Genomic DNA, 56,689 nt, shown 5'->3' on the forward strand with positions numbered 1-56,689 from the left:
GGAGGGGATGACCGCCGCCCGGGAGCGCGACTTCGTCCGGATGAAGGCCCGCATCGAATCGGAGCGCCTGCCCCGCGGCATCACCCCGGAACGGCATCTCAAGCTGGGCCGCGGCGCCATGACCGATGTCGAGTGGGTGGTCCAGAAGCTCCAGATCGCCCACGCCGGAGAGAACCCGGACCTGCGCCGGATCTCGACCCTGCCGGCGCTCGAGGCGATCGCCGCGGCCGGGCTGCTGAGCTCCCGGGATGCCGAGATCCTCGCCGAGGCCTGGCTGCTCGCCTGGCGTCTGCGCCGAGCCCTGTTCCTGTGGAAGGGACGCGAACCCGACGCGCTGCCCTCGGACCGCGTGGACCGTCGCGCCCTCGCACTGCTGGTCGAGGGCCCGGACGGCAGTGCGAACTCCCTCGAGGAGCGCTACCTGCGCATCACGCGGCAGGCACGCGCGATCGTCGAGCGCGAGATCTTCGGCGCCTCGACCCCGCACCTGCCGGGGGAGCGGCTCGGATGACCCCGCTCGCCGGTGAGAGGGGAGCCACCCCGCGTCCCGCCGCGGCCGGGCGGGACCGGGTGCGTAGGCTGGGGGCACCATGACCTCACCGAAGCTCAGCCACGACACGCCCCGCGGACGCATGTACTCGATCGAGCCGGGCGGTAAGCCCGTCTATCCCTCGATCACGAACGTGGCCGGGATGCGCGCCAAGGACCACCTGCAGGGCTGGTATGCGACGATGGCGTCCAAACGGGCGCTCGAGATGTTTGACTACCTGCAGCGCAACCCGGAGCGGGCGAGCGAGGAGATCCGGCGCGTCACCTCCGCGAAATGGGGGACCCAGAAGAAGATCGCCGCCGCCGCCGAGGACTACACCCGGCGCGCCGCCGACTTCGGCACCTTCGTGCATGCGCTCTGCGAGGACTGGGAGCGCAGCGGCGTCCGGCCCGGCCGCGAGGAGATGAGCGCCCTCGCCGCGCAGCTGCGGCAGGAGGCGGGGGCCCTGGCCCAGGAGCGCAGCCTCGAGGACCTGGTCAGCCGCGCGCAGCTGCGGCTGGACGGCTTCGCCGCCTTCCTCGACGACTTCCAGCCCGAGTTCATCGAGGTCGAGCAGACGGTCGTGAACCACACCGTGGGCTACGCCGGCACGACCGATGCGATCGTGAAGATCGGCGGCAGCCTGCTGAGCGCCGACATCAAGACCTCCAAGAAGGTCCGCGGCGACTACGCCCTCCAGGGCGTCGCGGTCGTCAACGCGGAGGCCCTCCTCGACGACGACGGCACGGTGCGTCCGATGCCGGAGCTCGTGGGCGCCTTCATCATCCATCTGCCGGAGGCGGGCGGCTATTCCGCTGTGCCGCTGCGCACCGGGGACGCGGAGTTCGAGGTCTTCCGCGCGCTCAAGCAGGCGTGGCTCTTCGAGGCGGAGGAGTGCATCAGCGGTCCCAGCACGAATCCTCAGCAGCTGCTGCTCTCCCTGCTGCGCGCCAAGGGCGGGCTCGACGCGCTCGGCACCGGCGCCTGACATGCCCCGCGGGGCGAGGAGGTCCCCATGACCGCGCCGGGGGATTCGCCGCACGCGGTTGACGACGTCCCGATCTCGGCGCCCGTCGACCCGATCGAGGGGAGCCTCATCACGCGGTCCTTCGGCTACGACGGCGGACGCCGGGTCACGGCGTACATGCCGCCCCGGGCGCCGGAGGCCGTCGTCCTCGCCGGGGACGGGCAGCTGATCTCGCAGTGGGGCGGGTATCTCGAGGCCGCGGATGTCGTGCCGACCATGATCGTGGGCGTCCATCGTTCCGAGGCCGAGGACGAGATGGTGCGGATCCGGGAGTACTCCCCGTCCTTCGACGAGGCCCGCTTCGCCGCGCATGAGCGCTTCGTCATCGACGAGGTCGGGGAGTGGATCCGGTCGGATCTCGGGGTCGTGACGCCGGTCGAACGCACCGCGGTGTGCGGGGTCTCCGCGGGCGGGGAGCTGTCGCTCGCCCTCGGGCTGCGTCACCCCGATGTCTTCGGCGCCGTCTTCTCCGCCTCGCCCGGCGGCGGCTATCGGCCTCCGGAGGTCATGCCGGACCGGCTCCCGCGCGTCTACCTCCTCGCCGGGACCGCGGAGCCGTTCTTCGCGGAGAACGCCGCCCGCTGGGCCGATGCGCTCCTCCATGCGGGAGCGGACGTCAGGACGAGGACGCGCACGGGTGACCACGGCGACCCGTTCTGGGCCGAGGAGCTCCCGCTCATGGTCGCCTGGGCCTTCGGGCGCTGAGACCTGCCGATCGCCGGGGGCGGGCCCATCGCCCTCCCCACCCCGAGCCGACCTCGGTGTCGCGGGTGCGGCGGAAGTGCGGCTTTGCGTGGGGGATTGGCGCAGTTCTGCCGCACGACACAGGCTGTGGAACGGAAGGGCCCGCCCGGCCGACCGTCAGGACGTCCTGACGGCGGGCCGGGCGGGCCCCTCGCGATCGCCGATGCGCGACGCGGGCGCTCAGCTGCGGGTCCGGCTCACAGGTCGTAGTAGAGCTCGAACTCGTAGGGGTGCGGGCGGAAGCGGAACGGGTCCACCTCGTTCTTGCGCTTGTAGTCGATCCAGGTGCGGATCAGGTCCGGCGGGAACACATCGCCCTCGGCGAGATAGTCGTGATCCGCCTCGAGCGCGTCCAGCGCCTCCTCGAGCGAGGTCGGCAGCTGCTTGATCTGCGCGTGCTCCTCCGGGGGCAGCTCGTACAGATCCTTGTCGATCGGCTCCGGCGGCTCGATCCGGTTGCGGATGCCGTCGATGCCGGCCATGAGCTGCGCGGCGAAGGACAGGTACGGGTTCGCCGAGGGGTCCGGTGCGCGGAACTCGATGCGCTTGGCCTTCGGCGAGGCGCCGGTGACGGGGATGCGGATGCAGGCGGAGCGGTTGCGCGCCGAATACACCATGTTCACCGGAGCCTCGAAGCCGGGGACCAGGCGCTTGAAGGAGTTCACCGTGGGGTTGGTGAAGGCCACCAGCGAGGAGGCGTGCTCGATGATGCCGCCGATGTACCAGCGGGCGATATCGGACAGACCGCCGTAGCCGCGCTCGTCGTAGAACAGCGGCTCGCCGTCCTTCCACAGCGACTGGTGGGTGTGCATGCCCGAGCCGTTGTCGCCGAACAGGGGCTTCGGCATGAAGGTGGCGGTCTTGCCCGCGTTCCACACCTCGTTCTTCACGACGTACTTGAACTTCATGACGTCGTCGGCGGCCTGCAGCAGCGTGTTGAAGCGGTAGTTGATCTCCTGCTGCCCGGCGGTGCCCACCTCGTGGTGCGCGCGCTCGACCGGGAGACCGACCTCCTCGAGGACGGCGCAGATGTCATCGCGGAGGTCCGCCATCTGGTCATTGGGGGAGACGGGGAAGTAGCCGCCCTTGAGCTGCGTCTTGTAGCCCTGGTTTCCGCCGAACTCGGATTCGTCGCGGCCCGTGTTCCAGATCGCCTCGTCCGAGTCGATCTTGAAGAAGGACTCGTTGATCGACGTCTTGTAGCGGATGTCGTCGAAGATGTAGAACTCCGCCTCGGCGGCGAAGAAGGCGGTGTCCGCGATCCCGGTCGAGCGCAGGTACTCCTCTGCCTTCGCGGCGACCGTGCGCGGATCGCGGGAGTACGGCTCGTCGGTGAACGGATCCACGATCGAGAAGTTCATGACCAGGGTCTTCCGCTCGCGGAAGGGATCGAGGTACGCGGTCTCGAGGTCCGGGATCAGCTTCATGTCCGACTCGTGGATCGCCTGGAACCCGCGGATCGACGAGCCGTCGAAGTTCTGTCCGGTGGCGATGGCCTCCTCGTCGAACGACGATGCCGGGACGTTGAAGTGCTGCATCACGCCGGGAAGGTCGCAGAAGCGGATGTCGATGAACTCGACGTCCTCCTCCTGCACGTACTTCACGAGCTCACTGGGGTTGCTGAACACGTATCCTCCATCTGAGCGCCGCCGGATGCGGCGCTTCGTCGTCTGGACCCGGTGACCGGGCCGAGCCCCGGACACCGGGCGGCGGACCGCCCGAGCGCCCGTCAGGACGGGACTCGCTGCGTGACAGTCTAGGCACGGCCGGACCGCGCACCCCGCGAGTGGACCCGATCCTGCGCTCCTGGAGCCTCAGGGCCGCTCTGCTCCCAGCGCCCGGGATCTAGGCTGGTCCGGTGATAGAACGCAAGGACCTCGGCTCCTGGATGGACGGACCTCCGCAGGACGAGGAGTACGTGCGCGGCTCCGCGATCGGCCTGCCGCCCGAGGGCCCCGGCTCCGCCGCCCCTTTCGGCCGCCGGGTGGTGAGCCTGCTGATCGACTGGAGCATCTGCTCCCTCGTCAGCGTGCTGCTGTTCTCCTATGACTCCTTGGTCACGTTGTGCCTGTTCGTGGGGCTGAACCTCGCCCTGATGACGCTGTTCGGCGCGACGCCCGGGCAGTATCTCCTGCGCCTGCGCACCCAGCCTGTCGTTCACCGCTACCCGATGCTCGTGCGGAGCCTGATCCGCACCGCGCTCATGCTCCTGGTCCTGCCGGCGGTGATCTGGAACCGGGATCGGCAGCCGCTCCATGACGTCCTCGCCGGGACGGCCGTCGTCCGTCTCTGAGGGTCCTCGACGCTCGCACCCCGAATGTCACGATCAGATCACGAATGTCACGATCAGGTCACGGCCCGCTGGTCGGGCCGCGTGGACCGGGGCGGTCCCCGGGGACGGAGAAGCCCCCGGGGGACCGCATCGGTCCACCGGGGGCTTTGTCCATGCCGCGCCCTGGTCGCCAGGGAGGCGGAGAGGAGGATCAGCGTCCGCGCAGCGCCTTCCGATTGGGGCGGGCGCGCATCGGATCCACGCCCTTGGGCACCGACATCCGCAGCGAGCGCTTGAGCGCGGCCAGGCGCTTGGCGACCTCCGCGGACTCGTCGCGCGTGAGGACCTTCTTCATGCGCGTCATATACCCGGGCAGCTTGTGCAGCGGCACCTCGCCCTCGCCGTCGCCGACGATGATCTGATGCACCGGGACGTTCTCGTGGTTCAGGACCCGACGGATGCTGCGCCGCTCCTTCTCCAGAAGCTTCAGGGAGATGTTCGAGCCGTTCTCCGCGACCAGAGCGATGCCCGCGCGGCCGTAGGCGCGGAACAGCATCGTCTGCGAGCGCGGGTCGATCTGCACCGGCTCGTCCTCGACGTTCCAGCCGCGCCGGATGGACTGCATGGCCGCGAGCGGCGCGCCCTGCTGCCCGCGGATCCGGTCGAAGGCTGCGGCCTCCGCCTTCCGCGCGAGGATGAACATCGCCGCGAGCAGGCCGATCGCGACGCCCAGGAACACGCCGTACCAGGGGCTGCTGAGCAGCCACCAGCTCAGCAGGACCGCGGCGACGATCGAACCGACCATCGCCAGAGCCATGTACGGCACCAGCGTGCGGTCGACCTTGCGGGTCATGTGGAAGACCTGGAGCATCTGCTTGAAGCGTCCCGGCTGCTTCGGGGTCTTCTTCGTCTCCGCCTCCGCGGGGGACTTCTCGTTCTTGCGTGCCATCGTCTGCTTTCGGGGCGTCAGCCGACCGGTGCCGCATGGCGGGCGACGACGCTCGCGGCTTCCTGTCGGGCGGGGGTGGTCTGGTCGAGGTGGCGCAGGTTCTCCGGGATCTCGCGGCCCAGCTTCTTCATCGACTGCGCCCACAGGCGGCCGGCCCGGTACGAGGAGCGGACCATCGGACCCGCCATGACCGCGAGGAAGCCCATCTCCTCCGCGGCCTGCGACAGGTCCAGGAACTGCTGGGGCTTGACCCAGCGGTCGATCGGATGGTGCATCTTCGAGGGCCGCAGGTACTGGGTGATGGTGATGATGTCGCAGCCCGCATCGCGCAGTCGCTGCAGCGAGTCGAGGATCTCCTCGTCCGTCTCGCCCATCCCGAGGATCAGGTTCGACTTCGTGATCATCCCGGCGTCCTTGCCCATGCTGATCACATCGAGGCTGCGCTCGTAGCGGAAGGCCGGGCGGATCTGCTTGAAGATCCGCGGCACGGTCTCGAGGTTGTGCGCGAACACCTCGGGCTTCGCGTCGAAGACCTGCTGGAGGGCTTCGCCGTTGCCCTTGATGTCGTCGATGAGCAGCTCGACCCCGGTCCCCGGGTTCATCGCATGGATCTGCTCGCAGGTGCGGGCGAAGAGGCCGGCGGCGCCGTCGGGGAGGTCGTCGCGGGCCACACCCGTGATCGTCGAGTAGCGCAGGCCCATCTCCTGGACGGACTGCGCGACCTTGAACGGCTCCATCGGGTCCACGGGCAGCGGCTTCCCGGTCGCGATGTCGCAGAAGTCGCAGCGCCGCGTGCAGCGGTCCCCGCCGATGAGGAAGGTCGCCTCGCGGTCCTCCCAGCACTCGAAGATGTTGGGGCAGCCCGCCTCCTCGCAGACCGTGTGCAGGCCGCGGCCGTGCACGCGCTCCTTCATCGCCGAATACTCCGGACCCATCACGGCGCGGGTCTTGATCCACTCGGGCTTGCGCTCGATGGGGGTCTGCGCGTTGCGCGCCTCCACCCGGAGCATGCGGCGTCCCTCTGGGGCGATGGTCACGCTCGTGCCTCCTCGCTGTCGGGTATGCCGGCCAGTCTATCGGCCGGGCACCGGGGCTGGCCGCTCACGCCGCGTGCGGCCGCGTGCGATCGGCCACGAGCTCCTCCAGCTCCCGCTGCGCCGCGTCGATGACGTCCGCGACCGCGACCCGGCGGCCCGCCTGCTCGGAGAGCGTGGTCACCTCCGCGTCATCGATCCCGCAGGGGATGACGTTGCGCGCCCAGGAGAGATCGTTGTCGCAGTTCAGGGCGAATCCGTGCATCGTCGTCCGCTTCGAGACGCGCATGCCGATCGCGGCGACCTTCCGGTCCGCCTCGCCCTCGCGCACGACCCAGACGCCGCTGCGGCCCTCGACGGGCACCGTGTCCACGCCGACGCTCGCACAGACCCGGATCAGGGCCTGCTCGAGCGCGCGCACGAAGCCGACCACGTCGATCGGGACCGGCAGGGGGATGATCGGGTAGCCGACCAGCTGCTGCGGTCCGTGCCAGGTGATCTTCCCGCCGCGGTCGATGTCCACCACGGGGGCCCCGTCGCGAGGGCGCTCTCTCTCCGCCGTCAGCTTGCCGGCCGTGTAGACGCTCTGATGCTCGAGCAGCAGCAGGGTCGGCGGGCGGGTCCCGGCCACGACCTCGGCGTGGATCTCCCGCTGGATCGCCCAGGCGCGGCGGTACTCCACGGGCCCCGGCGGCAGGCCGAAGTCCTCATGGTCGTCCCCGCCGGGCAGGGGCTCTCCGAAGCCGAGTCGAATCACATCTAGCACGAGGCTGACAATACTCCCACCTGCGCATTGTGGATGAATCGCGGGGAATCCGCGGCTCCTGCGGTTCACTGTGCCCATGGACGCACCGGATGCACGAGGAGAGGACGGGGCCCGCCTGCGCGTGGTCGACCCGGAGGCGGCGGAGGCCTCTCGCGGCGGCCGGCTCCGATACGAGGACGCCGACCGGCGCGAGACCCTCCTGCCGGGCGGGGCCGGGGTCGAGCTCGAGGTGAGCTGCCGTACCGCGGCGGGCCGGGACGGCATCGCCCGGGAATCCCGGCTGCTGCAGGAGCTCGCCGCGGAGGGCGTGCGTGCCGCGCCGGTCCTGCGCGCCCTCGGGTCGGAGGGGCATCGGCGTGAGACCGGCTGCCCGCTCCGGCCCGGGAGCGGTCGACGGGCGGACCGGGACGGTGCCCCAGGTCCGCTCGAGCAGGCGGCGCTCGGGGCGGCACGGTCGGACCTCGAGGCGCTGCTCGAGGCCGTGCACCGGCGGGGTCTTCTGCTGGGTCTGACGGCCGGGGAGGGCGTCGCGGTCCGCGCCGACGGCAGCGTGCTCGTCGACGTGCTGCGGAATCTCCGTGACGGGGACGGCCCGCGGGAGCGCCTCGCCGACCTCCTCTGGATCGACTCGGTCCTCCACGACGAGGCCCGCACCCTGAAGCGGCCCCGTCCGGCCGAGGCCGTGGGGCAGGCCCTGCCGTACGGCGGGGCACCGCCCGAGGAGACGCCGGACATCGTGCGCGGCGTCCCCTCGGCCCTGACCCGGGGGAGCCCCTGGCGGCGGATCGACCCCGAGGACCCGCCGCCGCAGGAGCCCGGGACAGAGAACGGGGCGCGGTGCTCCGGGGGGTCGGGTCGTCGAGCTCGGGCATCCCGGCGGCGAGCGCCGATGGGGGCGGTCGTCGCCGGGGTGAGCACGGTGGCCGCCGCCGGATCGCTCCTCATGGTCATCGTCCTGCCCACGGGAGGAGACGCGGAGCCGGTCCTCGAGGCGCCCGCCGCCTCGGCATCCGGCGGGGCCTCCCCGATGCCCGCGGTCGCAGGCGCGGAGCCGGCATCCGATCCGGGCCGGACCGGTCTCGAGGACCCGCGGCAGGTGCTCGCGGAGCTCGTCGACGCGCGCCGGGCGTATCTGCTCGAGGGCGGCACCCGGACGGTGGCGGCGCCCGGGTCGCCCGCGGCGAGGGCGGATGCGCAGATCCGCGAGGACTACCGGGGGCGCACGGTCCAGGGCTGGACGATGACGGTCCTCGAAGCAGAGGTGATGAGCATCGACGAACCCTCCGGGACAGCGGTGGTGCGGGCGCTCATCGAGGAGAGCCCGTACACGCTCCTGTCCGCGGACGGCTCCCGTCAGGAGGTCGCCGGAACCGGTGAGGCCTGGGTCGAGGTGCAGCTGGAGCGGGCGGGCGGCCGCTGGCTGATCCGTGAGGTCGCCCCGGTCTGAACAGCTCGATCCGTCATGATCCATGACGACGCAGGGCCCGCACCCTCTCGGGGTGCGGGCCCTGCACACAGGACGGGCTCAGCAGCTGCGGCGCCCGTCGCCGCGGGTCACAGGCCGAGGTCGGCGTGGAAGCGGCCGTCCTCGAGGCGCTTCTTCATGAACGTGAGGAAGCGGGCGGCGTCGCCGCCGTCGACCAGGCGGTGATCGTAGGACAGGAACAGGTACATCATCGACCGGATCGCGATGACGTCATCACCCTCAGGCGTGGTGATGACCGCGGGACGCTTGACGATCGTTCCACAGCCCAGGATCGCGACCTGCGGGTTCGGGACGATCGGGGTGTCGAACAGCGCCCCGCCCGAGCCGGTGTTGGTGATGGTGAAGGTCGCGCCCTGCAGGTCGTCCGGACCCAGCTTGTTGCCCTTGGCCTTCGCCCCCAGCTCGCCGATCTGCCGGGCCAGGCCCGCCAGGTTCAGGTCGCCGGCGTTCTTGATCACGGGCACGACGAGGCCGCGCTCGGTGTCCGCCGCCATGCCGATGTTCTCGGAGCCGTGGTACCTGATCACGTCGCCGGCGATCTCGGCGTTGAGCTTCGGGTAGGTCTTCAGCGCCTCGACCGCCGCCTGCATGATGAAGGGGAGGAAGGTGAGCTTCGCACCCTCGCGGGCGAGGAAGCTGTCCTTGGCCTTTCCGCGCAGCTTCGCGATGGCGGTCATGTCGACCTCGACCGCGGTGGTCAGCTGCGCCTGCGTCTGCAGGGACTCGACCATGCGGCTCGCTACGATCTTGCGCAGGCGGCTCATCTTCTCCTCGGTGCCGCGCAGCGGGGAGACCTCGACCTTCGCCGGAGCGGAGGACGCGGCCGGAGCCCCGGCCGAGGCCGCGGCGGGGGCGGATTCGGCGGCGGCCTTGGCCTTCGCCTCGATCGCAGCCTGGACGTCCTGCTTGCGGATGCGATTGCCCAGACCCGTCCCCGTCACGGTGGACAGGTCGATCCCGGCGTCCGCTGCGAGCTTGCGTACGAGCGGCGTGACGTAGCCGGAACCGGAGTCGGATCCGGAGACCGCGGCGGAGGCCGGTGCCGCGGCGGGTGCGGCCGCCGGTGCCGGAGCGGCCGGTGCCGGTGCCTTCGCCGCCGGTGCGGGAGCCGGTGCCTCTGCAGCAGGAGCCGGTGCCGGCTCCGGAGCGGCCGCCGGGGCCTCCGCCGCCGGTGCGGGCGCGGAGGCCGGGGCCTCAGCCGGGGCGTCGTCGGCAGCACCGATGATCGCGACGACGGAGCCGACCTCGGCGTCCTCGTCCTCCTGGACCCGGATCTCGAGCAGGGTGCCCGCGGCCGGGGAGGGGATCTCGGTGTCGACCTTGTCGGTGGAGACCTCGAGCAGGGGCTCGTCGACCTCGACGGTGTCGCCCACGGACTTCAGCCAGCGCGTGGCCCTCGGTGACGGACTCGCCGAGCGCCGGCATCGTGATCTCGGTGCCGCCGGATGCGCCGGCGGGCGCGGCCTCGGCGGCAGGCTCCGGGGCAGCCTCCTCGGCGGCCGGCTCCGGGGCGGGAGCCGGGGCAGCCTCCTCGGCGGCAGGCTCCGGGGCGGCGGGGGCGTCGGCCGGGGCCGAGCCCGAGCCGTCGCCGATGATCACGAGATCCGCGCCGACATCGGCGTCCTCGTCCTCGTCCACCAGGATCTTCTCGATCACCCCGGCGACGGGGGAGGGGATCTCGGTGTCGACCTTGTCGGTGGAGACCTCGAGCAGGGGCTCGTCGACCTCGACGGTGTCGCCCACGGACTTCAGCCAGCGCGTGACGGTGCCCTCGGTGACGGACTCGCCGAGCGCCGGCATCTTCACGGTTTCGGACATGATGTTCTCCTTTGTGGGGGCAGTCAGGCGTGGGCGTGCAGCGGCTTGCCGGCGAGGGCGAGAGCCGCCTCGCCGATCGCCTCGTTCTGCGTGGGATGCGCGTGGACGAGGGAGGCGACGTCCTCGGGGTAGGCCTCCCAGTTCACGATGAGCTGGGCCTCGCCGATCTGCTCGGCGAGGTTCCGGCCGATCATGTGCACGCCGACGATCGGGCCGTCCTTCTCGCGCACGAGCTTGATGAAGCCCGTCGTGCCGAGGATCTGGGACTTGCCGTTGCCTCCCAGGTTGTACTCGTACGTCTCGACGCCGTCCGCGCCGAACTTCTCGACGGCCTGCTTCTCGGTGATGCCCACAGAGCCCAGCTGCGGCTCGCAGTAGGTGACACGGGGGATGCCGGACTCGACGATCGGAGCCGGGTTCTGCCCGGCGATGCGCTCGGCGACGAAGATGCCCTGGGCGAAGCCGCGGTGGGCGAGCTGGAGGCCGGGGACGATGTCGCCGACGGCGTAGATGCCGGGCACGCTGGTCTGGAGGGTCTCCTTGTCGGCGAGCACGAAGCCGCGGTCCATGGCGACGCCCTGCTCCTCGTAGCCCAGGCCCGAGGTGCTCGGCCCGCGGCCCACGGCGACCAGGAGGTAGTCGCCCTCGAACGTCGTCCCGTCCACGAGGGTGACGGTGACGCCGTTCTCGGTCTGCACCGCCTTCTCGAAGAAGGTGCCCAGCGAGAACTTGATGCCGCGCTTCTTGAAGGCGCGCTCGAGCGCCTTGGAGAGGGACTCGTCCTCGTTGGCCGCCAGATGGGGCAGGCCCTCGACGATGGTGACGGACTCGGCGCCGAAGGACTTCCACACCGAGGCGAACTCGACGCCGATCACGCCGCCGCCCAGGATGATCGGGTTCTTCGGGATCTCGGGCAGCTGCAGCGCGGCCTCGGAGTCCAGGATGCGCCCGCCCAGCTCGAGACCCGGGAGGGTCTTGGAGTAGGAGCCGGAGGCGAGGACGATGTTCTTGCCGGTCAGCTCGCGCACGCCGTCCGCGGTCTCGACGCTGACGGTGTTCGCGCCGGTGAGCCGGCCGAAGCCCTCGACGTACTCGACCTTGCGGGACTTCACCAGGCCCTGGAGGCCCTTGTACAGCCGCCCGATGATCTTGTCCTTGAACTCGAGCGTGGTCGTGATGTCGATGCCCTCGAGGGACATCTTCACGCCCATCTCCGCGCCCTCGGCCGCGGAGTCGGCGACCTCGCCGACGTGCAGCAGGGCCTTGGTGGGGACGCAGCCGCGGTGCAGGCAGGTGCCGCCGAGCTTGTCCTTCTCCACGAGGGCGATCTTCAGGCCGAGCTGGGCACCGCGCAGCGCGGCCGCGTAGCCGCCGCTGCCACCGCCCAGGATCACGACGTCGTAGGACTGGGACGTGGATGTATCCGCCACCTTGTGAGCTCCCTCGGAATATCGGTGAAGGCGCCGGAGGCTCGGAGGAGCCTCCATCGCGCACGCTACGCCGACCATGCTAGGCCACGGGGCACGGTCCCGATGCGCACTTCACGGGCGGGACGCGAGGAAATGTGAGAGCCCCGACCCCGCCGGTGGCGAGGTCGGGGCTCGACGTGCCGCATGCCGCCTGCGGCCACCCGATCAGGAGGCGCGGTCCTCGATGACCTGCAGGACGGTGCGCACGCTCATGCCGGTCGCGCCCTTGCCCGAGTACCCGGCGGCACTGCTGGCGAAGGCGGGGCCGGCGATGTCGAGGTGAGCCCATTCGGTCTCGCCCACGAACTCCGAGAGGAAGACGCCCGCGCTCAGGGCGCCGCCGGGACGCTCGCCGATGTTGCGCAGGTCCGCGACGCGGCCGTTCAGGGTCGCCCGCAGCTCCTCGGGGAAGGGCAGCGGCCAGAACGGCTCGCCCGTGCGCTCCGCCGCCTCGAGGACGGCGCTGCGGCCCTGCTCCGTGCCGAGCACCCCCGCGGTCCGGGTGCCGAGCGCGACGACGGCGGCGCCCGTGAGCGTCGCGACGTCCATGACGAGGTCCGGCTGGGCGGCGACCGCGTCGACGAGCGCGTCGGCCATGACCATGCGGCCCTCGGCATCGGTGTTGAGGACCTCGACGGTCCGGCCGTTGCGCATGGTGACGACGTCACCGGGGCGCTGGGCCCCGCCGCCGGGCATGTTCTCCGCGATCGCGAGGAAGGTCGTGACCTTGGTCTCCACGCCGAGCCGGGCTGCCGCCACCGTCGCGGCGAGGACGGTCGCCGCCCCGGCCATGTCCGAGGTCATCTCGTCCATGCCCGCACCCGGCTTGAGGGAGATGCCGCCCGTGTCGAAGGTGATGCCCTTGCCCACGAGGGCGACGTGCTGGGTCGAGGCCGCGGGGGAGTAGGACAGGCGGACCAGGCGCGGGGGACGTGCCGAGCCCTGGCCGACGCCCATGATGCCGCCGTAGCCGCCCTCGAGGAGGGCCGTCTCGTCGAGCACCTCGATCTCGATCGGGAGGTCGGCGACGAGCTCCTGCGCCCGGACCGCGAAGCTCGCGGGGAACAGCAGATTGGGCGGGGTGTTGACCAGGTCGCGGGCGATCGCGACGGCCTCGGCGAGGACCGCGGCGCGGGACGCGGACGCCGCCGCCTCCGGCTCGGGGACGTCCCCGGCGAGGACCTCGAGGGCCGCGAGCGCGGGCTTCGGATCGGATGCCTCGGACCTGTGGGCGATGAAGCTGTAGGCGCCGATCGCGGCGCCCTCGATCGCGGCGGCGAGGGAGGCGGCGTCCGCGCCCGGAGCGGCGATCGCCGCGGAGGCGATCCCGGTGAGCGACCGGGTCGCGGCGCCGTAGGCGCGGCGCAGGTCCTCGGCGGAGGCGTCGGCCAGCGACGGGGCGCCGACGCCGACCAGGACGACGGAGCCCGTTCCGGCGAGTCCCAGGGCGGGAAGGGCGGGCAGGCGGTGGAGCTGCTCCCGGGAGCCGGTCGCTCCGATCGCGACGGCCGCGGCGCTCAGCTCGGGGCTGGCGGGGACGGACGCGTCGGCGCCGTCGGCACCGGTGAGGACGGGCAGGACGAGGACGTCGGCGGTGACGTCCCCCACGGACTGGGAGGTGACGGAGATTGTCGGCATTCCTCTATCGTATGGGAGGCGGCGACCCCCTCCGTCGCCTCGGAGCCATCGGAAGGATCTGAGCGGAGCACATGGCGGTCCTGGTCATCATCCTGCAGGTCCTCAGCGTGCTGACGGCTCTGCTCGCCCTGCTGTACGTCATCCGGGATCTCGCGGCGGACCTCGTGCTGCTGGGCGCCTGCGCCCTCCTGCTGCTGGTCTGGCTGGGCGAGGCCGCGGCGCTCGGGGTCCGGGACCTCGCCGGCGGGCAGGTGCCCGATCCCGTGCTGCTGTACGGCTACCTCCTCACCGCGGTGCTGCTGCCCGTGGCGGGGCTGTGGGTGGGCGTGTGGGAGCGGAGCCGGTACGGGAGCGCCGCGATCCTCGTCGTCGCCCTCACCTCGATCGTGCTGCAGGTCCGCGTGGAGCAGCTGTGGCCGGGAGGATTCGCATGAGCCGCACCGCGCCGCAGCGCTCGCGCCGCGGCTTCGCGGCCCTGCTGGTCATCGTCTACGCCGTGTTCGCGCTGTCCGCGAGCGCTCGGGCGGGCTACCAGATCTGGGCCCATTTCGGCACCGCGCCGGTGGCCTACACGTTCTCGCTCCTGGCCGCGCTCACCTACATCCTCGCGACCGTCCTGCTCGCGCGCCGCGGCGGCGACTCCCGAGCCGCCCTCGTGGTCGTGGTCATCGAGCTGATCGGCGTCCTCACGGTCGGCACCCTCACCGTGGTGGATCCGGAGCTGTTCCCGGAGGCGAGCGTCTGGTCCTACTACGGCAGCGGCTACGGATGGATCCCGCTCGCGCTGCCGCTGGTCGCGATCGTGTATCTCGGCAGGCGTCGCCTCGCGGCCCGACGGGCGGCGCGGGAGGCCTGAGCGGGCAGCCGCGTTCCGGGCGCGCAGGCGCCGCCGGGCCGCGGGACGGTACCGTCATGCCCGTGGCACCCACGATCTATCCCCTCGTCTTCCGTCATCTGCTGAGCCGCCTGGACGCCGAGCGGGCGCACACGCTCACCATGACGGCCCTGCGCACCGCGCACTCCCTCCCCGGCGGCCCCGCTGTGCTGCGGGCGGTCTTCCGCACCCCTCGCCCGGATCGCGACCCGCGGCCCGCGCGCATCGTGCTCGGCGCGGAGCACCGCAGCCCCTTCGGCCTCGCCGCGGGGTTCGACAAGCAGGCGGAGGTCCCGCTGGCGCTGCTCGACCTGGGCTTCGGCCACGTCGAGATCGGCACGGTGACGGCGAAGGCGCAGCCGGGGAATCCGAAGCCCCGCTCCTTCCGCCTGATCGAGGACCGCGCCCTCATCAACCGGATGGGCTTCAACAATCCCGGCGCCGCCGCGGTCGCGAAGCACCTGGCCCGAGCCCGCGCCACCGAGCGCGGCCAGCGCGCGGTCATCGGCGTCAACATCGGCAAGTCGAAGGTCACCGCCCTCGCGGACGCCGCCGAGGACTACCGCTTCTCCGCCCGTCTGCTCGCGCCGTACGCGAGCTACCTCGCGATCAACGTCTCGAGCCCCAACACCCCGGGGCTGCGCGATCTCCAGTCCGCGGCGTCGCTGCGCCCGATCCTCGAGGCCGTGCTCGAGGAGGCCGCGGCGACGGCCCGGACCATGGGCCGCGAGGTGCCGGTGCTCGTGAAGATCGCCCCGGATCTGCATGACGCCGACATCCTCGAGGTCGCCGCGCTGAGCCAGGAGGTCGGGCTCGCCGGGGTCATCGCGACCAACACCACCATCGCGCGCCCCGACGTGCTGCGCACCCCGCGACCGCGGATCGAGGAGATCGGCGCCGGAGGGCTGTCCGGCCCGGTCCTCGCCGGGCGATCCCTCGCGGTGCTCCGGCTGCTGCGCGGCGCCCTCGGGCCGGAGCCCGTCGTGATCAGCTGCGGCGGGATCGTGACGTCCGCGGACGTCCGCGAGCGGCTCGCCGCTGGCGCGGACCTGGTCCAGGGGTACACCTCGATGATCTACGAGGGCCCGTCCTGGCCGGGGCGCATCGCCCGCGGTCTGTGATCGTCCCCGCCCTCGCCTAGGCTGGAGGGATGGAGGAGGACCTGTTCTCGCTGTCCGGCGACGCTCCGGCGCCGCGGACGCTCTCGGACCGCAACCGGGACCATCGGGCGCCGCTCGCGGTGCGGATGCGTCCGCGCAGCCTCGAGGAGATCGTCGGGCAGCGCTCGGCCCTCGAGCCCGGCAGTCCGCTGCGACGGCTCGTGGCCGGCGACGACTCCCGCACGGCTCCCAGCTCCGTGATCCTGTGGGGCCCTCCGGGAACCGGCAAGACGACGCTCGCCTATGTCGTCGCGCAGTCCGGCGACCGCGAGTTCGTCGAGGTCAGCGCCGTCCTCGCGGGGGTCAAGGACATCCGCGACGTCGTCGACCAGGCGCGCAGCCGGCTGCGGACCGTGGGGCGGGAGACCGTCCTGTTCGTCGACGAGGTGCACCGCTTCTCGAAGTCGCAGCAGGACGCCCTCCTGCCGAGCGTGGAGAACCGCTGGGTCACGCTGATCGCCGCCACGACCGAGAACCCGTACTTCTCGGTGATCTCGCCGCTGCTGTCGCGCTCGATCGTGATGACCCTCGAGTCCCTCGAGCGCGAGGACCTCGACACCCTCGTGGACCGCGCCCTGTCCGACGAGCGCGGTCTCGCCGGCGAGGTCTCGCTCACCGAGGAGGCGCGCGAGGCGCTGCTGCGGCTGGGCGGCGGGGACGCCCGCAAGATCCTCACCTCGCTCGAGGCAGCGGCGGCCGCGGCCCTGATGAAGGAGTCCCGGGAGGTCGACGCGGACACCCTGGCCCAGGCCGTGAACCGGGCCACCTTGCGCTACGACCGCGCCGGCGACCAGCACTACGACGTCACGAGCGCGTTCATCAAGTCCATGCGCGGCTCGGACGTCGACGCGGCCCTGCACTACCTGGCGCGGATGATCGAGGCGGGGGAGGACCCGCGGTTCATCGCCCGGCGCGTCGTCATCGCCGCGAGCGAGGAGGTCGGCATGGCGGATCCGACCGCTCTCCAGGTCGCCGTCGCCGCGATGCAGGCCGTGCAGATGCTCGGCATGCCCGAGGGACGCATCCCGCTCGCGCAGGCCGTGGTGCACATCGCGACGGCCCCGAAGTCCAACGCCTCGTACCGTGCCCTCGACGCGGCGATCGCGGACGTCCGGTCAGGAAAGGGCCAGGGCGTCCCGCCGGGTCTGCGGGACGCGCACTACGCGGGGGCGAAGAAGCTGGGCCACGGGGAGGGCTATCGCTATGCCCATGACGCCCCCCATGGCGTCGCGACCCAGCAGTATCCGCCCGACGACCTGGTCGGGGTGGACTACTACGCGCCGACGACCCATGGAGCGGAGGGCGACGTCGCCCGCCGGGTCCCGGCCCTGCGCCGGATCATCCGCGGCGGGGGTGCGGGGTGAGCGAGGGCACAGCTCGACACGACGCGGATCACGCCGCACGCGGTTGAGCAGGGCGGTCTGCTCGATTAGGGTTGTGCGTTGAATCCGCGGCTGCCTTTCTGGATTCACACCACGCGAACAAGAGGTATACCTCGTGACCAACGTCACCCGTGCGCGCCGCCAGGCGCGCCTCTCCCGAGCCCTCGGGCTCCCGCTGACCCCGAAGTCCGTCAAGTACTTCGAGAAGCGCCCGTACCCCCCGGGTGAGCACGGCCGCGCCCGCCGCCGCACCGAGTCGGACTACGCGGTCCGCCTCCGCGAGAAGCAGCGCCTGCGCGCGCAGTACGCCCTGCGCGAGAAGCAGATGCACCGCGCCTACCTGGACGCCAAGAAGGAGTCCGGTCTGACCGGCGAGAGCATGGTCGAGCTGCTCGAGATGCGTCTGGACGCCCTCGTGCTGCGCGCCGGCTTCGCCCGCACCATCCTCCAGGCGCGCCAGGCCGTCGTGCACCGTCACATCCTGGTCGACGGCAAGCTGGTGGACCGCCCCTCCTTCCGCGTGAAGCCGGGCCAGACCATCCAGGTCAAGCCCAAGTCCCAGGCCATGGAGCCCTTCCAGATCGCCGCCGAGGGCGGGAACAGCGACGTGCTCGCCACCACGCCCGCCTACCTGTCGGTCGAGCTGCCCGAGCTGAAGGCCAAGCTGGTCTCCCGCCCCAAGCGCGCCGAGGTCCCCGTGACCGCCGAGGTCGCCCTGGTCGTCGAGTACTACGCCCGCTGAGCCAGCACTTCTCGCCGCGAAGCCCCGGCAGCCGTACTCCGGTACGCTGACCGGGGCTTTCGCATCCGCCCCGCCGTACGCCCCGTCCAGGAAGGACACCCCGCCCATGCGCACCGCCGAGATCCAGAGACGATTCCTCGACTTCTTCGAGAAGAAGGGGCACGCCGCCGTGCCCAGCGCCTCGCTCGTCTCCTCGGATCCCTCGATCCTGTTCACGATCGCCGGCATGGTGCCCTTCATCCCGTACATCGTGGGGACCGAGAAGGCGCCGTGGCCGCGAGCCGCGAGCGTCCAGAAGTGCATCCGCACCAACGACATCGAGAACGTGGGGCGCACCACCCGCCACGGCACCTTCTTCCAGATGGCCGGGAACTTCTCCTTCGGCGACTACTTCAAGGAGGGGGCGATCGACCTCTCCTGGGAGCTGCTGACCAGCTCGCAGGACGAGGGCGGCTTCGGCCTGGACCCGGAGCGTCTCTGGATCACGCTGTGGGAGAAGGACCTGGACTCCTACGAGCACCTCACCGAGGTCATCGGCCTTCCGCCGGAGCGCATCGTCCAGCTGCCGTGGGAGGAGAGCTGCTGGGACACCGGGCAGCCCGGCCCCGCGGGCTCGACCGGCGAGTGGTACTACGACCGCGGCCCCGAGTACGGGCCCGATGCGCCGACCGGACGCCAGGAGGTGTGGCCCGGGGACGAGCGCGCCGAGGACCGCTACCTCGAGATCTGGAACCTCGTGTTCGACCAGTTCCTGCGGGGCCCGGGCAAGGGCAAGGACTACCCGCTGCTGGGGGAGCTCGAGAACAAGGCCATCGACACCGGGCTCGGCGTCGAACGTCTCGCCTACATCCTGCAGGACAAGCAGAACATGTACGAGATCGATCAGGTCTTCCCGGTCATCGAGCGCACCCAGGAGCTGACCGGCCGCGTCTACGGCGAGGACGCCGAGGACGACGTGCGCCTGCGCGTGGTCGCCGACCACGTCCGCAGCGCGATGATGCTCGCCTCCGACGGGGTGCGCCCCGGCAACGAGGGCCGCGGCTACGTCATGCGCCGCCTGATCCGCCGCGCGGTGCGCTCCGTGCGCCTGCTCGGCCACGACCGGCCCGCGATGCCGGAGCTGCTCCCCGTCGCGCTGGCCGCGATGCAGGAGGCGTACCCGTCCCTCGAGGCCCAGGCGGAGCGCATCCGCGAGGTCGTCTACGCGGAGGAGGACGCGTTCCGCCGCACCCTCGCCACCGGCAGCGCGATCTTCGACCAGGTCGCGGGCCAGGTGAAGTCCGCCGGAGGCCGCAGCGTCTCCGGCACGGACGCGTTCCGCCTCCACGACACCTACGGCTTCCCGATCGACCTGACCCTCGAGATGGCGCAGGAGGTCGGCCTGTCCGTGGACGAGGCCGGCTTCCGCTCCGCGATGCAGGAGCAGCGCGAGCGCGCCCGGGCCGATGCCGCGGCGAAGAAGGGCGGCCATGCGGACACGGCCGTCTACAACCGCCTGCTCGCCGTGCGCGGCGAGGCGGTGCCCTTCCTCGGCTACACCGACCACACCGTCGCCACCAGCGTCGAGTCGGTCCTCGTGGACGGCGCCCTCGTCGACTCCGTCGAGGCCCCGGCGGAGGTCGAGGTGATCCTCGCCTCGACCCCGTTCTACGCGGAGATGGGTGGGCAGCTGGCCGATCAGGGCCGCATCTCGCTGAACAACGGCGGCATCATCGAGGTCGACGACGTGCAGGCCCCCGTGAAGGGTCTCACCGTGCACCGCGGGCGGCTCGTCGAGGGCGCGGCCGCGCCGGGCGTCGGGGCGATCGCGGAGATCGACACCGAGCGCCGCGGGGCGATCGCCCGCGCCCACACGGCGACCCACATGGTCCATCAGGCGCTGCGCGAGGAGCTCGGCGACGGCGCGACCCAGGCCGGCTCGGAGAACTCCCCGGGGCGCATGCGCTTCGACTTCCGCTTCGGCCAGGGCGTCCCGAGGAGCTCCCTCGAGCAGATCGAGGGCCGCGTCAACACGCAGCTGCAGCAGGAGCTGCTGGTCACCGACCAGCAGATGCCGCTCGAGGAGGCCCGCGCCGCCGGCGCCATGGCCCTGTTCGGCGAGAAGTACCCCGAGATCGTCCGGGTCGTCTCGATCGGCGGGGATTGGTCCAAGGAGCTGTGCGCGGGCACGCACGTCGCCTCGACCGGCGCGATCGGCACCGTCCAGCTCATGGGCGAGTCCTCGATCGGCTCCGGGGTGCGGCGCGTGGACGCCCTCGTGGGCCTGTCCGCATACCGCTTCCAGGCCCGGGAGCATGCGCTGGTCTCCCAGCTCACCGAGCTGCTCAAGGTCGGCTCCTCCGAGGACCTCCCCGAGCGCGTGCGCGGGCTCGCCCAGCGGGTCAAGGACATGGAGAAGCAGCTCGCGACCCTGCGCGGGGCGCAGCTGCAGGCGCAGGCCGGCGAGCTCGTCGGCGGTGCCCGTGATGCCGGTGGCGTGCGCCTGCTCGTGCACGACGCGGGGGAGGGCATCGGCGCAGGGGACCTGCGCACCCTCGTCACCGACCTGCGGGCCCGGCTGGGCGAGGACGCGCCGAGCGTCGTCGCCGTCACCGGCTCCGAGTCGGGGAAGTCCGCGCTCGTCGTGGCGACCAACGCAGCGGCGCGGGAGGCGGGCCTGCGGGCCGGGGCGCTCCTGCGCACCGGGGCGCAGGCCATGAACGGCCGCGGCGGCGGCAAGGACGACCTCGCCCAGGGCGGCGGAGGCGATCCGACGCTCGCCTCGGCCGCGCTCGAGGCGATCGCCGGAGCCGTCGCGGAGACCGCCGCCGCATGAGCGGCCCCCACGCGGAGCAGCCCGGCCTGCCGCGCGGGACCCGGCTCGGCGTGGACGTCGGCGACGTCCGCGTCGGGCTCGCCCGCAGCGACCTCGACGGGATGATCGCGACCCCCGTCGAGACCCTCGAGAGGGACCGGGCCGTGGCTGATGTCCTGGCCTGGACGCGGGAGACCGACGCCCATGTCATCATGGTCGGGTTGCCCCGTCGGCTGGACGGCGGCGAGGGTCCGGCAGCCCGGAAGGCCCGCGATTTCTGCGCGGAGCTCCTGGCGGCCCTCCCCGTCGGCGCGGAGCCGATCGAGGTGCGACTGGTCGACGAGCGGCTCACCACCGTCGATGCCCATCGCGCCCTGCGGTCCTCCGGACGCAAGGGACGTCGGCATCGAAGCGTGGTGGACCAGGTCGCTGCGGTCATGATCCTGCAGAGCGCCCTCGACATCGAGCGGAGCACGGGTCGCCGCGCCGGCGAGCTCGTCGATCCTGCGACCCCGTCCCCGGCGCCGAAGGAGCCCTGATGAACGACCACCGCAGCTCGTTCGACGAGATCGCCGAATCGCAGCGCGGTGATGCGCCCTCTCCCGGCCAGGGGAAGGACGGCGCCCCGGGCCGGGGCCGTCGGCGTGCGGAGGCACCGAGGCGCGGGCCCCTGCGCAGGCTGCTGCCCGCGATCCTCGTGCTGGTCGTCCTCGGCGCCCTCGGCGTCGGCGGGGTGACCGGGTACCAGTGGCTCTCGGGCAGCATCCGGATCGGGCAGGTCGAGGCGAAGGACTATGAGGGGCCGGGCACCGGCGAGGTCACGATCGAGGTCAAGGAGGGCGACACCGGCACCGACATCGCCAAGACCCTCGTCGAGCACGATGTCATCCTCTCGACCGGACCGTTCGTCGCCATCTTCTCCGCGACGCCCGAGGCCTCCTCGATCACGCCGGGCACCTACCGGCTCAAGAAGCAGATGACCTCCTCCGACGCCCTGCAGATGCTGCTGGACCCTGCGAGCCTCGCGGGCCGCCGCATCACCATCCCCGAGGGGCTGCGCCTGACCGCGATCTACGAGCGGGTCTCGGAGGCCACCGGCATCCCCGTCGCGGACTTCGAGGCGCTCACCGACGATCCCGCCGCGATCGGCCTTCCCGAGAATCCGGCGGGAAGCATCGAAGGGTATCTGTGGCCCGGACGCTACGACATCCCGGAGGACGCCACCGCCCAGGACGTCCTGACGATGATGGCGGCCCGCATGACCAGCGAGCTCGACGCCCGCGGCGTGCCGGAGGACCAGCGCCACCGCGTCCTCACGATCGCCTCGATCGCGGAGAAGGAGGCGCGCAGCCCCGAGGACTACGGCAAGGTCGTCCGCACGATCGACAACCGCCTCGCCGGGACGGGAGAGGCCGGGGGCGTCCCCATGAAGCTCCAGCTCGACTCGACGGTCGCCTACGTCTCCGGGCGGCAGGCGGTCTCGACCACACCGGCCGAGCGCGCCGTCGACAGCCCCTACAACACGTACCGGGTCGAGGGGCTCCCCGTCGGACCGATCGCGAATCCCGGCGGAGCGACGATCGACGCCGTCCTCGACCCGCCCGAGGGCGATTGGCTCTACTGGGTCACGGTCAACACGGACACCGGCGAGACGAAGTTCGCCGCCACCAAGGCGGAGCACGATGCGAACGTCGCGCAGTGGCGGGCCTGGGCGGAGACGAAGAATGGCTGAGCACTCCGACCCCCGCACCGGACCGCGGTCCGGACGCTTCGCGGTCGTCGGCAGTCCGATCGGGCACTCGCTCTCCCCGGTGCTGCACCGCGCCGCCTACCGCGCGCTCGGCCTCGAGGGACCGACGTACGTCGCCCACGAGGTGCGGGCGGGGGAGCTCGCCGTCTTCCTCGCCGAGGGCCCCGGCCGGGAGCTGGGCGGGGTGAGCGTGACGATGCCCGGGAAGCCGGAGGCCTTCGCCCTCGCGCAGGAGCGCGACGAGGTCAGCGAGCGTCTGGGCATCTCCAACACGCTGGTGCGGCGGCCGGACGGGAGCTGGCGCGCGGAGAACCACGACGTCCACGGCATCGTCGCCTCCTTCGCCGACCACGGGTGCACCCGGATCCGGCGCGGGGGAGTGCTCGGCTCCGGCGCGACCTCGCTGTCCGCGGCCGACGCGCTCCTCGAGATGGGGGCGCAGGAGATCCTGCTCAGCGCCCGCTCCCCGGAGAAGCTCGACCCGATCCTCTCCCACGTCCGCGCGCGCGGCGCACGGTCCCGTGTGGTCGGCTGGAGCACGAGCCATGAGGTGCTCGAGGCCGATGCGGTGGTCAGCGCGATCGCGGCCCCGGGATCGCCGAGCCTGCGCGCGGCCTGGGAGGCTGTCCCGGAGGCGGAGCTCCGCATCCCGGAGGTGTTCCTGGACGTCCTCTACGATCCGTGGCCGAGCCCGCTCACCGGGCTCGTCTCCGCCCGGGGCGGCGAGATCGCCAGCGGGCTCGAGATGCTGGTCCACCAGGCGGCGCGCCAGGTCGGCTCGATGCTCCGACTCGACGAGGTGCCGATCGCCCCGATGCGGGAGGCGGCACGGGAGGCCCTCGCCCGCCGGAGGTGACGCCGGGTCGCCGATCCGGGGACGGCGCGGGGTCAGCCTCGCCGCTCGGCCTCGGCGGCTCCCGGATAGCCCAGCTGTCGCCACGCCTCGTAGACGGCGATGGAGGCGGCGTTGGCGAGGTTCAGGCTCCGGCGCGCGGGCAGCATGGGGATGCGGACCCGGGCGGTGATCCGCGGATGCGCGAGCACCTCGGCGGGCAGGCCGCTCGGCTCGGTGCCGAACAGCAGCACGTCATCGTCCCGGTACTCGACGTCCGCGAAGCTCTGGGTCGTCTGGGCCGTGAAGGCGAAGACCCGTGCCCCGGGCACGGCGGCGAAGGCGGCCTCGACATGGGGGTGGATCGTGAGGTCGGCGAGGTCGTGATAGTCGAGCCCGGCCCGGCGCAGCTTGGCGTCCTCGAAGTCGAAGCCGAGCGGCTCGATCAGGTGGAGGCGGGCGCCGGTCACGGCGGACAGGCGGATCGCATTGCCGGTGTTCCCCGCGATGCGGGGCTCGTGGAAGAAGACGTGGACCATCCTCGGATCCTCCCACGCATACCGTCCTGCGAGCCCGAGAGCACCCTCGGGGGCGTCCCGGCGTGATTGTCTTCACGAACAGCGTCAGAGGAGGTCATCGCGTGGAATCCGGGCTCCGGACCGTGCTACTGTTTACTCGTTGCCGCGGGGCGAGAGCCGCGCGGGACACCACCTGTCCGGGTGGCGGAATTGGCAGACGCGCTAGCTTGAGGTGCTAGTGCCCGTATTAGGGCGTGGGGGTTCAAGTCCCCCCTCGGACACCGCAGGAACAAGGGCCCGGCCCCATCGAGAGATGGTGCCGGGCCCTTCGTCTCGTCCCCGGAGCTGTCTCGTTCCCGGAGCCGTCGTGCTGTCTGGTCTCCCGGGGCTGACGACCGCGGGGGACGCGGCACCGTGCTCAGGCGGTCGCGACCGCGACCGTCAGATCGTCATGGATCTTCGTGCTGCTGCTCCGCACGGGCCGCCGGGCACGGGAGCGCTCGGCATCGCGTACCTCCTCGCACAGCTCCTCGAGCCGGCCCGCCGCGCACTGCTCGGCGAAGCGCTCGACGTCGTGCGTGCCGAGCTCCAGCATGGCCCGGGTCGCCCCGTCGCTCGCCGCAATCACGACCATGCCGCTGCGCCAGGGAACGGAGCGGACCAGCGCGTGACGCGCCGCCGCGGGATCGTGATGGGCGCACCAGAAGCCGCCGTCGACGTTCCGAGCCGCGTCCAGCGCCTGGAAGCGCAGCGGGATCTCCTCGACAGGAGCGGCGAGCCGCTCCGCGGGCCGCTCGGCGAGCAGCCGCGTCCAGCGGTCGACCGCGCCCTGGACCCGGAGGTCCGTCACCAGCTCGGCCTCGAGACCTGGCCCGTCCGGTCCCGGCACCCCGATCACGATCGCGGCATCGCACAGGACGAGCGTCTCGAGCGTCCCCTCCCGGAGGCGCCAGGCGGCCACGGTCCCGCTCGGGCTGCCGGCATGCAGATCGCAGGATCCTCCGTGCAGCGCGCGCACGGCCCCGATCGCGCCCTCGAGGGCATCCGTCATCGACAGCCGCTCCTCGCCCTCGCGCTCGAGCCGAAGCGCGAGCTCGCGGGCGAGGTTCCGCGAGTACCAGGCGACGGGATGCGTGCAGCCGCGCCGCATCTCCGGGCGCAGTCCGGCGCCGTCCACGACGACGGCGAGGTCCCGGCCGAGGGCGACGGCGTCCTCATTGACGAGGTCAGGGGCGGCGGGATCGGTCAGCACGCGGATGCGCATCGTGCTCTCCTTCGAGTCGAGGACGGAGGGGCGGAGCAGCGGGGACGGGGGAGGGCCCCATCAGCCGGCTCCGAGGGCGGCGGCCACGAGGGGCGAGGCCAGGAGGCCGAGGAACGGCGCCGAGAGCAGGACCGGGCCGTAGGCGAAGCGGGCGTCGGCGCGCCGGGAGATCGCCCAGACCAGCCCGCCCGCGACCCCTCCGACGAGCGCGACCCCCAGCAGCCCTGCCAGCAGGCTGAAGGGACCGAGCGCCGACGTCATGAGCACGACCACGGGTGCCGTCTTCGCGTCTCCCATGCCGATCAGCTGGGGCGCGACCAGAGCGAGCGCGATCCCGGCGACCGCGCACAGCACGGCGAGCACGAGACCCACCCGCAGCAGCGGACGCAGGGCGGGATCGATCAGGGCCGCGAGACCGAGGGCGAGCACCGTCGAGAGGGTCAGCATCCCGACGCGCCGGTTGGGGAGGCGGTGCTCCCGTCCGTCGATCCAGGACAGGGCCACCGCCTGTCCGCCGTAGACCAGCAGCAGGACGCACAGCGCGGGGAGCGAGGGCGGGTCCATGCCCCTATTCCAGCAGAGACGCGTCGTGCCGCGGGAGCGCGGTGGACAGCTGGTCCTCCCCGCCCGACGTTCAGGTCCCGAGCGAGGAACGGACCCGGATGATGCGTCGGCGCATCCACACCTTCTGCCCGCCGCCGATGTACATGCGGGTGCGCGCGAGCTCCCAGCGACCGTACTCGGCCTCATCGGTCACGGAGGCCCGGGCCGCCGAGAGCGACACTCCGCGGGGAATCGTGAGCACCTGGAACTCGTAGTCCTCGGCGCGACGGCCGGGCCCCAGCGGCAGATCGGGGCCCGGCGGCGCAGAGGAGATCCGGATCGAGGGATGCGCGGGGCGGGACATGCTCCTGGGCACGGCGACCTCCGGTTCGTGCGGGAAGGATCCGGGCGGCCGGATCGGGTGGGACGATTCGGGACAGAGGCGGGACGGGAAGGACGGGATGAGACTGTCCATTCTGCCGTCGGACGGGGTACGGTCCAACCATGAACACGGATCCGCGTGCAGCTCTCGCCGCTCTCATCGCAGCCCTCGAGCGCCACTACGAGGCCGCCTCGGCCTCGCACGGCGAGGACGACCCCGCCCTCGACGCCGCCACCGATGGCCTGACCACCGCCTTCGACGCCTATGACGACGCCCTCTTCGAGGCCTACGACATCGCCACGCCGCTCATCGTCTTCGACGGCGACGATGAGGACGACGACGAGGACTTCGACGATTTCGACGACCTCGATGTGGATGACGAGGACGAGGAGGACGACTTCGACGAAGAGGACGAGGAGGACGAGGACGACTGAGGGCTGGACGTGCCCTCTGCTCCACGGAATCTTCACCGCTGATCCGCTGCGCGGCGCCCGGTCCTCCACCGGGCGCCGCGTACTGTGTTCCAGGGCCCGCGCGCTGCGCGACGGGCCCGTCCCCGTCACCCCGGGCCGCCGTCCGCGCGCCCGCCGTCGTCACCACCAGGAGAGCACGTGAGCTTCATCGATGCGATCATCCTGGGCATCGTGCAGGGCCTCACCGAGTTCCTTCCCGTGTCCTCCAGCGCCCATCTCCGTGTCGTCGGGGAGATGCTCATGCCCGGTCGCGAGCCGGGGGCGGCCTTCACCGCGATCATCCAGCTCGGCACCGAGACCGCGGTGCTGATCTACTTCTGGAAGGACATCACCCGGATCATCGGCCGCTGGTTCCGGGCGCTCGCGGGCAAGGTCCCGCAGTCGGACCCCGATGTCCGCATGGGCTGGCTCGTGATCATCGGCTCCATCCCGATCGGCGTGCTGGGCCTGCTGTTCGAGGATCAGATCGACCACGGCCTGCGCAACCTCTACATCACCGCGGCGATGCTCATCCTCTTCGGCCTCCTGCTCGGCGTCGCCGACCGGATCGCCCCGCAGACGAAGGAGCTGAAGGACCTCACGATCAAGGACGGCCTGATCTACGGCGGCGCCCAGGCCCTGGCCCTGATCCCCGGCGTCTCCCGCTCCGGCGGCACGATCACCGCGGGGCTGCTGATGGGCTACACCCGCCAGGCCGCGGCCCGCTACGCCTTCCTCCTGGCCATCCCCGCCGTGTTCGCCTCGGGCCTGTACAAGGCGGCCAAGGAGGTCCCCGCCCTGCTCACCGCCGACGGTCGCGCCGCCGCGGTCGCCGCCGGGGAGCCGTCCCTCCTCGCGATCCTCGTCGCCACCCTGGTGTCCTTCGCCGTCGGCTACGTCGTGATCGTCTGGTTCATGAGGCTCATCGAGAACCGCAGCTACCTGCCCTTCGTGCTGTACCGGGTGGGCGCGGGCGCGCTGCTGCTGGTGCTCCTGGCCACGGGTGTGATCGACCCCCTCGCCGGCGGCGTCTGATCCCCGGGCCGCGCCCAGCGGCGCGCACGTATGATCGTTCGGTGCGAGCTTGGAGAACACCGCAGATCAGCGTCCTTCCCGCGAGCGGCATCGCCCCGCGGCTGCATGACACCCGCAGCGGTCAGGTGCAGGAGGTGGTGCCGTCGACCCCGGGTAGGGCCCGGCTGTACGTCTGCGGCATCACGCCCTACGACTCGACGCACCTGGGGCATGCCGCGACCTATCATGCCGCGGATCTCATGCGCCGGGCGCTGCTGGATGCGGGGCTCGAGGTCGAGCTCGCCCAGAACGTGACCGACGTCGACGACCCGCTGCTCGAGCGGGCCGACCGCGACGGAGAGGACTGGCGGGACCTCGCCGCGCGGGAGACCGCGAAGTTCGCCGGGGACATGGAGGCCCTGCGCATCCTGCCGCCGCAGACGTATCGCTCCGTGAGCGAGGCGATGGAGGAGATCATCGACCTGGTCCGGCGCCTCGTCGCGGCCGGGCGCGCCTATCAGGTCCCCACCCCCGGGGCGGCCGGCGAGGACTGGTACCTCGATCTGTCGCAGGACGGAGCGCTCGGCGGGGTGAGCGGCTGGGACGAGCAGCAGATGCTCGAGGTCTTCGCCGAGCGCGGCGGAGATCCCGACCGCGCCGGCAAGCGCGGGATCTTCGATCCGCTGCTGTGGCGTGCCGAGCGCGAGGGCGAGCCCGCCTGGGACGCAGGGGAGCTGGGGCGCGGGCGCCCCGGCTGGCACGTCGAGTGCGTCGCGATCGCCCAGGAAGGCCTCGGCCTGCCCTTCGACGTGCAGACCGGCGGGAGGGACCTGATCTTCCCCCATCACGACATGAGCGCCTCGCACGCCGCGGCGCTCGGCGAGGGCTTCGCCACCCTCTACCCGCATGTGGGGATGGTCGCCTACCAGGGCGAGAAGATGAGCAAGTCGCTCGGCAACCTGGTCTTCGTCTCCGAGCTGGTGCGCCAGGGCGTGGATCCCGCCGCGATCCGGCTGGTGCTCATGGCTCATCACTACCGCAGCGACTGGGAGTGGACGGACGAGGAGCTGAGCCGCGCGAGCACGCGTCTGGCCGCCTACCGGCGAGCCGCCGCCGAGCCCGCCGACGACAGCGACGTGGTCGCGGCCCTCCGGGATGCGCTGCGCGCGGACCTCGACACCGAGCGCGCCCTGCGCGTCCTGGACCGCTGGGCGGCGGGACGATGCCCCGGGGAGGACGCCGCCGATGCCGAGCACCGCGACGTCGACGGCCCGGGCTCGGTGCCGGCCGCGCTCGACGCGCTCTTCGGGATCGCGCTCTGACCGACCGCGCGCGGCGCACGGGAGGGCCCGCGCGCTACTCCTGCTCGCGTCGCCGCAGGAACTGCTCGAACTCCCGCGCGATCGCGTCCCCGCTCGCGCCGGGCAGCCCGGTCGCATCCTGAGCCCGCTCGAGGCGCTGCACGTAGTCCGCGACCTCGGCGTCGGTCCGGCACAGCTCGTCCACGCCGCGCACCCACGCCTCGGCATCCTCCTCGAGGTCGGCGAGCGGGATCGGAGCACTGATCAGGGACTGCAGCTCGGCGATCAGCGCCAGCACCGCCTTCGGCGCCGCGTTCTGCGCGACGTAGTGCGGCACCTGGACCCACAGGGAGGTGGTGCGCAGCCCGCGGGCGACGGCGAGCCGCCCCAGCACGCCGGGAATCCCGACGGGCCCCTCGTAGGCGTCCTCGGGGGCGCTCTCGTGCGTGCCGGGCTCGACCTGCGCGCTCACCGGCAGGGGCCGGGTGTGCGGGGCATCGGCGAGCAGGGCGCCCAGCGAGAGGAGCGAGGAGGCTCCGGCGGCCTCGATCCGCGCGAGCACCTCGGCGCAGAAGCGCTTCCAGCGCAGCGAGGGCTCGGGCCCGTGCACCAGCACGAGCTCCGGCCCGCGCGGGGGCGTGACGAGATCGATGAGGGTGTCCGGCCATTCCAGCCGGCGCCGTCCCTCCTCGTCCGTGCGGATCGAGGGACGGTTGACGGGGAAGTCGGTGAACTCCTCGGCGTCGATCACGGAGAGCCGACGGGAGGGCCAGACGGACAGCAGATGCTCGATCGTGCCGCTCGCGGCCTCCCCGGCGTCGTTCCAGCCGCTGAACGCGGTCACGGCGATGCGGGTCATCGATCAATCATAGGGCGGCCCGCTCCGCGAAGGGCGGGCTGCCAGGGCGCCCTCACCGCGGACCGCTAGGCTCCCGGGGACGGGATCGACCGAGCCGAGGAGAGCACGCGCGTGAAGCAGCCCGAACTGCGACTGGGATCGCTGCCGCCTCTGCGGATCTCCCCGGGCACGCTGGTCACGATCGCGGTGCTGGCCCTGCTCGTGCACCCGGCGATCACGCGGGTGGACGGGATCGGCCCGGCGACCGCGGTCGCGGTCGCCGTCGGGATCGGCCTGTTCATGATCGTCTCCGTCGCCGTGCACGAGCTCGCCCACACCCTCGCCGCCCTCGCCTTCGGAGCGAAGGTCGACCACATCGCGCTGACCCTGTGGGGAGGGCACACGCAGTACAGCGGCGGGCGCCTGCGCTCCTGGCACGGGGTCGTCATCTCCCTCGTGGGCCCGCTCAGCAACGCCGTGCTGGGTGCGGCAGCGGCGCTCGCGGACCCGTTGGCCGAGCGCGGCTCCGCGGCGGCCGCCTTCCTGTTCTTCGCCTCGAGCCTGAACTACGCGCTGGCCGCGTTCAACCTCCTGCCCGGTCTGCCGATGGACGGCGGGCGCGCCCTCGAAGGGGTGCTGGGCGCGCTCACCCGGCGTCCGCTGCTGGCCACCCGGATCACCGCCTGGACCGGCCGCGTCATCGCGGCGGCCGTGGTCGTCTATGCGCTGGGGCGGACGATCCGGGACCCCGGGGGAGCGGATCTGCTGCTCGTGCTGTGGGCGGTGCTGATCGGCGGGATGCTCTGGCAGGGGGCGGGCGCCGCGCTGGCCCAGGCGCAGATGGAGTCGCGCGTCGAGCGGGCGGATCTGGGCAGGCTGCTGCGTCCGGTCCGTCTGCTGCCCGCCGATGCGCCGCTGACGGCGATCGGCCCCGACGTCGATCCGGGCTCTCTGCTCGTCCTCGAGGAGGCGGCCGGATTCGGGCTCGTCGATGCGCGTGCCCTCGACGCGGTGCCCATGGAGCGCCGTCCCCAGCTGCCCGTGCGGGCGGTGATGACATCGCTCCCGCGGGCCGCGCAGCTGACGATGCCGCTCTCCGGCGCCGCGCTCGTCTCGGCGATGCTGGCCCGCCCCTTCCCCCTGTACGTCGTGCGCGGCCCCGGCGGGGAGGTGCTCGGCACCGTCGCCTCGGCCGATGTGGACGCGCATCTGCGGGGCCGGTGAGCCCGCCGCCGATGCCGGCTGTGACATCGGACCGGTGCCGGGGCGCGCCTGGGACGAGTCGATCGGAGCGGCGGGGACGGACCTAGACTGGGACGATGGACTCCACCCCCCTGACCGACGTGCCCGCCGCCCCGGCGCCGCGCGCTCCGCGCCGCCGGCTGGACCGCACCGGCCCCTTCGAGGTGGGCGACAAGGTCCAGCTCGCCGACACCAAGAACCGCATGCACACGATCACCCTCCGGGAGGGCGGCGAGTTCCACAGCCACCGCGGCGTCCTGGCGCACGACGCGCTGATCGGCCAGGACGACGGGATCGTCGTGGAGGACTCGCGCGGCACGCTCTACCAGGCGCTGCGCCCGCTGTATGCCGATTACATGCTCTCGATGCCGCGCGGCGCCGCGATCATCTACCCCAAGGACTCCGCGCAGATCCTCATGTGGGGAGACATCTTCCCCGGGGCGCGGGTGCTCGAGGCGGGCGTGGGCTCGGGCGGTCTGACCACCGCTCTGCTGCGCGCCGTGGGGCCGGAGGGCTCGGTCCGCTCGATCGAGCGGCGGGAGGACTTCGCCCAGGTCGCCCGCGAGAACGTCGAGACCTACTTCGGCGCCCCGCATCCCGCCTGGGACCTCGAGATCGGGGACTTCCAGGACGTGGCCCTGCGTCTGGCGGCGGAGGGGCCGGTCGCGGACCGCGTCGTGCTGGACATGCTCGCCCCCTGGGAATGCGTGGACGCCGCGGCGACCGCGCTCGTCTCCGGCGGCGTGTTCCTCGCCTACGTCGCGACGGTCACCCAGCTCTCGCGCACCGCGGAGGCGCTGCGCGCCCACGGCGAGTTCGTCGAGCCCAGCGCCTGGGAGAGCTTCGTGCGGCCCTGGCACCTCGAGGGTCTCGCCGTGCGGCCGGAGCATCGGATGAACGCCCATACCGGCTTCCTCATCACCGCGCGCCGCGCCGCCCACGGCACCCGGGCGCTGACCCGTTTCCGGCGTCCCGCCCCGGGATCGCAGGACGCCGCGGAGCTCGACCATCCGGACAACGAGGGCTTCGGCGGCAGCGAGGGCGTCTGGAGCGCGGAGGACCTCGGGGAGCGCGGGGTCGCCCCGCGCAAGATCAAGCGGGCGCTGCGCGACATCCGCCAGGGCCGGGATCGCTGAGACCCCGGCCGCAGACCGGCCGACGACGAGGAGGATCGCCCCCGTGGGCATGAAGACGTACCAGGAGATGAGCAGCGAGCTCGAGAAGCTCGCCGCGCACAACGAGCGGCTCGTGGCCGGGCTGCGCGCGGCGCGAGCGCAGATCGTCGAGCTCAAGGGGGACCTCGAGCGGGTCGGCGATCCGCCCAACGCCTATGCGACCTTCCTGCGCCGCACCGAGGGCACGACCATCGACGTGCTGCACAACGGACGGCGGCTGCGCGTGGCCACCAGCGCGAAGCTCGACCTCGAGGCTCTGCGCCCCGGAGCGCTGCTGCGCCTGAACGAGGCTCTCGCCGCGGTCGAGCACGTCGCCGAGCCGGAGGACAGCGGCAGCCTCGTGGTCGTCCAGGAGCAGCTGGCCGACGGCCGCATCATCGTCGCCGTCACCCAGGACGACGTGCGCGTGCTGGGCCGCGGCGGAGAGCTGGGGGAGGAGCTCCTGCATCCGGGCGACCACGTGCTCGCGGACCTGAAGGCCGCGCTCGTGCGCGAGCGCATCGAGCGGGCCGAGATCACCGACCTCGTCCTCGAGCAGGTGCCGGACACGTCGTTCGCCCAGATCGGCGGGCTGCGCGACCAGATCGAGACGATCCGGGACGCCGTCGAGCTGCCGTTCCTGCAGCAGGACCTGTTCCGCGAGTATGGCCTGCGCCCGCCCAAGGGCGTGCTGCTGTACGGTCCGCCCGGCTGCGGCAAGACCATGATCGCCCGCGCCGTCGCCCACGAGCTGGCCCTGCGCTCGGCCGAGGCCGCGGGCGTCAGCGTCGAGGAGGCCCTGGCCCAGTCGTCGTTCCTGAACGTGAAGGGGCCCGAGCTGCTGAACAAGTACGTCGGGGAGACCGAGCGATCGATCCGCCTGGTCTTCGAGCGGGCCCGGGAGCGGGCGAGCTCGGGGCACCCGGTCGTCGTGTTCTTCGACGAGATGGAATCGCTGTTCCGCACCCGCGGGACCGGCGTCTCGAGCGATGTCGAGACCACCATCGTGCCGCAGCTGCTCGCGGAGATCGACGGCGTCGAATCCCTCGAGAACGTGATCGTCATCGGCGCCTCCAACCGCGAGGACATGATCGACCCCGCGATCCTGCGTCCGGGCCGGCTCGACGTGAAGATCCGGGTCCGCCGCCCCGATGCGGAGGCCGCCCGCGAGATCCTCGGCATCTACCTGGATCCTGCCGTTCCCGTCCGCGAAGGGCGCGAGGTCCTGCTGGACCGGACCGTCGAGCTGATCTACGAGGACGGCCCGGCCACCGAGTTCGTGCGCCTGGTCTACTCTGACGGCGGCGAGGAGACCCTGCACCTGCGGGACTTCACCTCCGGTGCCGTGCTGCGCAACATCGTCGATCGGGCCAAGAAGTTCGCGGTCAAGGACCACCTCGCGCACGGCACGGCGGGGCTCACCCTCGCACACGTGGAGGCCGCGGTCGAGGCGGAGTTCATGGAGAACGAGGACCTGCCGGCCGGCGCGCACGCCGAGGACTGGGCACGCATCTCCGGGCGCCGCGGACGCCGCGTCGACCGGGTGATCCCGCTGCGCCGCGCCGCTTCCGCCGAGGCGGGCTCCGATGACTGAGGCACCGGATCCGCGTGCGCCGGGCGCGGCACGCATCACCACCCGTCGGCCGATGGGCATCGAGACCGAGCTCGGGGTCGCGCACGCCGAGCATGCCGCTCGCGGAGACGTGGGGGCGGGCAGCGCGATCATGCTCTCCCACCTCGTCGTGGGCGCCTACGCGCTGCTGGCCCCGGAGGAGGGCCCCCGCGGGCGGCGCGTCCGCTGGGACTACGGCGACGAGTCCCCGCTGCGGGACGCGCGCGGCTTCGAGATCCAGCGGGCCGCCGCCCATCCCACGCAGCTCACCGACCAGGTCCGCGACGCCCATGTGCCCAGCATCGACCTGGACGTGCCGCTCGCGGCGGCGGAGGTCGCCCCGGGCGGCGACGACGCCGAGGTCCTCGACTGGGCGCTGCGGCGCTCCCTGGGCAACGCCGTGCTGCGCAACGGGGCGCGCTGGTACGTGGACCACGCTCATCCCGAATACTCCTCGGCAGAGGTCATGACGGCCCGCGAGGGCGTCCTCGTGGACCGGGCAGGAGAGGTGATCGCCCAGCGGACCATGGAGATCCTTGCCGCCGCCGAGGGCGTGCCCGAGGTCGCGCTGTACAAGAACAACACCGACGGCAAGGGCGCCTCCTACGGCACCCACGAGAACTATCTGCTGGACCGCTCGGTGCCGTTCGAGCACGTGGTCCGCGCCCTGATCCCCTTCTTCGCGAGCCGTGCGATCCTCGTGGGCGCCGGCCGCGTCGGGATCGGCACGCGAGGCCAGGAGGACGGCTTCCAGATCTCCTCGCGCGCGGACTTCTTCGAGGCCGAGGTCGGTCTGGAGACCACGCTGAACCGGCCGATCGTCAACACCCGGGACGAGCCGCATGCCGATGCGAGCCGCTTCCGGCGCCTGCACGTGATCATCGGGGACGCGAACCTGCTGGAGACCCCGACGTACCTCAAGCTGGGCATGACCAGCCTGGTCCTCGCCGCGCTCGAGCTCGAGCATGCCCAGGAGCGGCAGATCCTCCCGAGGATCCCGCTCGCCGATCCCGTGGGCGCCGTCCACGCCATCAGCCACGACCTGGATCTGCGGGTCGCTCTCCCGCTCGTGGACGGGGGGAGCATCACCGCCCTGGAGATCCAGCGCGCCTACCACCGGGCGGTCGGCGCGGTCCTCGACGTCGCCGATCCGGAGAGCCGCGACGTGCATGCGCAGTGGGGCGAGCTGCTGGACCTGCTCGAGCACGATCCCGCCGCCGCCGCCGACCGCATCGAATGGGTCGCCAAGCTCCAGCTGCTCGAAGGCTTCCGCGCCCGGCACGGCCTGGGCTGGGGCGATCCGAAGCTGCGGATGATCGACCTGCAGTTCTCGGATCTGCGACCCGCGCGGAGCCTCTATGCGAAGCTGCGCGGCTCCGGCCGCGTGCGCACCCTCGTCACCGAGCAGGAGGCGCGGGAGGCGGCCGTCACCCCGCCCGAGTCGACCCGCGCGCATCTGCGCGGGCGCCTGATCCGGGAGCATCCGGGGCATGTGACCTCGGCCGGCTGGGACGTCATCACGCTCGCAGGGGAGGCCGGAGCCGGTCTGACGCTGCGCTGCGCCGATCCCCGGATAGGCTCGCGGGCATGGCTCGCCGAGCACGGCATCGACCCGGCCGACGAGGTCGAGGCTGTCCTCGCGGCCCTGCGGGAGCTCGCCGCGTCCACCTCCTCCTGAGCACCCCACCCACCCTCCTGGAAGGACACCACGATGAGCCAGCAGTCCCTCAGCAGCAGCGGCGGCCCCGCCGACGACGAGACCGGCCAGGACGCCCTCGCCGGCGGCCAGGTCTTCGCCTCCGCGCAGGCGGCCGACTCCCTCCTCGACGAGATCGACGAGGTCCTCGAGTCCAATGCGGAGACCTTCGTCCGCTCCTTCGTGCAGAAGGGCGGGCAGTGACCACCGGGACGCCGCCCGCCACGGGGGCGGAGCGGTGAAGCGTCGCGTCGGCGGTCTCGAGACCGAGTACGGGCTCGTCTGCGTGCGCGCCGACGGCAGCCGCGCCCTCGAGCCGGAGGCCGCCGCGCGCGAGCTCTTCCGTCCGGTCGTGGCCCTCGGCCGCTCCTCCAACGTCTTCCTCGAGAACGCGGCCCGGCTGTATCTGGACGTCGGCTCGCATCCGGAGATCGCGACCGCCGAATGCGACGACTGGTGGGAGCTGGTCGCCCAGGACAGGGCCGGGGAGCGGATCCTCGCCGACCTCGCCGCCCAGGCCAACGCCCGTCTCGCCGCGCAGGGCGAGGATGCGCGCATCCATCTGCTCAAGAACAACGTCGACTCCGCGGGCAACTCCTTCGGCAGCCACGAGAACTATCTCGTGGACCGGCGCGGCGAGTTCACCCGCCTGCCCGCCGCGCTGCTGCCCTTCCTCGTGACCCGGCAGATCATCACCGGGGCCGGGGGAGTCGTCACCGAGGACGACGGCGAGGGCGGATCCCGCGGCCGCTTCGTCTTCTCCCGGCGCAGCGACCACATGTGGGAGTCCGTGTCCTCCGCGACGACCCGGACCCGCCCCATCATCAACACCCGCGACGAGCCGCACGGCGACGCGACCCGCTTCCGGCGGCTGCACGTGATCGTCGGGGACTCGACCATGTCCGAGGTCTCGACCTGGCTGCGCTTCGCGACGACCTCGCTCGTGCTGCGACTCGTCGAGTCCGGGCAGGTCCTGCCGGACCTGCGCCTGGCCGACGACATCGCCGCCATCCGCGCGGTGTCCCGCGACCTCGGCGGGCACGGCGCGCTCGAGCTCGCGGACGGGGGCACGGTCACCCCCGTGGAGGTCCAGCAGCGCTTCCTCGACCTGGCGGCACCCCTCGCGGACGAGGCCGAGCACGAGATCCTCGACGCCTGGCAGCGCGGCATCGACGCGGTCCGCACCGGGGACCTGTCCTGGGCGCGCACCCATCTGGACTGGGCGATCAAGAAGACCCTGTTCGAGGACGTCGCCGCCCGGCGCGGCCTCGACCTCGCGAGCCCGCAGATCGAGCGCCTCGACCTGGCCTACCACGACATCGATCCGCACGCAGGACTGCTCTCCCGCCTGCAGGCGTCCGGCCGCGCCGTCCGCGTGCTCCCCGAGGAGCGGATCGAGGCGGCCCGCACCACCGCCCCGACGACGACGCGCGCGCATCTGCGCGGACAGGTCGTGAGCGCGGCGATCGCGCACGGCGTCGACCACGTCGTGGACTGGACCACGATGCGTCTGGTCCGGCAGGGCGCGATGCCCGTGACCGTCCTCGACCCCTTCGCGACCGAGTCCTCCGAGGTCGACGCGCTGCTCGCGGAGATCCGCTCCCGCGCGACCTCCGCGCCGCCGCCCGCCTGAGCCTGCCTGCACCGGGCTCCGCCCTCGTCCGGGCCGCTGCCCAGGCAGAGCCCGTACCCTGTCCCCGCACCCGTTCCTCCCCGCATGCCCGCGCGCATGCCGCATCCTCTGGGAAGGTCACCCCGTGATCCGACGCCGTACCCTGCTGGGCTCCGCCCTCGCCGCCACTGCCGCGATCGGCCTGGCCGCCTGCTCCGACGACGCGACGACCGGCGGCGCCTCCGACGGCGGCGGGGACGCTCTCGACGCGGTCACCGTGAGCGACGACCTGGGCAGCGCACCGGTGGTCGAGTTCGCCGCGCCCCTGTCGATCGAGTCGCCCTCCTCGAAGGTCGTCGTCCCCGGGGACGGGGCGGCGATCGCCGAGGGGGACACCATCGTGTGGCGCTCCCTGTTCGTCGCCGGCGCGAGCGGCGAGACCCTCCAGTCCTGGTGGGAGGGCGGCCCTGCCGGCGGCCTCACCCTCAGCACCGACACCGCGGGCGCGGAGGCGGTCTCGTTCCTCACCACGGCGACCGTCGGCAGCCGCGTGGCCATGTCCGGGTGGCAGAAGGACGGCAGCGGCGCCATGGTCTCCCTCGTCCAGGTCGCCGACATCGACCAGGTCGTCTCCCCGCTGCGGGCCGAGGGCGCCGCGGCGGCTCCCTCGGGCACCTACCCCGCGGTGACCCTCGGCGAGGACGGCGCCCCCGCGATCTCCGGCCCCGGCGAGGGCGAGCCCCCCGCGGCGACGATCGTCGAGCCGCTGATCACCGGAACCGGCGAGAAGACCGCGGCCGGCGACTACCTCGTCATGCAGTACACCGGCTGGAGCTGGGACGACGGGGAGAAGTTCGACTCCTCCTGGGACCGCGGCGCCCCCTTCGGCTTCGTCCAGGGCCAGAGCCAGGTCATCCAGGGCTGGGACGAGAACCTCGTGGGCCTGCCCGTCGGCAGCCAGGTCATGCTCGTCATCCCGCCCGCGGAGGCGTACGGCGACGATCCGGCGCAGCACGAGCTGGGAGGCAAGACCCTCGTCTTCGTGGTCGACGTCCTCGCACGCGGCCCCCGGCAGGCCTGACCCGCCCCCTGTTCCCTGCGGGCCGCCCGGTCCGCAGCCCCCATCCCGATCATCGAGGAGAGCCCACCCATGAGCCCGAGCAAGCCGCAGATCGACGCCCCCGAGGGCGAGGCCCCCACCGAGCTCGTCATCATCGACGAGGTCGAGGGCGAGGGCGAGACCGCCGGGCGCGGCGACGTCGTCGACGTGCACTACGTCGGCGTCTCCCACTCCACCGGCGCCGAGTTCGACGCCTCCTACAACCGCGGCGAGCCCCTGCGCTTCCAGCTGGGCGTGGGCCAGGTCATCTCCGGCTGGGACCAGGGCGTGCAGGGCATGAGGGTCGGCGGCCGCCGCCGCCTCGAGATCCCCGCCGCCCTCGCCTACGGCGTGCGCGGCGCCCCGCCCGTCATCGCCCCGAACGAGGCCCTCGTCTTCGTATGCGACCTGGTGGCGGTCCACCGCCGCTGAGCAGGAGCACCGCCAGGATGACCGATGCATCGGCGGCGGGGGCGCAGGACGGGCTCTTCGCCCCGCCCGCCCCCGCCGCCTCCGCCGTGCCGACGGCCGCCGCCGAGGCGTCCCCGGGCTCCGGGGACGAGCGCCTGCGCACCACCGCCGGTTTCGCGCTCGCGCCCACCCTCCCGGTCGCGCGCGTCCAGCTGATCGGCGCGCTCCCGCACCTGGACCGACCCTTCGACTACGCCGTCACGGCGGAGACCGCGGCCGCCGGCCCGGGCATCCGGGTCAAGGTGCGCCTGGCCGGCCGCGAGATGGACGGGATCGTCCTCGAGCGCTGCGCCCAGCCGTCGACGGACCGGCCGCTGGGACCGCTGCTGCGCCTGGTCTCCGAGGACTCCGTGATCTCGCCGGCCCTCCTGCGCGTCTGCGCCGACGTCGCCGCACGCTGCGCCGGCACTCTCGGCGACGTCCTGCGCCTGGCGATCCCGCCGCGTCATGCCCGCGCCGAGAAGGCGGATCGCGCCGCCGAGGAGGCGGAGCGGGCGGAGGCCGCAGAACGGGCCGAGACGACCGATCCGGCGGGCGCCGATCCGGGCGCTCCGGCGCCGTCGGAGCAGGCGCAGGACGCGGAGCGCATCGCCCGCTATGTCGGCCTGGGGGCGCTGCTCCAGCGCGCCGGCTCCGCCGATGGGCCGGTGCCCCGGGCCGGGATCGTCCTGGAGCCGGCGGACCCGTGGACGCAGATCGCCGCCGCCGCGCTGCGCACCGTCGCCGCGGAGGGACGAGGCGCCCTGGTCATCGCCCCTGACATGCGGGACGTGGACCGGCTGCACCGGCTGCTGCAGGAGCAGGGCACGGGGCACGAGGTCCTCGGCAGCGCCGACGGCCCCGAGAAGCGCTACCGCGCCTTCCGCCGGATCCTGCGCGGCGCCTCCCGGATCGTCATCGGCTCCCGATCGGCGGCCTTCGCCCCCGTCCAGGACCTCGCCCTCCTGATCTGCTGGGACGAGGCCGACGACCTGCTCATCGAGCCCCGCGCGCCCTACCCGCACGTGCGCACCGTCCTCCAGTGCCGCTCCGCCGAGGAGAGGGCGGCGCTGCTGCTGCTGTCCTCCTCCTGCTCGCCCACCCTGTCCCAGCTGGCCGAGCACGGGTATCTGCGCCTGCTCGAGCCGGCGCCCGCCCCCCTGACCTCGGTCCGTCCGCGGATCGTCGCGATGGACGAGCATCTGCGCGAGCGCGAGGGCCCCAGCGGTCGGGCCCGCATCCCCCAGGCCGCCATGCGCCTGATCCGCGAGGGCCTGGAGCGGGGGAGCGTGCTCGTGCAGGTCCCGCGCAGCGGCTACGTGCCCGCGATCGCCTGCACCTTCTGCGGGACCCGCTGCCTGTGCGGAGCCTGCTCCGCACCGCTCACCGTGCGTGGGCGCGGCGGCGGCCTGCAGTGTCCGGTGTGCGGGCGGGTCGAGGACGGGTATCGCTGCCCGGAGTGCCATCGGACCGGTGTGCGGGCCGTGGTCATCGGCTCCACTCGCACCGCCGAGGAGCTGCGCCGCGCCTTCCCCGAGCAGGAGATGGTCGTCGCCGGGGGCGCCCACGGTCCCGTCGCCGATGACGCCGTGCCCGAGCGGGCCATCGTCGTCGCCACCCCGGGGGCGGAGCCCGCCGTCGACGGCGGGTACGCCGCCGGTCTGCTGCTGGACTGCGATGCGATGCTCGCCCGCGCCGCCTTCGACGCCGATGTGGAGGCCGTGCGCCGCTGGTCCAACGCCATCTCCCTGGTGCGGCCCGCCGCGGCCGGGGGAGAGGTGCTCGCGGTCGGGACCGCCGCACTGCCCGCCATCCGCGACCTCGTCGCCCATCGATCCCGGGTCTTCCTGGACCGCGTCCTGGCCGACCGTCGCGAGCTGGACCTGCCTCCCTTCGCCCGCGTGGCCGAGATCCTCGGCGACAGGGCGGCTGTGCGGGTCCTCCTCGAGGAGCTGGAGCAGGCCGGGCTGCCCGACGGCACGAGCGTCTTCGGGCCCGTCGACCTCGACGCGGACGCCCAGGCCCGCGCGGTGCTGCGGATCGCCCCCTCCCGCTCCCGGGAGCTGGCCTCGGCCCTGCGCGCGGGCATCGCCGCCCGCAGCGCCCGGAAGCGGCCGGGAGGCGTCCGGGTGCGCATGGACCCGCCGGACGTGTTCTGACACCCGCCCTCGTGCTCCGTCCGCAGCTCCGCCCTACAATGGCGAGCATCATGCGAGTCCTCTTCGCGGGTACGCCCGCCGCCGCCGTCCCCAGCCTCCGGGCCCTGCTCGAGAGCGATCACGAGGTGGTCGCCGTCCTCACCCGGCCCGACGCCCCCACCGGTCGCGGCCGGAGGCTGCGCCCCTCCCCGGTGCGGGCCCTCGCCGACGAGGCGGGCGTGCCCGTCCTCACGCCTCCCACCCTGCGCGATGCCGCGGTGCAGGAGCAGCTGCGACGGCTCGCCCCCGAGGCCGCGCCCGTGGTCGCCTACGGGAACCTGATCCCTGCCCCGGCCCTCGACATCCCCCGTCACGGCTGGATCAACCTGCACTTCTCCCTCCTGCCCGCCTGGCGCGGCGCCGCCCCCGTGCAGCGCGCCGTCCTCGCCGGGCAGACGCGGACCGGGATGACCACCTTCCGCATCGACGCCGGGATGGACACCGGCGATGTGCTCGCCTCACGGCCCGTGGACATCGGTCCGCTCGAGACCTCCGGGGAGCTGCTCGAGCGCCTCGCCCATGACGGCGCCCCCCTGCTCGTGGAGACCCTCGACGCGCTCGCGGACGGGACCGCCCGCGCCGTCCCGCAGCGCGGCGAGGCCAGCCACGCGGCGAAGCTCACCGCTCAGGAGGCGCGGATCGACTGGAGCGCGGACGCTGCCGTCCTCGACGCGCACATCCGCGGGATGAGCCCCGATCCCGGTGCCTGGACCCTGCTGCGCGGCGAGCGGTTCAAGATCCTCGGCGTCGACGCGACGCAGCCCCCCGCCGATCTCGTGCTCGCCCCGGGCGAGCTGCATGCGACCCGCCGCGCGCTCTTCGTCGGCACGGGCACCGCGCCGATCGCCATCGGCACCGTCGCCCCGGCCGGGAAGAAGGCGATGCGCGCCGCCGACTGGGCGCGCGGAGCCGCCCTCGAGGAGCGGACCCTCTTCGCGCCCCCGACCGATGCCGAGGAGGCACGATGACCGACCGAGAGAAGCACCGCCGAGACGATCATCGCCACGACGACCGCCGTCGCGGACGGGACGAGGCACGGGGCGGAGCGGAGCGCCGCGGGCGCGATGCGAAGGGCCGCGAGCGCTCCGGCTCCCGGGGACGGGGCGGACCGCGACGCGGATGGTCCGAGGATCGCCCCTCCGAGCGCTCGCGCCGCACCACCTCGTCCCGGCAGGTCGCCTTCGAGGCGATGCGCGCCGTCCGCGAGGACGACGCCTACGCGAACCTCGTCCTGCCCGGCCTGCTGCGCCGCAGCCGGGTCGCCGGCCGCGACGCCGCCTTCGCGACCGAGCTGTTCTACGGCACCCTGCGCGCCCAGGGCCGCCTGGACGCGATCATCGGCGCCTGCATCGACCGCCCCCTCGACCAGGTCGACGGCGATGTGCTCGACGTTCTCCGGCTGGGCGCCTACCAGCTCGTGGACATGTCGGTCGCCCCGCACGCCGCGACCTCCGAGACGGTCGCGCTCGCACGGCAGGTCGCCGGCGCCGGGGCGGGCAGCTTCGTCAACGCGGTGCTGCGGCGCATCGGCGAGGACGATCGGGAGGGCTGGATCGCGAAGGTCGCCCCGGACCGCTCCGAGGACGAGATCGGCCATCTGTCGATCGCGCACTCCCATCCGGCCTGGATCGTGCGCGCCCTGTCCGATGCGCTGGCCGCCCACGGCCGCGACCGCTCCGAGATCGACGCGCTCCTGGAGGCCCAGAACGCCGCCCCCTCGGTGTCCCTGGTCATGCGGCCGGGCCTGACCGACCTCGACGAGCTCATCGACAACGGCGCGAGCGCCGGGCACCTGTCGATCTTCGCGGCCTCCTGGCCCTCCGGCGACCCCGGCGGCACCGATCCGGTCCGGGAGGGCCGCGCCGCCGTGCAGGACGAGGGCAGCCAGCTGATGGCGCTCGCCCTCGCGCTCGGGGCCGACGACCTCGTCCGCGCCGAGGACCATCGCTGGCTGGACCTGTGCGCCGGACCCGGCGGCAAGACCGCGCTGCTGGCCGGGCTCACGCTCGAGCACGACGCCGAGCTGCTCGCCGTCGAGCTCCAGGAGCATCGGACCCAGCTGGTCGAGCGGGCCGTGGCCACGCTCGTCGAGGCCGGGGCCGAGGTCACGACCCGCACCGCCGATGGCCGGGACATCGGCGGCGAGATGCCGGGGACCTTCTCCCGCGTCCTCGCCGACGTCCCCTGCTCGGGGCTCGGAGCCCTGCGCCGCAGACCGGAGTCGCGCTGGCGGCGCAGACCCGCGGACATCGGCCAGCTGGGCGGCCTCCAGCGCGACCTGCTCGCCAGCGCGCTCGATGCGGCGGCCCCCGGCGGCGTCGTCGCCTACGTCACCTGTTCCCCGCATCTCGCGGAGACGCGGCTGATCGTGCAGGACGTGCTGCGCCGCCGTACGGACGCGGAGCAGCTCGACGCCCGCCCTGCCGTGCGGGCCGGGCTGCTGCCGCAGGCCCGGGACGTGGAGCTCGGAGAGGGGCCCGCGGTCCAGCTGTGGCCCCACGTCCACGGGACCGACGCCATGTTCATCGCCCTCCTGCGCAGGCGCGAGCAGGACTGACCGACCCATCGACCCGGGAGGACATCCCCCATGCCGTACTCGACGGACCGTGACTTCATCCACCCCAGCATCCTCAACGCGGATTTCATGCGGATCGGCGAGGAGCTCGACCGCATCTCCGCGGCCGACTCCGTGCACGTCGACGTCATGGACAACCATTTCGTCCCCAACCTCACCTTCGGCGCGGACATGGTCGAGCAGATCGTCCGGCGCAGCCCCCTTCCCGTGGACGCGCACCTCATGATCGAGGACGCGGACCGCCAGGCTCCGCTGTTCGCCGAGGTCGGCGCCGACTCGGTGACCTTCCACCTCGAGGCCGCGCGAGCACCCGTGCGTCTGGCCCGGGAGCTGCGTCGCAAGAACGTCGCCGCAGGCGTCGCCCTGCGCCCGGCCACGCCGATCGAGCCGCTGCTCGACGTGATCGGCGAGTTCGACATGCTGCTGATCATGACCGTCGAGCCCGGATTCGGCGGCCAGAGCTTCCTCGAGGGCATGCTCCCGAAGATCCGCCGTGCGCGCCGGGCGATCTCCGAGGCGAACCTCGAGGTCTCGATCCAGGTCGACGGCGGCGTCAGCCGCGAGACGATCGAGAAGGCGGCCGAGGCCGGGGCCAACGTGTTCGTCGCCGGATCGGCCATCTACCGCGCGAACGACTGCGCCGCGGAGATCGAGGCCCTGCGCGAGCTCGCCGCGGCGCATCAGCACTGAGCCGAGGCGCTGATCACAGGCTGTTCACCCAGCGACGAAAAGCTGGGCCGGGTGGGATCCGCGGCGTAGAGTTCCGCTGTCACATCGTGATGTGCTCCGGGGTCGGTGGAAGTCCGAACCGGCGGTGATAGTCCGCGACCCGCTTCGGCGGCTGAGCCGGTGGAACTCCGGCACCGACAGTCAGAGTCTGGATGAGAGGCGCACAGGCGGGTGATCCGTGCGTGTCGGCGTCCCGCCCCGCCCGGATGCATCCGTGTCTTTTCCCCCGGAGCCGCTGCTTCGGAACGGAAAGGACGGATCGCGTGATCCTTCATGCATTGCAGTGGCTCTTCGATGCTCGTATAGAGTTCTCCGGCGGCCAGTTCATCCTCTGGCGGGAGGTCCTCGGCAACGTCTTCGGACTGCTCAGCGCGCTCGGCGGCATGCGCCGCAAGGTCTGGGCCTGGCCCATCGGCATCCTCGGCAACCTGCTGCTGCTCACGGTGTTCCTGGGCACCGTCTTCGGGACGCCGAACCCCGTGAACCTGTACGGCCAGGCGGGCCGTCAGATCATGTTCATCGCGACCTCCGTCTACGGCTGGGTGCGCTGGCGCCAGGCGCAGAGCGAGGACGGCACCGCGGTGCAGCCGCGCTGGGCGTCCTGGGGGACGCGGGGCCTGCTGATCGCCGCCCTGGTCGGCGGCACGGCCGCGCTGACCCCGCTGTTCCGGGCTCTCGGGTCCTACGAACCCGTCTGGTCGGATGCCTGGATCTTCATGGGGAGCCTGCTGGCGACCTTCGGCATGGCCAAGGGATGGGTCGAGTTCTGGCTGATCTGGGTGGCGGTCGACATCGTCGGCGTGCCGCTGCTGCTGAGCGCCGGATACTACGCGAGCGCCTTCATGTACGTGTTCTACGGCGTCTTCACGCTCACCGGCTTCTTCGTGTGGTGGCGGGTGCGGCGCCGCGAGGACCGCACGGTGAGCGTCGAGACCGCGCATCTGGACCCCACGGTGCGGCGCGGCTGACCGGGCCCCGGCCCGGCCGAGCGCGGTCCGGCCGAGCACGGTCCGGGGGAGCGATCTGCGCCGCCCAGGGGACGGTCCGATGCGACGCCTCTGTGCGGGGCCCGCTAGGCTGGAGACGTGAAGGATTTCGAGACGCTGTTCGCCGAGCTCACCGAGAAGGCGCGTACCCGCCCGGAAGGCTCCGGGACGGTCGCCGAGCTGGACTCGGGAGTGCACGGCATCGGCAAGAAGATCGTCGAGGAGGCCGCGGAGGTCTGGATGGCCTGCGAGCACGAGACCCTCGACGACGCCGCTCTGGAGATCTCCCAGCTGCTCTACCACACGCAGGTGATGATGGTCGCCCGGGGCATCTCTCTCGAGGACGTCTACCGCAAGCTCTGAGCGGCGCGGCGCTCCGCGACCGCTCGACCGATCCGCCGGCCGCCCGCATCCCGGTCCGGCCGAGAACCTCTCCCGAAGGAGCAGCTGTGCTGCGTATCGCCGTGCCCAACAAGGGCGCCCTGTCCGAGCCGGCCGCCGAACTCCTGCAGGAGGCCGGCTACCGCCGGCGTGGCCACCAGAAGGAGCTCGTGCTCGTCGACGAGGACAACGGCGTCGAGCTGTTCTTCCTGCGCCCCCGGGACATCGCCGTGTACGTCGGCTCCGGGACCGTCGACGTGGGCGTCACCGGTCAGGACATGCTGGCCGACTCCCGCACCCCTGCGGACGTCCTGCTCGAGCTCGGCTTCGCCCGCTCGACGTTCCGCTTCGCCGCCCCCTCGGGGCAGGCCCGGGACCTCGCCTCCCTCGAGGGGGCCCGCATCGCCACCAGCTACGAGCACCTCGTCGGCGACTACCTGGTCTCCCGCGGCGTCTCCGCCCAGGTGGTCCACCTGGACGGCGCCGTCGAGTCGAGCATCCGCCTCGGAGTCGCCGAGGTCATCGCGGATGTCGTCGAGACCGGGACGACGCTGCGCCAGGCCGGGCTGGAGACCTTCGGCGAGCCGATCATGACCAGCCAGGCGGTCCTCTTCTCCCGCCCCGGCCTCACCCTCGAGACCGCGGCGCAGCACACCCTCGAGGTGCTGATCCGTCGCCTGCGCAGCGTCCTGGTGGCCCGCGAGTTCGTGCTCATCGACTACGACATCCCGCAGGAGAAGCTCGAGGCCGCGGTCTCGATCACGCCCGGCTTCCAGGCGCCCACGGTCTCGCCGCTGCACGACGGGGCCTGGTCCGCGGTCCGTTCCATGGTCGAGCGGAGGCAGGTCAACAAGGTTCTCGACGACCTGTACGACGTCGGCGCCCGCGCCATCCTCGTCACCGCCATCCAGGCCTGCCGGGTCTGATCCCGATGAGCACGCCGACGCCGTCCGAGCCTGACGACGAGGCCCCGATCGTGATCCGGCCCCGCCTGGCGCGGAAGGTCGGCTACGGCGTGGGCGTCCTGCTGTTGGGGGCCAGCATCGCCATCGCGATCCTCATCACGACCTTCGACCTGCCCAACCGGATCCTGTTCGTGCTGTTCGGGCTGGGAATCTTCTGGTTCTGCCATCGCGAGGCCTCGGTGCATCTGACCGCGACGCGGGAGGGGGTCGAGGTGCGCAACTTGATGACCCGCACCCGGCTCGAGTGGGCCGAGATCATCGGCGTGAGCTTCCCCAAGGGTGATCCGTGGGCGCATCTGGACCTCGCCGACGGCCACACCCTCGCGGTGATGGCGCTGCAGCGCTCCGACGGCGAGCACGGCCTCGCCCAGGCTCGCCACCTGGTGGAGCTGATCCACGACCGCGGGGAGGCGCATCCGCCCTCGGAGCCGCCGCAGCTCTGAGCCCCGGCCCCGGTTCAGCCGATGAGGCCCGCCGTCGGCTCCGGCTCAGCTGATGAGGCCCGCCGCGGCGCGGCCGGCCAGGGCCGCGTAGAGGAACGCGGCAGTGTCCTCGTCCAGGTCGCGGCCCATCGTCGACAGGCGCAGGGGAAGGTCGCGCAGCGCCTCGAGCAGCCCGTCGGTCCTGACCTCGATCAGCTCGTGGGCCAGTCCACGAGCCGCGGCGGGGGAGAGGATCTGCTGCTCGACCTGCGCCGTCACCTGGGCGTGGAAGACCCAGTCCCCCCGACGCTCCGGGGCGGCGACAGGGAAGCGAGCGGGCACGAGGGTCGTCCGCCCGTATGCCGTCGCGCTGTGATGCGACAGGCCCCGATGCCGAGCGCGCTCATCGGCCTCGGAGACCCGCAGCGCCCCGATCGGGGAGCCTCCCAGCACCCCGGCGGCGTTGAGGGCGTCGCCGGCCTGCACCCCGGAGAAGCCCCACCCGGTGCCGGTGCCGAGGTTCCCGGGGCCCTGGATCACGACCGCGACATCGGCCTCGAGGACGTGGCGGGCCCCCAGCAGGGCGGAGTGCACGGTCACCGCCTCCAGATCTCCGCCGAAGGCCTGGCCGGCGCTGATCGACGCGGCGACGAGGCCCTCCTCCCGCAGGGTCGCGAGCACGCGGGAGTAGGCGGCGGGGAGCGCGGCGCCGTCGGTCATGACGTAGACGATGCGGGCGGAGGGGGTCTCGGCCAGGATGCCGGCCACGATCGGGGCGAGGGAGGAGTGCAGGTCCGCGACGACGACCGGCATGCCGCCGAGGTCCCGGGCATGGGTGAGCGTCGTGTAGTGCTCGCTCGCCGGGTCGTCGAGGGCGTCGACCATGGTCTGCACGGGCGTGTAGCGCATCTTCATCATGTGGCCGCGGATCGGCTCGGCGGGCGGCGCCGCATCGCGGCGCGAGACGACGATCGCGTCCCCTCCCGTGCCGAGTCCCCGGCGCAGCGCGTTCGTGTTCAGATCGACGGTCTCGCCGATCTCCGGGGTGCCGACGAGCTCGGTGTAGGCCAGGGCGCGCACCGTCTCCGGCGCACCGTCGGCTCCGAGCACCTCGACCTGGAGGGAGGCCACTCCGGGCCAGCCCCTTCGGTGCGCGATCACGCGTCCACTCTCCCAGCGCAGCATGCTCCGAGCGTAGAGCACGCCGACGGGTCGTGATCCGCCTGCGTGCCCGGGGATGGTGGAGACCCCGTGCGGATGCTGTGCGCGAACGTCCCGCCGGAACGGGGGCCCGTGGCTAAGCTGGGATCCGTGGCCTCACGCAACGTCGAACGACTGCTCAACGTGATCATGACGATCGGATCCCGGCCCCGTCGCGGGATCGACCGCGCGACGCTGTTCGCGGCGATCCCCGAGTACGCCGATGCCGCGACCGATGAGGCAGCGGAGAAGATGTTCGAGCGGGACAAAGCGGCGATCCGTGAGCTGGGGCTCCCGCTGCGCACCGAGCGCTACGACGCCTGGGACGAGAACGCCGTCCGCTACCGTCTCGACGCGGACACGAGCGGCGCGGATCTCCACCTGAGCGAGGGGGAGTACACCGTCCTGCTGGCCGCGAGCCGCGCCTGGGACGACGCGGCCGCGGGCGGCGCCGCCCGACGCGTGCGTGCGAAGCTGCTGAGCCAGGGCCTGGACGCCGATGCCGACCTGCTGCGCCGCACCCCGCGGGGAAGCGTCGAGTCGCTTCCGGTGCTGGGACCGCTGCTGGAGGCGGTCACGTCCGCGAACCGCGTGTCCTTCGCCTATCGCACGGCGGACGGCCGCGCCGCGACGCGCCGCCTCGAGCCATGGGTCGTGGCGGTGCACGAGGGCCACTGGTACGTGCAGGGCTATGACCTGGACCGGGCCGGAGAGCGCGTGTTCAAGGCCTCGCGCATCGAGTCCTATCCGCAGATCGGCGCACCCAGCACCCATCCCCGGGAGCCGGCCTCGAGCCTCGCTCGATCGCTCGCCGGGGTCCGCGCCGATGACGACACCGCCCGGGCGCACCTGCGCGTCGAGCCCTTCAAGGCGCTCGCCCTGCGTGATGCGGCCGGCGCTCCTCCGGCGGCTGAGGAGGTCGTGCTGCCCTCGATGCCGCGCTCGGCGGCGCTGCGGCAGGTGCGCGCCGAGGCCCGCTGGATCACGCTCGAGGAGCCCGGCACCTGGCGCGAGGCGCTGGCGGATGTCTACGAGGAGATCGGCGCGCGCCACCGCAGGAGCCCGGACCTCGCGCAGATCGACGAGGCGCCGGTGCGCAGGGCCCCGCGGATCCGACGTCCGACCAGCGGCGCCGATCATCTCTCCCGCCTCGTCTCCCTCGCCTCCTACGTGCTGGCCCGAGGGGAGGTGGAGATCGCGGAGCTGCTGGCGGAGTTCGGGATCTCCCGGAAGGAGCTGGTCGCTGACCTGCAGGTCCTGTTCGTCTGCGGGGACTTCGCGACCGGTTGGGAGCAGGACCTGATCGAGGCCGAATGGGACGACCGCTTCGTCCGAGTGCGCAATGCCGAGGCTCTGCGCAGGCCGCTGAGCCTCACAGCCTCGGAGGCGAGCGCGCTGCTCGCGGGGCTGGCCGCGCTCGAACCCGTCGCCGGGGAGGAGGCGCAGCTGCTGGCCTCGGCCCGCGAGAAGCTCCGGGCGCGGGTGGGAACCGCCGGGGCCGATGCCGCGCTCGGGTCCGAGACGGTCCCCGCCGTGGAGCAGCCCGGGCCGGGGGAGCGTCGCGGCTCCGAGGACGCGGGCGGGAGGTCGCCGGGAGGCCGATCCCGGGCCGATGCGATCCTCGACGCCCTGACGGCGGCGATCCGCGAGGAGAGGAGCGTCGTGATCCGCTACTCGCCGCCGGAGCGCGCGGGGACCTCGGTGCGCCCGGTGCGTCCGCTGCGGGTCGAATCCGATGCGGGGCGCGCCTACCTGCGGGCGGACTGCGCGCTCGCCCAGGATGTGCGGCTGTTCCGCCTGGACCGGATCGTCGAGATCCTGCCGCCCGGGACGTCGCCCATCCGTGACTCGACCTCGACCTCAGGCCCGGACTTTCCGGCGGGATCGGCGACAGAACCCTCGACCTCTGCTTCAGGGTGGGATTCGGGCGCGGCGCTCGGCGGCGACAGGGGAGCCTCCCGGGACACGGGAGCCCCACCGGACAGCGGCCGCCTCGAGGAGGACGTCTGGCTGCACCTGGACGCGCCCGCCCTGTGGATCGCCGAGGCCTTCTCCGCCGGGGAGCTGCGCGAGGCTGCATCTGGGGGCACGCTCGCCCTGCTGTCCCGTCCGGTGCGCGGTGCGCTGGTGAGCGCCGTGATGGAGGCGGCCGGAGCCGCGGAGGTCCTCGCGCCGGCCTCGCTGAGAGACCTGATCGTGACCCGAGCCGAGGAGGCCGGAGCGCGCCATCGCACGGCGGAGCCGCTAGGCTGAGTCCCGCCTCCCGCGCGCCGGGATGACCAGCACGGCTTCGGGCGTCCGCATGCTGTGCGCTCGGCCATCTTCCAGCTCGACGTGGGAAAATGCTCCAGCCGTGACTTCCGGCCCTCTCGAAAGGACCAATCCATGGGTGCACTCAAGCCCTGGCACATCATCGTTCTCGTGCTCCTCGTGCTGCTGCTGTTCGGCGCGGGCAAGCTCCCGGGCCTCGCGCGCAACCTGGGCAAGTCCATGCGCATCTTCAAGACCGAGGTCGAGGAGCTGCGCGGAGACGACAAGGCCGAGGACGAGGAGGACGACTACCGTCCCGCCCGCCGCACGGACAGCCGCGACTCCCGTGAGGCCGACGGCCGTGACCGCTCGTACGACCCGCGCGACGAGAAGGACGAGCGGGACGCCGTGGAGCAGCGTCGCGACGACGACTACCGCCGCGACTGAGCCCGCTCGGGCACATCTGCTGACCTGAGCGGTCCGGGCACCCCGTGCCCGGACCACTCTCGCGTACGAAGGAAGAACCGCACGTGGCGAGCTCATCGCAACCGATGGACAAGGCGGCCAAGGCCGGGAAGCCGAAGCGCAGGAAGAGGGACCCCGAAGGCCGGATGGCGCTCGGCGAACACCTCACCGAGCTGCGCAACCGGCTGCTCTGGTGCGCCGGGACCGTGCTCGTCACCGCGGTCATCGGATGGTTCCTGTACGACTGGGTGTTCTCGTTCCTCGCGGCACCGTTCCGGCGGGCCAATGATCTCGGCATCGACGCACAGGTCAACTTCGGCACCGCTGTCAATCCCTTCAGCATCAAGCTGCAGATCTCGGCCTACATCGGCCTGATCCTTGCAGCGCCGATGTTCCTCTATCAGGTCTGGGCCTTCATCATGCCCGGTCTGCACAAGAACGAGCGCCGGTATGCGCTCGGCTTCTTCGGCAGCGCGATCCCGCTGTTCGTGATCGGCTGCCTTCTCGGCTACTTCGTGGTCGACAAGGCGATTCCGATTCTGCTGAGCTTCGCGCCGAAGAACTCCGACGTCTCTCAGATCATCGAGTTCGACGTCTATCTCAAGCTCTTCGTGAAGACGACGCTCGCCTTCGGCATCGCTTTCATCATGCCCGTCGTCCTCGTGCTGCTGAACTTCCTCGGCATCCTGCCCGGGAAGACGATGCTCAAGGCCTGGCGCTGGGTGACGTTCCTGTGCTTCGCCTTCACCGCGGTCATGGTCCCGACCCCGGATCCCTTCACCATGACGTTCATGGCCCTGCCCATGGTGGGGCTCTACTTCGCGGCCGTCCTCATCGGAATCCTCCATGACAGGCGGAAGAAGGGGGGCGACGAGGACGAGCTCGACGACGACGTCGCCAGCACGATCGACGACGCCCCCGAGGCGATCGACGGCCCGTCCTCCCTCGACGAGGACGACGACGAGCCCCGAAGCCCGAGGCGCTGATGAGCCGGCTCCGGGTGGGGCTGCTGTCGAACCCGACAGCCGCCCATGGCGCGGGGCACCGCACCGGGCGCCAGGTCGCGAACCTGCTGCGCCTGGCCGGACTCTCCGTCGTGGACGTGTCCGGCCCGAGCGCCGCCGTCGCCCGGGCTCGCGCGGAGGAGGTCATCGACACCCTCACCGCGCTCGTGGTCGTCGGCGGGGACGGCACCATCTCCCTCGGGGCCTCGCTCGTCGCCCACACCCCCGTGCGCCTGGGCGTCGTCGCCGCCGGCAGCGGCAACGACCTGGCCCGCTCCCTGGGTCTCCCCGTGGGAGCACCCGAGGAGTCCGTGCGGCTGCTGCTGCACGCCCTGTCCCGGCCCGCGACCGCGATCGACGCGATCGAGATCCGCGGGCACAGGAACGTGCCCCCGCACCGCTCGATCGCGCTCGGCAACGTGTCCCTGGGCTTCGACGCGCTCGTCAACGAGCGCGCCAACAGCGCACGCAGCGGGGTGGGCGCCAAGTACTCCGTCGCCCTGCTGCGCGAGCTGCCGTCCTTCTCCCCGCTGCCCTACTGGGTCGAGGTCGACGGACAGGAGCGCTACGAGGTCGACGCGACCCTGCTGACCGTCGCGAACACCGGCGTGTTCGGCGGAGGCCTGCGCTTCGTCCCCGGGGCCGTCGTCGACGACGGGCTGCTGGACCTCGCGACGGTGGCCGGTGCCCGCCGACGCGACCTGCTCGCGATGCTCCCGCGCCTGCGTCGCGGCACCCATGTCTCCCATCCCGCGTTCTCGGTGCGGCGGGTGCGCGAGGTGACCGTGGGACTGCGCCACGGTCGCGACGTGCGCGCCTACGCCGACGGCGAGCCCCGCGCCCTGCTCCCGGTGACCATGCGGGTCGCGCCCGGGGCCGTGCGGATCCTCGCCGACCTCGACACGATCCGGGAGGAGCGGGCATGAGCTCGCCGGCAGAGCAGTACGCCGCCTGGGCCGCGCAGGAGCGCCTGGCCCGCACCCCGCTCGGCAGCTTCCGGGAGCGCTATCCCTTCGCACTGGATCCGTTCCAGATCGGGGGCTGCGAGGCGCTCCAGGACGGGGAGTCCGTTCTCGTGGCGGCCCCGACCGGCGCCGGGAAGACCGTGGTCGGGGAGTTCGCCGTCCATCTCGCCCTCGCCACCGGCCGGAAGATCTTCTACACCGCGCCGATCAAGGCGCTGTCCAACCAGAAGCACGAGGAGCTCGCCGCGTGGCTGGGCCACGAGAGGGTGGGCCTCCTCACCGGCGACACCTCCGTGCACCCGGAGGCCGACGTGGTCGTGATGACCACGGAGGTGCTGCGCAACATGCTCTATGCCGGCTCCCCGCTGCTGGACGGGCTCGGCTTCGTGGTGATGGACGAGGTCCACTACCTCGCCGATCGTCTGCGCGGCCCCGTCTGGGAGGAGGTCATCATCCATCTCGACCAGGCCGTCCAGCTGGTCGCCCTGTCCGCCACGGTCTCCAACGCGGAGGAGTTCGGCGCCTGGATCGACGAGGTGCGCGGCCGCACCCGGGTGATCGTCTCCGAGACCCGCCCGGTGCCGCTGTGGCAGCACGTGATCATCGGCGAGGAGCTGCTGGACCTCTTCGTCGACGAGTCCGGCGCCCCCGTCGTCTCCCACGGCCCCGGGGCCGCCCGGGAGCGCACCGTCAACCCGGATCTCGAGACCGCGAGCCGAGGTCTCAGCGCTCCGATCCCCGGACACGCCTCGCGCGGCGGACACGACCGGCCCGAGGACGGACGCCCGGGAGCGCGCCGCGGCGGCGGTCGAGGGCGGGGCCGAGGCGCGGGACGCGGCGGTCGGCACGGACGCGAGGGGACGCAGGGACGGCATCGGCTGCGCGGCGCCGACGGCGGAGCACCCGCGCATCGCGGCGGATCCGATGCGCCCCGCGGTGAGGGACCTCGCGGGTCCGGCACCCCTCGTCTCGGCGCACGCCCTCTGCGACGACCCGATGTGGTCTCCCTGCTGGACCGCGACGGACTGCTGCCGGGCATCTTCTTCATCTTCTCCCGTGCGGGCTGCGACGCGGCGGTGCGCCAGTGCGCGCAGGCGCATCTGACCCTCACCACCCCCCAGGAGCAGCAGCGGATCCGGGCGCTCCTCGCCGAGCGCCTCGCCGTGATCGGCCACGAGGACGAGCAGGTGCTCGACCTCCCCGCCTTCCGCCGCGCCGCCGTCCACGGGATCGCCGCCCATCACGCCGGGATGCTCCCGCTGCTCAAGGTCGTCGTCGAGGAGCTGTTCTCCCTGGGCCTGATCAAGGCGGTCTTCGCGACGGAGACCCTCGCCCTCGGCATCAACATGCCCGCCCGCTCCGTCGTGCTCGAGAAGCTCGTGAAGTTCAACGGCACCGAGCACGCCGACCTCACGCCGGGGGAGTACACCCAGCTCACCGGTCGCGCCGGCCGCCGCGGCATCGACACCGAGGGGCATGCCGTGGTCGTCGCGGGCCCCCGCTTCGACGCCGACGCCGTCGCCTCCCTGGCGAGCCGTCGCACCTACCCCCTGCGCTCCGCCTTCCGGCCCACCCCGAACATGGCCGTGAACCTGCTGGACCGCTTCGACCTGGGCCGTGCGCGGGAGACGCTCGAGATGAGCTTCGCCCAGTTCCAGGCCGACCGCTCCGTGGTCGGACTCGCCCGCAAGGCCCGGGAGACGGAGGAGGCGGTCCGTGCCTACCGCGGTTCGATGGAGTGCGAGCGCGGCGACATCCTCGGCTACCTGCGCCTGACCGAGGAGATCGCCGACCGCGAGAAACGCCTCGCGCAGAAGCGATCGGCCAAGGACCGCGACCGGACGCTCACGACCATGCGTTCCCTGCGTCGCGGAGATGTCATCGCGATCCCGGGCGGACGCCGGGGCGGCTACGGGGTCGTGATCGACGCCGATCGCCAGGTCCTCGAGGGCGTGCGGCTGAGCGTGCTCACCCCCGAGGCGAGGATCCGCGTCCTCAGCCCCGGCGACGTGCCCTCCGCCCCCGCGGTCATCGACACCCTCCGGCTCCCCCGTCCCGAACGCCTGGGCAGCGCCAAGATCCGCCGAGACACCGCCAGCGCCCTGCGCCAGCTGCTGTCCGGCCGCGACCCGGATCCGCGGCGCGAGGTCCGCTCCCGCGCCCCGCGCGAGCCGTCCACGGCCGCGACCGACGTGCGGCTCGCCGAGCTCCGGGAACTCCTGCGCGAGCATCCGTGCCACGACTGCCCCGACCTCGCGGCGCATCTGCGCTGGGCGGGCCGCTGGCGGACGGCCTCCGCCCAGCTCGACCGGGACGCCCGCCGCATCGAGGGACGGACCTCCTCCCTCGCCCGCCGCTTCGACCAGCTCGTCGCCCTGCTGCTCGAGCTCGGCTACCTCGCCCGCGAGGACGGCGAGGACGCCTCCTGCCGGCCGACCGAGCGCGGGCTGCGGCTGCGCCGGCTGTTCAGCGATCGCGACCTGCTGATCGCGGAATGCCTCGACCAGGGCGCGTGGGCCGAGCTCGACGCGCCCGGACTCGCCGCGATCGTCTCCGCCGCCGTGCACGATGCACGACGCGAGGAGATCGCCGCCCCGGAGCTGCCGTCCTCGCCCCGCTTCGCCCGCGCCCTCGCGCGGACCGAGCGGATCGGCGATCAGCTGCGCAGCGCCCAGGGCCGCCACGGCGTCGACCTGACCTCCCCGCCCGATGCCGGAGCCTGCGCGATCGTGCATCGCTGGGCGAGCGGCCTTCACATGGCCGCCGCGATCGGAGAGTCGTCCATGACTGCCGGTGACTTCGTGCGGCACTGCCGCCAGGTCATCGACATGCTCGAGCAGCTCGCCGCCGTGGACGGGGTCTCCGCCACGGCGCGCGAGGCCGTCCGGGCGATCCGCCGCGGGCTCGTCGCCCAGGAGATCGACCGGTGAGCAGCTCACCACCCCGCCCCGCCGAAGGAGACGCCCCCGCCATGGCCCTGACCCCCGCCCCTGCTCCGTCCGCCCCCGTGCTCTACACCGGGATCGTCCTGTACAGCACCCAGGACCCGGAGGCCTCGGCGATGCTCGTGGACGGGGGGACGGTCGCCTGGATCGGACCGGAGGACTCCGCGCTCGTGCTGCATCGCTCTGCGCGGCGCGTGAACGCGGACGGGTGCCTGGTCACGCCGTCCTTCGTGGACGCCGCCCCGACGGCGGACGGCAGCGAACCCCCCTCCGCGTGGCTCGCGGAGGCCTACGGCCGCGGCATCACCCAGGCGGTCCCGGGCATGCCCGGTCTCCGGGACGGCGTCACCGTCCTCGCCCCGTGCAGCGAGGGTGCCGACTACCTCGACCTCACCCGGGAGGGGACGGCTCTCGCGCTCGGCTCCCGCGGCCAGGAGGACGCCGCGGATCCCTGGTCGTGGGTGCGGGCGCTCGCGCACGAGGGCCCGGTCGAGCAGCGCATCAGCGACCGGGCGGCCTTCCTCGCCGCGACCCGGGGCGGACGCCGTCTCGCCGGCACCCCGCACCCCGGTTCCCTGAACCCCGGCGCGGAGGCCACCTTCGTCGTCTGGGAGCCCTGGGACCTGACCGTCCGCGGCCAGGACGAGCGCATCCAGACCTGGTCGACCGATCCGCGCTCGCGCACGCCCCTGCTCCCGGATCTCACCACGGGATCGCCGCGAGCCCTGCGCACCGTGGTGGCGGGGCAGATCGTCCATGACCTGCTCGGGGATCAGCCGGGGATGGAGGCATGAGCCCAGCCGCGCCCGCCTCCCGCGCCCGCTCCGGCGGCTCCGGAGGGCGTCCGCGGTCCCGGGCGGTGGCCGAGCACGACCGGCTCATCCCGACACCCTGGCAGCTGTCCCTCGTGCTGGGAGCCGCCGGGGGAGCGGGCATGCTGCTCGCCTTTCCCCCGTACGACCTGTGGTTCCTGCTCCCGCTTGCGATCGCGGCGCTGACCGCGGCCGCGATGACCCGGCGTGCGCTCGCTGCGATCGCGGGCTCCCTCGCCTGGGGGCTCGCCTTCTTCGTGCCGCTGACCGCCTGGGCGAACACCTACGCCGGGACGATGCCCTGGATCGCCCTCGGCGTCTTCCAGGCGCTCTTCCCCGTGCTGTTCGC

The 56,689-nt window shown here is 72.6% G+C and carries 52 protein-coding genes, 1 tRNA gene, 1 pseudogene and 1 riboswitch (2 of these 55 running past the window's edge); of the genes and pseudogenes, 41 read left to right on the forward strand and 13 right to left on the reverse strand.

All coding sequences use genetic code 11. The annotated features are described in order from the left end of the window. The 3 genes from ACFFF6_RS09810 to ACFFF6_RS09820 form a co-directional block, all read left to right on the forward strand. A protein-coding gene (locus ACFFF6_RS09810) for a bifunctional [glutamine synthetase] adenylyltransferase/[glutamine synthetase]-adenylyl-L-tyrosine phosphorylase (RefSeq protein ID WP_376980182.1) crosses the window boundary here: on the forward strand, nt 1–511 show its 3' end. Its footprint begins 2,471 nt before the window's first position; only the last 511 of its 2,982 coding nucleotides appear in the window; its start codon lies off the left edge, out of view; the stop codon is at nt 509–511. A 79-nt stretch (nt 512–590) separates the two neighbouring features. Further along, nucleotides 591–1,517, forward strand: coding sequence for a PD-(D/E)XK nuclease family protein (locus ACFFF6_RS09815; RefSeq protein ID WP_376980183.1), 927 nt, complete (start codon nt 591–593; stop codon nt 1,515–1,517). A 27-nt stretch (nt 1,518–1,544) separates the two neighbouring features. Further along, entirely contained in the window at nt 1,545–2,261 is a 717-nt protein-coding gene (locus ACFFF6_RS09820; protein ID WP_376980184.1) for an alpha/beta hydrolase, read from the forward strand. A gap of 236 nt (nt 2,262–2,497) precedes the next feature. On the opposite strand, the gene glnA is transcribed toward ACFFF6_RS09820, so the two are convergent. Continuing rightward, nucleotides 2,498–3,928: a type I glutamate--ammonia ligase gene (gene glnA, locus ACFFF6_RS09825; protein WP_376980185.1), complete on the reverse strand. Its 1,431-nt coding sequence runs from the start codon at nt 3,926–3,928 to the stop codon at nt 2,498–2,500. Between the two features lie 230 nt (nt 3,929–4,158). On the opposite strand from glnA, the gene ACFFF6_RS09830 reads away from it, so the two are divergent. Beyond that, nucleotides 4,159–4,593: an RDD family protein gene (locus tag ACFFF6_RS09830; protein WP_376980186.1), complete on the forward strand. Its 435-nt coding sequence runs from the start codon at nt 4,159–4,161 to the stop codon at nt 4,591–4,593. Nucleotides 4,594–4,783: 190 nt separating this feature from the next. Here the strand turns inward: ACFFF6_RS09830 and ACFFF6_RS09835 are convergent, their stop codons facing one another. The 3 genes from ACFFF6_RS09835 to lipB all read right to left on the reverse strand — a co-directional run bounded on the left by ACFFF6_RS09835 (nt 4,784) and on the right by lipB (nt 7,321). Further along, the gene (locus ACFFF6_RS09835) at nt 4,784–5,521 is read right to left on the reverse strand and encodes a DUF4191 domain-containing protein (RefSeq protein WP_376980187.1); all 738 of its coding nucleotides are present in this window, start codon (nt 5,519–5,521) and stop codon (nt 4,784–4,786) included. 17 nt (nt 5,522–5,538) lie between these two features. Continuing rightward, complete coding sequence (gene lipA / locus ACFFF6_RS09840; protein WP_376980188.1) at nt 5,539–6,558, reverse strand: lipoyl synthase; 1,020 nt, start codon at nt 6,556–6,558, stop codon at nt 5,539–5,541. Nucleotides 6,559–6,622: 64 nt separating this feature from the next. Continuing rightward, nucleotides 6,623–7,321 carry a lipoyl(octanoyl) transferase LipB gene (gene lipB, locus ACFFF6_RS09845; RefSeq protein WP_376980189.1) on the reverse strand — a complete coding sequence of 233 codons (699 nt, stop codon included), beginning with the start codon at nt 7,319–7,321 and terminating at the stop codon, nt 6,623–6,625. A gap of 76 nt (nt 7,322–7,397) precedes the next feature. Between lipB and ACFFF6_RS09850 the strand changes: the two genes are divergently transcribed. After that, a complete protein-coding gene (locus tag ACFFF6_RS09850) occupies nt 7,398–8,768 on the forward strand; it encodes a hypothetical protein (protein ID WP_376980190.1) in 1,371 nt (456 codons plus the stop codon). A 107-nt stretch (nt 8,769–8,875) separates the two neighbouring features. On the opposite strand, the pseudogene sucB reads toward ACFFF6_RS09850, so the two are convergent. From sucB to ACFFF6_RS09865, 3 genes and pseudogenes are all read right to left on the reverse strand, one after another. Then, a pseudogene (gene sucB, locus ACFFF6_RS09855) lies at nt 8,876–10,625 on the reverse strand (2-oxoglutarate dehydrogenase, E2 component, dihydrolipoamide succinyltransferase). A gap of 23 nt (nt 10,626–10,648) precedes the next feature. After that, nucleotides 10,649–12,055: a dihydrolipoyl dehydrogenase gene (gene lpdA, locus ACFFF6_RS09860; protein ID WP_376980191.1), complete on the reverse strand. Its 1,407-nt coding sequence runs from the start codon at nt 12,053–12,055 to the stop codon at nt 10,649–10,651. 204 nt (nt 12,056–12,259) lie between these two features. Continuing rightward, on the reverse strand, nt 12,260–13,732 hold the full coding sequence (locus ACFFF6_RS09865; RefSeq protein ID WP_376980192.1) for a leucyl aminopeptidase: 1,473 nt from the start codon (nt 13,730–13,732) through the stop codon (nt 12,260–12,262). 71 nt (nt 13,733–13,803) lie between these two features. Here ACFFF6_RS09865 and ACFFF6_RS09870 point away from each other — a divergent pair, with 71 nt between their 5' ends. The 9 genes from ACFFF6_RS09870 to ACFFF6_RS09910 all read left to right on the forward strand — a co-directional run bounded on the left by ACFFF6_RS09870 (nt 13,804) and on the right by ACFFF6_RS09910 (nt 23,290). After that, complete coding sequence (locus ACFFF6_RS09870; protein ID WP_376980193.1) at nt 13,804–14,166, forward strand: hypothetical protein; 363 nt, start codon at nt 13,804–13,806, stop codon at nt 14,164–14,166. After that, nucleotides 14,163–14,588, forward strand: coding sequence for a hypothetical protein (locus tag ACFFF6_RS09875; protein ID WP_376980194.1), 426 nt, complete (start codon nt 14,163–14,165; stop codon nt 14,586–14,588). Before ACFFF6_RS09870 ends, ACFFF6_RS09875 begins: the two co-directional genes overlap by 4 nt. 56 nt (nt 14,589–14,644) lie before the next feature. Next, nucleotides 14,645–15,727 (forward strand): quinone-dependent dihydroorotate dehydrogenase, encoded by a 1,083-nt coding sequence (locus tag ACFFF6_RS09880; RefSeq protein WP_376980195.1) that lies wholly within the window; start codon nt 14,645–14,647, stop codon nt 15,725–15,727. A 29-nt stretch (nt 15,728–15,756) separates the two neighbouring features. Continuing rightward, nucleotides 15,757–17,130 carry a replication-associated recombination protein A gene (locus ACFFF6_RS09885; protein ID WP_376980196.1) on the forward strand — a complete coding sequence of 458 codons (1,374 nt, stop codon included), beginning with the start codon at nt 15,757–15,759 and terminating at the stop codon, nt 17,128–17,130. A 133-nt stretch (nt 17,131–17,263) separates the two neighbouring features. Next, nucleotides 17,264–17,890 carry a 30S ribosomal protein S4 gene (rpsD, locus tag ACFFF6_RS09890; RefSeq protein WP_376980197.1) on the forward strand — a complete coding sequence of 209 codons (627 nt, stop codon included), beginning with the start codon at nt 17,264–17,266 and terminating at the stop codon, nt 17,888–17,890. A gap of 106 nt (nt 17,891–17,996) precedes the next feature. Continuing rightward, nucleotides 17,997–20,705, forward strand: a complete 2,709-nt coding sequence (alaS, locus tag ACFFF6_RS09895; RefSeq protein WP_376980198.1) for an alanine--tRNA ligase — start codon at nt 17,997–17,999, stop codon at nt 20,703–20,705. After that, entirely contained in the window at nt 20,702–21,223 is a 522-nt protein-coding gene (gene ruvX, locus ACFFF6_RS09900; RefSeq protein WP_376980199.1) for a Holliday junction resolvase RuvX, read from the forward strand. Before alaS ends, ruvX begins: the two co-directional genes overlap by 4 nt. Further along, nucleotides 21,223–22,416, forward strand: a complete 1,194-nt coding sequence (gene mltG / locus ACFFF6_RS09905) for an endolytic transglycosylase MltG (protein ID WP_376980200.1) — start codon at nt 21,223–21,225, stop codon at nt 22,414–22,416. Before ruvX ends, mltG begins: the two co-directional genes overlap by 1 nt. Beyond that, the gene (locus ACFFF6_RS09910) at nt 22,409–23,290 is read left to right on the forward strand and encodes a shikimate dehydrogenase family protein (RefSeq protein ID WP_376980201.1); all 882 of its coding nucleotides are present in this window, start codon (nt 22,409–22,411) and stop codon (nt 23,288–23,290) included. Before mltG ends, ACFFF6_RS09910 begins: the two co-directional genes overlap by 8 nt. Before the next feature lie 32 nt (nt 23,291–23,322). On the opposite strand, the gene ACFFF6_RS09915 is transcribed toward ACFFF6_RS09910, so the two are convergent. Then, a complete protein-coding gene (locus ACFFF6_RS09915) occupies nt 23,323–23,805 on the reverse strand; it encodes a tRNA (cytidine(34)-2'-O)-methyltransferase (RefSeq protein WP_376980202.1) in 483 nt (160 codons plus the stop codon). A gap of 174 nt (nt 23,806–23,979) precedes the next feature. On the opposite strand from ACFFF6_RS09915, the gene ACFFF6_RS09920 reads away from it, so the two are divergent. Next, nucleotides 23,980–24,065: transfer RNA gene (locus ACFFF6_RS09920), tRNA-Leu, on the forward strand. 137 nt (nt 24,066–24,202) lie between these two features. On the opposite strand, the gene ACFFF6_RS09925 is transcribed toward ACFFF6_RS09920, so the two are convergent. The 3 genes from ACFFF6_RS09925 to ACFFF6_RS09935 form a co-directional block, all read right to left on the reverse strand. Next, entirely contained in the window at nt 24,203–25,048 is an 846-nt protein-coding gene (locus tag ACFFF6_RS09925) for a hypothetical protein (protein ID WP_376980203.1), read from the reverse strand. 60 nt (nt 25,049–25,108) lie between these two features. Beyond that, nucleotides 25,109–25,612 (reverse strand): hypothetical protein, encoded by a 504-nt coding sequence (locus ACFFF6_RS09930; protein ID WP_376980204.1) that lies wholly within the window; start codon nt 25,610–25,612, stop codon nt 25,109–25,111. 70 nt (nt 25,613–25,682) lie between these two features. After that, entirely contained in the window at nt 25,683–25,955 is a 273-nt protein-coding gene (locus ACFFF6_RS09935) for a DUF5703 family protein (protein WP_376980205.1), read from the reverse strand. 140 nt (nt 25,956–26,095) lie between these two features. Between ACFFF6_RS09935 and ACFFF6_RS09940 the strand changes: the two genes are divergently transcribed. The 3 genes from ACFFF6_RS09940 to mshC all read left to right on the forward strand — a co-directional run bounded on the left by ACFFF6_RS09940 (nt 26,096) and on the right by mshC (nt 28,761). Next, nucleotides 26,096–26,407, forward strand: coding sequence for a DNA primase (locus tag ACFFF6_RS09940; protein WP_376980206.1), 312 nt, complete (start codon nt 26,096–26,098; stop codon nt 26,405–26,407). A gap of 177 nt (nt 26,408–26,584) precedes the next feature. Beyond that, nucleotides 26,585–27,460, forward strand: coding sequence for an undecaprenyl-diphosphate phosphatase (locus tag ACFFF6_RS09945; RefSeq protein ID WP_376980207.1), 876 nt, complete (start codon nt 26,585–26,587; stop codon nt 27,458–27,460). Between the two features lie 41 nt (nt 27,461–27,501). Beyond that, nucleotides 27,502–28,761 carry a cysteine--1-D-myo-inosityl 2-amino-2-deoxy-alpha-D-glucopyranoside ligase gene (gene mshC / locus ACFFF6_RS09950; protein ID WP_376980208.1) on the forward strand — a complete coding sequence of 420 codons (1,260 nt, stop codon included), beginning with the start codon at nt 27,502–27,504 and terminating at the stop codon, nt 28,759–28,761. Between the two features lie 34 nt (nt 28,762–28,795). Here mshC and ACFFF6_RS09955 read toward each other — a convergent pair whose 3' ends face one another. After that, entirely contained in the window at nt 28,796–29,599 is an 804-nt protein-coding gene (locus ACFFF6_RS09955; protein ID WP_376980210.1) for a PAC2 family protein, read from the reverse strand. A 111-nt stretch (nt 29,600–29,710) separates the two neighbouring features. On the opposite strand from ACFFF6_RS09955, the gene ACFFF6_RS09960 reads away from it, so the two are divergent. The 16 genes from ACFFF6_RS09960 to ACFFF6_RS10035 all read left to right on the forward strand — a co-directional run bounded on the left by ACFFF6_RS09960 (nt 29,711) and on the right by ACFFF6_RS10035 (nt 46,720). Continuing rightward, nucleotides 29,711–30,802, forward strand: a complete 1,092-nt coding sequence (locus ACFFF6_RS09960) for a M50 family metallopeptidase (RefSeq protein ID WP_376980212.1) — start codon at nt 29,711–29,713, stop codon at nt 30,800–30,802. A 95-nt stretch (nt 30,803–30,897) separates the two neighbouring features. Beyond that, the gene (locus tag ACFFF6_RS09965) at nt 30,898–31,956 is read left to right on the forward strand and encodes a tRNA (adenine-N1)-methyltransferase (protein ID WP_376980214.1); all 1,059 of its coding nucleotides are present in this window, start codon (nt 30,898–30,900) and stop codon (nt 31,954–31,956) included. Nucleotides 31,957–32,005: 49 nt separating this feature from the next. Further along, nucleotides 32,006–33,568 carry a proteasome ATPase gene (gene arc / locus ACFFF6_RS09970; RefSeq protein WP_376980216.1) on the forward strand — a complete coding sequence of 521 codons (1,563 nt, stop codon included), beginning with the start codon at nt 32,006–32,008 and terminating at the stop codon, nt 33,566–33,568. Further along, nucleotides 33,561–35,264, forward strand: coding sequence for a depupylase/deamidase Dop (gene dop, locus ACFFF6_RS09975; RefSeq protein ID WP_376980218.1), 1,704 nt, complete (start codon nt 33,561–33,563; stop codon nt 35,262–35,264). The genes arc and dop overlap by 8 nt, the downstream gene beginning before the upstream one ends. A 33-nt stretch (nt 35,265–35,297) precedes the next feature. Further along, nucleotides 35,298–35,486: a ubiquitin-like protein Pup gene (locus tag ACFFF6_RS09980; protein ID WP_376980220.1), complete on the forward strand. Its 189-nt coding sequence runs from the start codon at nt 35,298–35,300 to the stop codon at nt 35,484–35,486. A 34-nt stretch (nt 35,487–35,520) separates the two neighbouring features. Next, nucleotides 35,521–36,915 (forward strand): Pup--protein ligase, encoded by a 1,395-nt coding sequence (gene pafA / locus ACFFF6_RS09985; RefSeq protein ID WP_376980222.1) that lies wholly within the window; start codon nt 35,521–35,523, stop codon nt 36,913–36,915. 124 nt (nt 36,916–37,039) lie between these two features. Beyond that, entirely contained in the window at nt 37,040–37,975 is a 936-nt protein-coding gene (locus tag ACFFF6_RS09990; protein ID WP_376980224.1) for an FKBP-type peptidyl-prolyl cis-trans isomerase, read from the forward strand. 69 nt (nt 37,976–38,044) lie between these two features. After that, nucleotides 38,045–38,425 carry an FKBP-type peptidyl-prolyl cis-trans isomerase gene (locus tag ACFFF6_RS09995; RefSeq protein WP_376980226.1) on the forward strand — a complete coding sequence of 127 codons (381 nt, stop codon included), beginning with the start codon at nt 38,045–38,047 and terminating at the stop codon, nt 38,423–38,425. 17 nt (nt 38,426–38,442) lie between these two features. Further along, on the forward strand, nt 38,443–40,602 hold the full coding sequence (locus tag ACFFF6_RS10000) for a primosomal protein N' family DNA-binding protein (RefSeq protein WP_376980227.1): 2,160 nt from the start codon (nt 38,443–38,445) through the stop codon (nt 40,600–40,602). Nucleotides 40,603–40,652: 50 nt separating this feature from the next. After that, a complete protein-coding gene (fmt, locus tag ACFFF6_RS10005; protein WP_376980229.1) occupies nt 40,653–41,609 on the forward strand; it encodes a methionyl-tRNA formyltransferase in 957 nt (318 codons plus the stop codon). After that, nucleotides 41,606–43,198, forward strand: a complete 1,593-nt coding sequence (locus ACFFF6_RS10010; protein WP_376980231.1) for an RsmB/NOP family class I SAM-dependent RNA methyltransferase — start codon at nt 41,606–41,608, stop codon at nt 43,196–43,198. Before fmt ends, ACFFF6_RS10010 begins: the two co-directional genes overlap by 4 nt. Nucleotides 43,199–43,228: 30 nt before the next feature. Continuing rightward, a complete protein-coding gene (gene rpe / locus ACFFF6_RS10015) occupies nt 43,229–43,906 on the forward strand; it encodes a ribulose-phosphate 3-epimerase (RefSeq protein WP_376980233.1) in 678 nt (225 codons plus the stop codon). Nucleotides 43,907–43,994: 88 nt separating this feature from the next. After that, nucleotides 43,995–44,113: riboswitch (FMN riboswitch) on the forward strand. A gap of 95 nt (nt 44,114–44,208) precedes the next feature. Next, a complete protein-coding gene (gene pnuC, locus ACFFF6_RS10020) occupies nt 44,209–44,913 on the forward strand; it encodes a nicotinamide riboside transporter PnuC (RefSeq protein ID WP_376980235.1) in 705 nt (234 codons plus the stop codon). Between the two features lie 117 nt (nt 44,914–45,030). Beyond that, a complete protein-coding gene (locus ACFFF6_RS10025; RefSeq protein WP_376980237.1) occupies nt 45,031–45,294 on the forward strand; it encodes a phosphoribosyl-ATP diphosphatase in 264 nt (87 codons plus the stop codon). A gap of 86 nt (nt 45,295–45,380) precedes the next feature. Further along, a complete protein-coding gene (hisG, locus tag ACFFF6_RS10030; protein ID WP_376980239.1) occupies nt 45,381–46,238 on the forward strand; it encodes an ATP phosphoribosyltransferase in 858 nt (285 codons plus the stop codon). A 5-nt stretch (nt 46,239–46,243) separates the two neighbouring features. After that, nucleotides 46,244–46,720 (forward strand): PH domain-containing protein, encoded by a 477-nt coding sequence (locus ACFFF6_RS10035; RefSeq protein ID WP_376980241.1) that lies wholly within the window; start codon nt 46,244–46,246, stop codon nt 46,718–46,720. Between the two features lie 45 nt (nt 46,721–46,765). Here the strand turns inward: ACFFF6_RS10035 and ACFFF6_RS10040 are convergent, their stop codons facing one another. Next, the gene (locus ACFFF6_RS10040) at nt 46,766–47,860 is read right to left on the reverse strand and encodes a DUF3866 family protein (RefSeq protein ID WP_376980243.1); all 1,095 of its coding nucleotides are present in this window, start codon (nt 47,858–47,860) and stop codon (nt 46,766–46,768) included. Between the two features lie 150 nt (nt 47,861–48,010). Here ACFFF6_RS10040 and ACFFF6_RS10045 point away from each other — a divergent pair, with 150 nt between their 5' ends. The 7 genes from ACFFF6_RS10045 to lnt form a co-directional block, all read left to right on the forward strand. Further along, on the forward strand, nt 48,011–50,152 hold the full coding sequence (locus ACFFF6_RS10045) for a WYL domain-containing transcriptional regulator (RefSeq protein ID WP_376980245.1): 2,142 nt from the start codon (nt 48,011–48,013) through the stop codon (nt 50,150–50,152). A gap of 132 nt (nt 50,153–50,284) precedes the next feature. Continuing rightward, nucleotides 50,285–50,596 carry a Sec-independent protein translocase subunit TatA gene (gene tatA / locus ACFFF6_RS10050; RefSeq protein WP_376980247.1) on the forward strand — a complete coding sequence of 104 codons (312 nt, stop codon included), beginning with the start codon at nt 50,285–50,287 and terminating at the stop codon, nt 50,594–50,596. Between the two features lie 83 nt (nt 50,597–50,679). After that, nucleotides 50,680–51,600 carry a twin-arginine translocase subunit TatC gene (gene tatC, locus ACFFF6_RS10055; protein WP_376980249.1) on the forward strand — a complete coding sequence of 307 codons (921 nt, stop codon included), beginning with the start codon at nt 50,680–50,682 and terminating at the stop codon, nt 51,598–51,600. Next, entirely contained in the window at nt 51,600–52,544 is a 945-nt protein-coding gene (locus tag ACFFF6_RS10060) for a diacylglycerol/lipid kinase family protein (RefSeq protein WP_376980251.1), read from the forward strand. The genes tatC and ACFFF6_RS10060 overlap by 1 nt, the downstream gene beginning before the upstream one ends. Then, nucleotides 52,541–55,513, forward strand: a complete 2,973-nt coding sequence (locus tag ACFFF6_RS10065; RefSeq protein ID WP_376980253.1) for a DEAD/DEAH box helicase — start codon at nt 52,541–52,543, stop codon at nt 55,511–55,513. Before ACFFF6_RS10060 ends, ACFFF6_RS10065 begins: the two co-directional genes overlap by 4 nt. A 41-nt stretch (nt 55,514–55,554) precedes the next feature. Continuing rightward, nucleotides 55,555–56,322 carry a hypothetical protein gene (locus tag ACFFF6_RS10070; protein WP_376980255.1) on the forward strand — a complete coding sequence of 256 codons (768 nt, stop codon included), beginning with the start codon at nt 55,555–55,557 and terminating at the stop codon, nt 56,320–56,322. Further along, a protein-coding gene (gene lnt, locus ACFFF6_RS10075) for an apolipoprotein N-acyltransferase (RefSeq protein WP_376980257.1) crosses the window boundary here: on the forward strand, nt 56,319–56,689 show its 5' end (the start). It continues 1,255 nt past the right edge of the window; 371 of the gene's 1,626 nt are visible here — the first part of the coding sequence; the start codon lies at nt 56,319–56,321; its stop codon lies off the right edge, out of view. The genes ACFFF6_RS10070 and lnt overlap by 4 nt, the downstream gene beginning before the upstream one ends.

It is taken from the genome of Brachybacterium hainanense, assembly GCF_042434575.1.
GTDB lineage: Bacteria > Actinomycetota > Actinomycetes > Actinomycetales > Dermabacteraceae > Brachybacterium > Brachybacterium hainanense.

Coding starts and splice junctions, on each gene's coding strand:
- ACFFF6_RS10000 (WP_376980227.1), top strand. CDS start 38,443: ATGACCGATGCATCGGCGGCGGGGGCGCAGGACGGGCTCTTCGCCCCG.
- ACFFF6_RS09935 (WP_376980205.1), bottom strand. CDS start 25,955: ATGTCCCGCCCCGCGCATCCCTCGATCCGGATCTCCTCTGCGCCGCCG.
- ACFFF6_RS09815 (WP_376980183.1), top strand. CDS start 591: ATGACCTCACCGAAGCTCAGCCACGACACGCCCCGCGGACGCATGTAC.
- ACFFF6_RS09835 (WP_376980187.1), bottom strand. CDS start 5,521: ATGGCACGCAAGAACGAGAAGTCCCCCGCGGAGGCGGAGACGAAGAAG.
- ACFFF6_RS09875 (WP_376980194.1), top strand. CDS start 14,163: ATGAGCCGCACCGCGCCGCAGCGCTCGCGCCGCGGCTTCGCGGCCCTG.
- ACFFF6_RS09885 (WP_376980196.1), top strand. CDS start 15,757: ATGGAGGAGGACCTGTTCTCGCTGTCCGGCGACGCTCCGGCGCCGCGG.
- ACFFF6_RS09880 (WP_376980195.1), top strand. CDS start 14,645: ATGCCCGTGGCACCCACGATCTATCCCCTCGTCTTCCGTCATCTGCTG.
- alaS (WP_376980198.1), top strand. CDS start 17,997: ATGCGCACCGCCGAGATCCAGAGACGATTCCTCGACTTCTTCGAGAAG.
- rpe (WP_376980233.1), top strand. CDS start 43,229: ATGCCGTACTCGACGGACCGTGACTTCATCCACCCCAGCATCCTCAAC.
- ACFFF6_RS09865 (WP_376980192.1), bottom strand. CDS start 13,732: ATGCCGACAATCTCCGTCACCTCCCAGTCCGTGGGGGACGTCACCGCC.
- dop (WP_376980218.1), top strand. CDS start 33,561: ATGACTGAGGCACCGGATCCGCGTGCGCCGGGCGCGGCACGCATCACC.
- ACFFF6_RS10010 (WP_376980231.1), top strand. CDS start 41,606: ATGACCGACCGAGAGAAGCACCGCCGAGACGATCATCGCCACGACGAC.
- ACFFF6_RS09870 (WP_376980193.1), top strand. CDS start 13,804: ATGGCGGTCCTGGTCATCATCCTGCAGGTCCTCAGCGTGCTGACGGCT.
- fmt (WP_376980229.1), top strand. CDS start 40,653: ATGCGAGTCCTCTTCGCGGGTACGCCCGCCGCCGCCGTCCCCAGCCTC.
- ACFFF6_RS09915 (WP_376980202.1), bottom strand. CDS start 23,805: ATGGTCCACGTCTTCTTCCACGAGCCCCGCATCGCGGGGAACACCGGC.
- ACFFF6_RS09925 (WP_376980203.1), bottom strand. CDS start 25,048: ATGCGCATCCGCGTGCTGACCGATCCCGCCGCCCCTGACCTCGTCAAT.
- ACFFF6_RS09940 (WP_376980206.1), top strand. CDS start 26,096: ATGAACACGGATCCGCGTGCAGCTCTCGCCGCTCTCATCGCAGCCCTC.
- tatA (WP_376980247.1), top strand. CDS start 50,285: ATGGGTGCACTCAAGCCCTGGCACATCATCGTTCTCGTGCTCCTCGTG.
- ACFFF6_RS09850 (WP_376980190.1), top strand. CDS start 7,398: ATGGACGCACCGGATGCACGAGGAGAGGACGGGGCCCGCCTGCGCGTG.
- arc (WP_376980216.1), top strand. CDS start 32,006: ATGAAGACGTACCAGGAGATGAGCAGCGAGCTCGAGAAGCTCGCCGCG.
- mltG (WP_376980200.1), top strand. CDS start 21,223: ATGAACGACCACCGCAGCTCGTTCGACGAGATCGCCGAATCGCAGCGC.
- ACFFF6_RS09930 (WP_376980204.1), bottom strand. CDS start 25,612: ATGGACCCGCCCTCGCTCCCCGCGCTGTGCGTCCTGCTGCTGGTCTAC.
- ACFFF6_RS10035 (WP_376980241.1), top strand. CDS start 46,244: ATGAGCACGCCGACGCCGTCCGAGCCTGACGACGAGGCCCCGATCGTG.
- ruvX (WP_376980199.1), top strand. CDS start 20,702: ATGAGCGGCCCCCACGCGGAGCAGCCCGGCCTGCCGCGCGGGACCCGG.
- ACFFF6_RS09965 (WP_376980214.1), top strand. CDS start 30,898: ATGGACTCCACCCCCCTGACCGACGTGCCCGCCGCCCCGGCGCCGCGC.
- ACFFF6_RS10060 (WP_376980251.1), top strand. CDS start 51,600: ATGAGCCGGCTCCGGGTGGGGCTGCTGTCGAACCCGACAGCCGCCCAT.
- ACFFF6_RS09955 (WP_376980210.1), bottom strand. CDS start 29,599: ATGACCCGCATCGCCGTGACCGCGTTCAGCGGCTGGAACGACGCCGGG.
- ACFFF6_RS09910 (WP_376980201.1), top strand. CDS start 22,409: ATGGCTGAGCACTCCGACCCCCGCACCGGACCGCGGTCCGGACGCTTC.
- ACFFF6_RS09980 (WP_376980220.1), top strand. CDS start 35,298: ATGAGCCAGCAGTCCCTCAGCAGCAGCGGCGGCCCCGCCGACGACGAG.
- ACFFF6_RS10070 (WP_376980255.1), top strand. CDS start 55,555: ATGGCCCTGACCCCCGCCCCTGCTCCGTCCGCCCCCGTGCTCTACACC.
- ACFFF6_RS09995 (WP_376980226.1), top strand. CDS start 38,045: ATGAGCCCGAGCAAGCCGCAGATCGACGCCCCCGAGGGCGAGGCCCCC.
- ACFFF6_RS10065 (WP_376980253.1), top strand. CDS start 52,541: ATGAGCTCGCCGGCAGAGCAGTACGCCGCCTGGGCCGCGCAGGAGCGC.
- ACFFF6_RS09820 (WP_376980184.1), top strand. CDS start 1,545: ATGACCGCGCCGGGGGATTCGCCGCACGCGGTTGACGACGTCCCGATC.